At 44.9% G+C, this 57,671-nt stretch carries 48 protein-coding genes (2 of these 48 running past the window's edge); 26 read left to right on the forward strand and 22 right to left on the reverse strand.

Going from position 1 to position 57,671, the window contains the following annotated elements:
* On the reverse strand, positions 1-11,983 hold the 5' portion of the coding sequence (locus R7Z78_RS01030) for a tandem-95 repeat protein (RefSeq protein ID WP_169644565.1). 8,417 nt of this gene lie to the left of the window's left edge; 11,983 of the gene's 20,400 nt are visible here — the first part of the coding sequence; its start codon is at positions 11,981-11,983; its stop codon lies off the left edge, out of view.
* A 182-nt stretch (positions 11,984-12,165) separates the two neighbouring features.
* Here R7Z78_RS01030 and R7Z78_RS01035 point away from each other — a divergent pair, with 182 nt between their 5' ends.
* The 7 genes from R7Z78_RS01035 to R7Z78_RS01065 all read left to right on the forward strand — a co-directional run bounded on the left by R7Z78_RS01035 (position 12,166) and on the right by R7Z78_RS01065 (position 21,718).
* Positions 12,166-12,534: a hypothetical protein gene (locus tag R7Z78_RS01035; RefSeq protein ID WP_031777210.1), complete on the forward strand. Its 369-nt coding sequence runs from the start codon at positions 12,166-12,168 to the stop codon at positions 12,532-12,534.
* A 9-nt stretch (positions 12,535-12,543) separates the two neighbouring features.
* The gene (locus tag R7Z78_RS01040; protein WP_005375593.1) at positions 12,544-13,893 is read left to right on the forward strand and encodes an HlyD family type I secretion periplasmic adaptor subunit; all 1,350 of its coding nucleotides are present in this window, start codon (positions 12,544-12,546) and stop codon (positions 13,891-13,893) included.
* 3 nt (positions 13,894-13,896) lie between these two features.
* Positions 13,897-16,128, forward strand: a complete 2,232-nt coding sequence (locus tag R7Z78_RS01045) for a response regulator (RefSeq protein WP_104976505.1) — start codon at positions 13,897-13,899, stop codon at positions 16,126-16,128.
* On the forward strand, positions 16,103-17,527 hold the full coding sequence (locus tag R7Z78_RS01050; RefSeq protein ID WP_042521475.1) for a TolC family protein: 1,425 nt from the start codon (positions 16,103-16,105) through the stop codon (positions 17,525-17,527). The genes R7Z78_RS01045 and R7Z78_RS01050 overlap by 26 nt, the downstream gene beginning before the upstream one ends.
* Entirely contained in the window at positions 17,517-19,103 is a 1,587-nt protein-coding gene (locus tag R7Z78_RS01055; protein ID WP_042521477.1) for an ATP-binding cassette domain-containing protein, read from the forward strand. The genes R7Z78_RS01050 and R7Z78_RS01055 overlap by 11 nt, the downstream gene beginning before the upstream one ends.
* Complete coding sequence (locus R7Z78_RS01060) at positions 19,100-21,238, forward strand: ATP-binding cassette domain-containing protein (protein WP_104976504.1); 2,139 nt, start codon at positions 19,100-19,102, stop codon at positions 21,236-21,238. Before R7Z78_RS01055 ends, R7Z78_RS01060 begins: the two co-directional genes overlap by 4 nt.
* Before the next feature lie 105 nt (positions 21,239-21,343).
* Positions 21,344-21,718, forward strand: coding sequence for a hypothetical protein (locus R7Z78_RS01065; protein ID WP_005375619.1), 375 nt, complete (start codon positions 21,344-21,346; stop codon positions 21,716-21,718).
* 26 nt (positions 21,719-21,744) lie between these two features.
* Here the strand turns inward: R7Z78_RS01065 and R7Z78_RS01070 are convergent, their stop codons facing one another.
* The 3 genes from R7Z78_RS01070 to R7Z78_RS01080 form a co-directional block, all read right to left on the reverse strand.
* Positions 21,745-22,635: an RNA polymerase sigma factor RpoD/SigA gene (locus R7Z78_RS01070; protein ID WP_017635872.1), complete on the reverse strand. Its 891-nt coding sequence runs from the start codon at positions 22,633-22,635 to the stop codon at positions 21,745-21,747.
* A 333-nt stretch (positions 22,636-22,968) separates the two neighbouring features.
* On the reverse strand, positions 22,969-24,411 hold the full coding sequence (locus R7Z78_RS01075) for a diguanylate cyclase domain-containing protein (RefSeq protein WP_104976503.1): 1,443 nt from the start codon (positions 24,409-24,411) through the stop codon (positions 22,969-22,971).
* A gap of 220 nt (positions 24,412-24,631) precedes the next feature.
* Positions 24,632-24,928 carry an alternative ribosome-rescue factor A gene (locus tag R7Z78_RS01080; protein WP_017635870.1) on the reverse strand — a complete coding sequence of 99 codons (297 nt, stop codon included), beginning with the start codon at positions 24,926-24,928 and terminating at the stop codon, positions 24,632-24,634.
* Between the two features lie 365 nt (positions 24,929-25,293).
* On the opposite strand from R7Z78_RS01080, the gene R7Z78_RS01085 reads away from it, so the two are divergent.
* The 4 genes from R7Z78_RS01085 to R7Z78_RS01100 all read left to right on the forward strand — a co-directional run bounded on the left by R7Z78_RS01085 (position 25,294) and on the right by R7Z78_RS01100 (position 27,138).
* The gene (locus tag R7Z78_RS01085; RefSeq protein ID WP_005375625.1) at positions 25,294-25,503 is read left to right on the forward strand and encodes a cold-shock protein; all 210 of its coding nucleotides are present in this window, start codon (positions 25,294-25,296) and stop codon (positions 25,501-25,503) included.
* Positions 25,504-25,592: 89 nt separating this feature from the next.
* Positions 25,593-26,138 carry a YaeQ family protein gene (locus tag R7Z78_RS01090; protein WP_005375627.1) on the forward strand — a complete coding sequence of 182 codons (546 nt, stop codon included), beginning with the start codon at positions 25,593-25,595 and terminating at the stop codon, positions 26,136-26,138.
* The gene (locus R7Z78_RS01095) at positions 26,125-26,667 is read left to right on the forward strand and encodes a hypothetical protein (RefSeq protein ID WP_017635869.1); all 543 of its coding nucleotides are present in this window, start codon (positions 26,125-26,127) and stop codon (positions 26,665-26,667) included. Before R7Z78_RS01090 ends, R7Z78_RS01095 begins: the two co-directional genes overlap by 14 nt.
* Before the next feature lie 111 nt (positions 26,668-26,778).
* A complete protein-coding gene (locus R7Z78_RS01100) occupies positions 26,779-27,138 on the forward strand; it encodes a glutaredoxin family protein (RefSeq protein WP_005375631.1) in 360 nt (119 codons plus the stop codon).
* Between the two features lie 191 nt (positions 27,139-27,329).
* Here the strand turns inward: R7Z78_RS01100 and R7Z78_RS01105 are convergent, their stop codons facing one another.
* On the reverse strand, positions 27,330-27,956 hold the full coding sequence (locus tag R7Z78_RS01105) for an OmpA family protein (protein WP_025768460.1): 627 nt from the start codon (positions 27,954-27,956) through the stop codon (positions 27,330-27,332).
* Positions 27,957-28,238: 282 nt separating this feature from the next.
* Here R7Z78_RS01105 and R7Z78_RS01110 point away from each other — a divergent pair, with 282 nt between their 5' ends.
* Positions 28,239-28,871, forward strand: a complete 633-nt coding sequence (locus R7Z78_RS01110) for a thiol:disulfide interchange protein DsbA/DsbL (protein WP_005375635.1) — start codon at positions 28,239-28,241, stop codon at positions 28,869-28,871.
* Between the two features lie 13 nt (positions 28,872-28,884).
* Positions 28,885-29,358, forward strand: a complete 474-nt coding sequence (locus R7Z78_RS01115) for an FKBP-type peptidyl-prolyl cis-trans isomerase (protein ID WP_054578695.1) — start codon at positions 28,885-28,887, stop codon at positions 29,356-29,358.
* An 82-nt stretch (positions 29,359-29,440) separates the two neighbouring features.
* Here the strand turns inward: R7Z78_RS01115 and cyoE are convergent, their stop codons facing one another.
* From cyoE to R7Z78_RS01135, 4 genes are read right to left on the reverse strand one after another with little or no spacing between them, the layout of a single operon-like run.
* Positions 29,441-30,340 (reverse strand): heme o synthase, encoded by a 900-nt coding sequence (cyoE, locus tag R7Z78_RS01120; protein WP_104976502.1) that lies wholly within the window; start codon positions 30,338-30,340, stop codon positions 29,441-29,443.
* Entirely contained in the window at positions 30,333-31,352 is a 1,020-nt protein-coding gene (locus R7Z78_RS01125) for a COX15/CtaA family protein (protein ID WP_033906821.1), read from the reverse strand. The genes cyoE and R7Z78_RS01125 overlap by 8 nt, the downstream gene beginning before the upstream one ends.
* Before the next feature lie 11 nt (positions 31,353-31,363).
* Positions 31,364-31,900 carry a cytochrome oxidase biogenesis cluster protein gene (locus tag R7Z78_RS01130; RefSeq protein WP_104976501.1) on the reverse strand — a complete coding sequence of 179 codons (537 nt, stop codon included), beginning with the start codon at positions 31,898-31,900 and terminating at the stop codon, positions 31,364-31,366.
* Positions 31,890-32,681, reverse strand: a complete 792-nt coding sequence (locus R7Z78_RS01135) for an SURF1 family protein (RefSeq protein WP_169644602.1) — start codon at positions 32,679-32,681, stop codon at positions 31,890-31,892. The genes R7Z78_RS01130 and R7Z78_RS01135 overlap by 11 nt, the downstream gene beginning before the upstream one ends.
* Between R7Z78_RS01135 and R7Z78_RS01140 the strand changes: the two genes are divergently transcribed.
* A complete protein-coding gene (locus R7Z78_RS01140; RefSeq protein ID WP_169644567.1) occupies positions 32,680-32,916 on the forward strand; it encodes a DUF2909 domain-containing protein in 237 nt (78 codons plus the stop codon). The two genes, R7Z78_RS01135 and R7Z78_RS01140, sit on opposite strands and share 2 nt — an antisense overlap.
* Before the next feature lie 24 nt (positions 32,917-32,940).
* Here R7Z78_RS01140 and R7Z78_RS01145 read toward each other — a convergent pair whose 3' ends face one another.
* From R7Z78_RS01145 to coxB, 4 genes are read right to left on the reverse strand one after another with little or no spacing between them, the layout of a single operon-like run.
* A complete protein-coding gene (locus R7Z78_RS01145; RefSeq protein ID WP_005385214.1) occupies positions 32,941-33,825 on the reverse strand; it encodes a cytochrome c oxidase subunit 3 in 885 nt (294 codons plus the stop codon).
* A 51-nt stretch (positions 33,826-33,876) separates the two neighbouring features.
* Positions 33,877-34,416 carry a cytochrome c oxidase assembly protein gene (locus tag R7Z78_RS01150; protein ID WP_017821600.1) on the reverse strand — a complete coding sequence of 180 codons (540 nt, stop codon included), beginning with the start codon at positions 34,414-34,416 and terminating at the stop codon, positions 33,877-33,879.
* Positions 34,417-34,436: 20 nt separating this feature from the next.
* Positions 34,437-36,068, reverse strand: a complete 1,632-nt coding sequence (ctaD, locus tag R7Z78_RS01155) for a cytochrome c oxidase subunit I (protein ID WP_017821601.1) — start codon at positions 36,066-36,068, stop codon at positions 34,437-34,439.
* Positions 36,065-37,228: a cytochrome c oxidase subunit II gene (coxB, locus tag R7Z78_RS01160; RefSeq protein ID WP_005385208.1), complete on the reverse strand. Its 1,164-nt coding sequence runs from the start codon at positions 37,226-37,228 to the stop codon at positions 36,065-36,067. The genes ctaD and coxB overlap by 4 nt, the downstream gene beginning before the upstream one ends.
* Before the next feature lie 330 nt (positions 37,229-37,558).
* Here coxB and R7Z78_RS01165 point away from each other — a divergent pair, with 330 nt between their 5' ends.
* Positions 37,559-39,253, forward strand: coding sequence for a phospho-sugar mutase (locus R7Z78_RS01165; RefSeq protein WP_025768465.1), 1,695 nt, complete (start codon positions 37,559-37,561; stop codon positions 39,251-39,253).
* A 98-nt stretch (positions 39,254-39,351) separates the two neighbouring features.
* On the opposite strand, the gene R7Z78_RS01170 is transcribed toward R7Z78_RS01165, so the two are convergent.
* Complete coding sequence (locus tag R7Z78_RS01170) at positions 39,352-39,774, reverse strand: GNAT family N-acetyltransferase (RefSeq protein ID WP_005375519.1); 423 nt, start codon at positions 39,772-39,774, stop codon at positions 39,352-39,354.
* A 79-nt stretch (positions 39,775-39,853) separates the two neighbouring features.
* Entirely contained in the window at positions 39,854-40,486 is a 633-nt protein-coding gene (locus tag R7Z78_RS01175) for a LysE family translocator (RefSeq protein WP_005375522.1), read from the reverse strand.
* 229 nt (positions 40,487-40,715) lie between these two features.
* Here R7Z78_RS01175 and R7Z78_RS01180 point away from each other — a divergent pair, with 229 nt between their 5' ends.
* The 3 genes from R7Z78_RS01180 (at position 40,716) to R7Z78_RS01190 (ending at position 42,644) form a co-directional block, all read left to right on the forward strand.
* On the forward strand, positions 40,716-41,543 hold the full coding sequence (locus R7Z78_RS01180; protein ID WP_005385198.1) for an AraC family transcriptional regulator: 828 nt from the start codon (positions 40,716-40,718) through the stop codon (positions 41,541-41,543).
* A 79-nt stretch (positions 41,544-41,622) separates the two neighbouring features.
* A complete protein-coding gene (locus R7Z78_RS01185) occupies positions 41,623-42,333 on the forward strand; it encodes an AzlC family ABC transporter permease (RefSeq protein WP_064354591.1) in 711 nt (236 codons plus the stop codon).
* Positions 42,333-42,644 (forward strand): AzlD domain-containing protein, encoded by a 312-nt coding sequence (locus tag R7Z78_RS01190; protein ID WP_005385193.1) that lies wholly within the window; start codon positions 42,333-42,335, stop codon positions 42,642-42,644. Before R7Z78_RS01185 ends, R7Z78_RS01190 begins: the two co-directional genes overlap by 1 nt.
* Here the strand turns inward: R7Z78_RS01190 and R7Z78_RS01195 are convergent.
* Both R7Z78_RS01195 and R7Z78_RS01200 read right to left on the reverse strand, forming a co-directional pair.
* Positions 42,641-43,255 (reverse strand): fumarylacetoacetate hydrolase family protein, encoded by a 615-nt coding sequence (locus tag R7Z78_RS01195; protein ID WP_017635857.1) that lies wholly within the window; start codon positions 43,253-43,255, stop codon positions 42,641-42,643. The genes R7Z78_RS01190 and R7Z78_RS01195 overlap by 4 nt on opposite strands.
* A gap of 221 nt (positions 43,256-43,476) precedes the next feature.
* Positions 43,477-44,535: a porin gene (locus tag R7Z78_RS01200; RefSeq protein WP_064354590.1), complete on the reverse strand. Its 1,059-nt coding sequence runs from the start codon at positions 44,533-44,535 to the stop codon at positions 43,477-43,479.
* A gap of 609 nt (positions 44,536-45,144) precedes the next feature.
* On the opposite strand from R7Z78_RS01200, the gene R7Z78_RS01205 reads away from it, so the two are divergent.
* The 3 genes from R7Z78_RS01205 (at position 45,145) to R7Z78_RS01215 (ending at position 48,096) form a co-directional block, all read left to right on the forward strand.
* On the forward strand, positions 45,145-46,116 hold the full coding sequence (locus R7Z78_RS01205) for a porin (protein WP_005375535.1): 972 nt from the start codon (positions 45,145-45,147) through the stop codon (positions 46,114-46,116).
* Between the two features lie 464 nt (positions 46,117-46,580).
* Positions 46,581-47,438: a DMT family transporter gene (locus R7Z78_RS01210; RefSeq protein WP_005375542.1), complete on the forward strand. Its 858-nt coding sequence runs from the start codon at positions 46,581-46,583 to the stop codon at positions 47,436-47,438.
* Positions 47,439-47,481: 43 nt separating this feature from the next.
* Complete coding sequence (locus R7Z78_RS01215; RefSeq protein WP_064354589.1) at positions 47,482-48,096, forward strand: glutaredoxin domain-containing protein; 615 nt, start codon at positions 47,482-47,484, stop codon at positions 48,094-48,096.
* Positions 48,097-48,223: 127 nt separating this feature from the next.
* Here R7Z78_RS01215 and R7Z78_RS01220 read toward each other — a convergent pair whose 3' ends face one another.
* The 3 genes from R7Z78_RS01220 to R7Z78_RS01230 all read right to left on the reverse strand — a co-directional run bounded on the left by R7Z78_RS01220 (position 48,224) and on the right by R7Z78_RS01230 (position 50,209).
* The gene (locus R7Z78_RS01220; protein ID WP_017635854.1) at positions 48,224-48,358 is read right to left on the reverse strand and encodes a hypothetical protein; all 135 of its coding nucleotides are present in this window, start codon (positions 48,356-48,358) and stop codon (positions 48,224-48,226) included.
* A gap of 133 nt (positions 48,359-48,491) precedes the next feature.
* A complete protein-coding gene (locus R7Z78_RS01225; protein WP_005391198.1) occupies positions 48,492-48,839 on the reverse strand; it encodes a hypothetical protein in 348 nt (115 codons plus the stop codon).
* A gap of 176 nt (positions 48,840-49,015) precedes the next feature.
* Positions 49,016-50,209, reverse strand: a complete 1,194-nt coding sequence (locus tag R7Z78_RS01230; protein ID WP_064354587.1) for a multidrug effflux MFS transporter — start codon at positions 50,207-50,209, stop codon at positions 49,016-49,018.
* Between the two features lie 105 nt (positions 50,210-50,314).
* Here R7Z78_RS01230 and R7Z78_RS01235 point away from each other — a divergent pair, with 105 nt between their 5' ends.
* Together R7Z78_RS01235 and R7Z78_RS01240 are read left to right on the forward strand one after the other, a co-directional pair.
* A complete protein-coding gene (locus tag R7Z78_RS01235) occupies positions 50,315-51,202 on the forward strand; it encodes a LysR family transcriptional regulator (RefSeq protein WP_017635852.1) in 888 nt (295 codons plus the stop codon).
* Between the two features lie 183 nt (positions 51,203-51,385).
* Complete coding sequence (locus R7Z78_RS01240) at positions 51,386-53,206, forward strand: putative bifunctional diguanylate cyclase/phosphodiesterase (protein WP_104976498.1); 1,821 nt, start codon at positions 51,386-51,388, stop codon at positions 53,204-53,206.
* 106 nt (positions 53,207-53,312) lie between these two features.
* Here the strand turns inward: R7Z78_RS01240 and R7Z78_RS01245 are convergent, their stop codons facing one another.
* Both R7Z78_RS01245 and R7Z78_RS01250 read right to left on the reverse strand, forming a co-directional pair.
* Positions 53,313-54,596, reverse strand: coding sequence for a peptidoglycan DD-metalloendopeptidase family protein (locus R7Z78_RS01245; RefSeq protein WP_025768471.1), 1,284 nt, complete (start codon positions 54,594-54,596; stop codon positions 53,313-53,315).
* A 124-nt stretch (positions 54,597-54,720) separates the two neighbouring features.
* Positions 54,721-55,350, reverse strand: coding sequence for a hypothetical protein (locus R7Z78_RS01250; protein WP_047101642.1), 630 nt, complete (start codon positions 55,348-55,350; stop codon positions 54,721-54,723).
* A 200-nt stretch (positions 55,351-55,550) separates the two neighbouring features.
* On the opposite strand from R7Z78_RS01250, the gene R7Z78_RS01255 reads away from it, so the two are divergent.
* From R7Z78_RS01255 to R7Z78_RS01265, 3 genes are all read left to right on the forward strand, one after another.
* Entirely contained in the window at positions 55,551-55,952 is a 402-nt protein-coding gene (locus R7Z78_RS01255; protein WP_104976497.1) for a GFA family protein, read from the forward strand.
* A gap of 153 nt (positions 55,953-56,105) precedes the next feature.
* Positions 56,106-56,777, forward strand: coding sequence for a YoaK family protein (locus R7Z78_RS01260; RefSeq protein WP_047101645.1), 672 nt, complete (start codon positions 56,106-56,108; stop codon positions 56,775-56,777).
* A 455-nt stretch (positions 56,778-57,232) separates the two neighbouring features.
* Positions 57,233-57,671 carry the 5' portion of a YjiH family protein gene (locus R7Z78_RS01265; protein WP_047101646.1) on the forward strand. 926 nt of this gene lie beyond the right edge of the window, so the window shows 439 of its 1,365 coding nt (coding positions 1-439); its start codon is at positions 57,233-57,235; its stop codon lies beyond the right edge, outside the window.

Consider the following 57,671-nt stretch of genomic DNA (forward strand, 5'->3'; position numbering starts at 1 on the left):
GATCGTTCTCTGGCGTCACGCTTACGTCGATATTCGCCGTCACGGTATCCGTGCCATCGGAAACATCGAAGGTAAAGTTCACGTCGCCATTGAAGTTCTCATTCGGTGCGAAGCTGTAAGTGCCATCACCATTGTCGGTTAGGACACCATCAGCACCTGTGTAACTCACGCCTTCTACCGATAGGTCATCGCCATCGATATCTGTTGCGCCATCAAGCAGATCTTCATCAGTGAACAACAAGACGCCATCTTCACCAATGGTGAACGCTTGATCTTCTGGCTGTGGTAGGTCGTTAACTGGATTAACTGTCAGGTCAGCCGTTGCAACAATAGTGTCTGTGCCGTCGTTGATGTCGAACGTGATATCAATGTCACCATTAAAGTTCGCATCAGGTGTAATGGTAAAGCTGCCATCATCGTTTGCCGTAACCGTTGCATCACCGTCAACCACTAGGTTAGTGGCGGTTAGCGCGTCCCCTTCTACATCCGATGCTTGAGCAAGAAGCTGCTCTTGGCTAAGCGTAATTGAATTGTCTTCATCAACACTGTAAGCCAAGTTGCCCGAAACTGGTGCATCATTGATTGGTAAGACATCGACCGTGATGTAAGTATCGACCTCTGCGCCGTCTTCATCGCGAATGGTTACATCCAACTGCACTTGACCGTTGAAGTTTTCATTCGGTGCAAAGCTACATGTGCCATCGCCATTTACTGAGAAGATGCCATCTGGACCGTCGTAGCTGATGCCTACTAGCTCGACATCCCCTTCAACATCCGAAGCATTCAGTAGCACTTGCGACTCACTAAAGGTCAGAACTTGGTCTTCATCGATAGTGTATGCAGTAGGACCTGCGATTGGTGGGTCATTTACCTCAATCACAGTAATGCCAGCAGTGGTAGAGTCCGTTGCACCCTCTTCATCGACAACGACAACATCTAGGCTCACCTCGCCGCTGAAATTTTCGTTTGGTGAGAAGATGTAAGTACCATCACCGTTGATTTCTAACACACCATCGTTACCGCTGTAGCTCACGCTATCAATCGCCACTTCGCCTTCTATATCAGACGAGTTAGCCAACAGCTGTTCGTTACTGATGGTGATCGAGTTGTCTTCATGCACTGTGTAAGATGTGCTACCTGCCACTGGTGGATCGTTCTCTGGTGTGACTGTCACATCGATATTCGCAGTCACGGTGTCCGTGCCATCGGAAACATCGAAGGTGAAGTTCACATCACCATTGAAGTTCTCATTCGGTGCGAAGCTATATGTACCATCGCCATTGTCAGTTAGGACACCGTCCGCGCCTGTGTAAGTGACACCTTCTACCGATAGATCATCGCCATCGATGTCCGTTGCACCATCCAACAGGTCTTGAACAGTGAAGGTCAACACACCATCTTCACCAATGGTGAACGCTTGATCTTCCGGCTGCGGCAAGTCATTAACTGGGTTAACGGTTAGGTCCGCCGTTGCAACAATAGTGTCGCTGCCGTCGTTGATATCGAACGTGATATCAATGTCGCCATTGAAGTTCGCATCTGGCGTGATAGTGAAGCTACCATCGTCGTTTGCCGTAACCGTTGCATCACCGTCAACCACTAGGTTAGACGCAGTCAGCGCATCACCTTCTACATCCGATGCTTGAGCAAGTAGCTGCTCTTGGCTTAGCGTAATTGAATTGTCTTCATCAACGCTGTACGCCAAGTTACCAGATACAGGTGCATCATTGATTGGTAAGACATCGACTGTGATGTAAGTATCAACCTCTGCGCCATCTTCATCGCGAATGGTCACATCCAACTGTACTTGACCGTTGAAGTTTTCATTCGGTGCAAAGCTACAAGTACCATCACCGTTTACTGAGAAGATGCCATCTGGACCGTCGTAGCTGATGCCTACTAGCTCAACATCCCCTTCAACATCCGAAGCATTCAGTAGCACTTGCGATTCACTGAAGGTTAGAACTTGGTCTTCATCGATAGTGTATGCGGTAGGACCTGCGATTGGTGGGTCATTTACCTCAAGAACAGTAATGCCAGCGGTGGTTGAGTCCGTCGCACCGTCTTCATCTACCACGACAACATCTAGGCTCACCTCGCCGCTGAAATTTTCGTTTGGTGAGAAGGTGTACGTACCATCACCGTTGATTTCCAGCACGCCATCGTTACCGCTGTAGCTCACGCTATCAATCGCCACTTCGCCTTCTATATCAGACGAGTTAGCCAACAGCTGTTCGTTACTAATGGTAATCGAATTGTCTTCATGAACGGTGTAAGCCGTGCTGCCTGCAACCGGTGGATCGTTCTCTGGCGTCACTGTTACATCGATATTTGCCGTCACGGTATCCGTGCCATCGGAAACATCGAAAGTGAAATTCACGTCGCCATTGAAGTTCTCGTTTGGTGCGAAGCTGTAGGTGCCATCACCATTGTCAGTAAGAACACCGTCTGCGCCTGTGTAAGTGACGCCCTCAACAGATAAGTCATCCCCTTCAATATCGGTAGCGCCTGTTAGGAGATCCGCATCAGTAAAGGTCAGCACACCATCTTCACCAATGGTGAGCGCTTGATCTTGTGGTTCAGGCGCATCGTTAACTGGTGACACCAATAACTCAAGGTTGGTTGAGACAACATCATCGCCGTCAGACACATCGAACGTAAAGGTGATATCACCATTAAAGTCCGCATCTGGTGTTAAGGTGTAAGTACCGTCACCATTGTCTGTGATGGTGATGTTTTCATCATCCGTTGCCAAGTTCAGTGCTGTCAGTTGGTCTCCATCCAAGTCACGCGCATTAGCGAGCAAATCTTCTTGCGTGATTAGGATTGAACCATCTTCTTCAACCACAGCAGAAACAGGCAATGCTTCAGGCGTATGTTCAATGTGAGCACCCGTTGCATTGACGTAGATGGTTTGAGAAACGGTTTCAGAATCATTATTTGATAGCTCTGTCGCCGTTGCCGTTACATTGATTTCTAGCTGTTGGTTAAAGTCTTCTGGCAATTGAATCTGTAGCTCTTGTTCAATTGCTGTGGTTGGAAGCGTTACAGAACCATCTGGACCGACTGTTACTTCACCGCTGTAGATCTGGCTGTTCACTTCACCTACATCAATGGTGAAGTTGAAGTCACTATAATCGGCATCGCCGCCACCGTAGAGATCTTCAAAGCCGTAAACCAGTTCACCGTCTTCGTTCACAGTAGTTCGAGTATGTTCAATGCCATCTTGGTTGAGCTCTGAGCTTGTGCCGCCATGGAAGACTGCATCACCAAATTGGCTTTGAATCACGGTTTCAGAACCATCAGCACCCACAAACACGAGTTGTGGGTCGACCGTATCCATGTTCGCAGGAGAGCCATCTGCCGCACGGAACTCATACTGACCATCTTGCATGGACGCAAAGTCATTGAAGTTATGACCGTTAGGAATCAAGAATAGGTTGAAGCTTTCCCCTTCCGAGATTTGGAAGCTGAACTGATCTTGTCCCGGAATGAGTTCACCGCCTCCGCCAACTTGAGAGGCGTTTTCGTACACCACTTCAACGCCCGTGATATTGCCGTCTTCATCAACTTTGTAATAGCCAGCTGCGTTTTGGTAACCCGCGGTTTCACCTTCAAAGGTAACCGTGATTTCAGTATCGTTAAAACTGGTGATACCGTTGTCTTGATCGTTAAGTACCCCTTCGTTGTCGTAGCTGATCACCGAACCTTCTGGGACACCATCCACGGTCACCGTCAGCGTTTCTGACAAGTCTTGGTCAACCAATGCAGCGGCGATGTTCACTTCAACAATACCGCCTGGCTCAACCAAGATTGCTTGATCATCCACGTTTCGACCATCGCCATCAGTGATGACTAGGTCTGGCGCATCTGCCACGGCTTCGATATGGACATTAATGTCTTGCTCAACTTCATCCGTACCGTCAGAAACCGTAAAGCTGAACTGCAAGTCACCACTGAAGTGCTCTTCTGGTACGAAGCTAAATGTACCGTCACCGTTGTCCGTTACAGTACCTTCATCACCCGAGTAATTAATGCTGGTAACAGTGCGGTCATCACCATCAATATCAATCGCACCACTTAGCAGATCTTCTTGCGTGAACAGGATGCTGCCATCCTCTTCAATGTGGTACATGCCAGGCGCAACAATTGGAATGTCATTGACTGGATTCACCGTCAATGTCATTTCATTAGCAACACTTAGTTCACCGTCACTCACTTCATAAGTGAATGCAATGTCACCATTGAAGTTTTCCGACGGTGTCACCGTGAAGGTGCCGTCACCGTTATCCACGATAGAGGCATTAGGATCATTGGTTTCTAATGCCGTTGCGTACAGGTCATCACCATCTTGATCGCTGGCGTTTTCAAGCAGCATTTCTTGTGTCACGAGGATAGCTCCATCCTCGTCCACGTCTGCCACGATTGGCGCTGCTTCTGGTGCGTCGTTGACGAACTCAACTTTCAAGTCGATGTTTGCCGCCACCACATCGGTGCCATCGCTCACATCAAACGTGAGGTCAACATTACCAAAGAAGCCCTGCTCTGGCGTTAATGTGTAAGTGCCATCGCCATTGTCTGTCACTTGAACCGTGTCGCTTAAACTCGTCACGTTAACAACAGACAGGTCATCGCCTTCGATGTCCGTCGCTTGAGCCAGCAGCTCTGCTTCAGTAATAGTGATCGCTTCACCGTCTTCTGTGGTGAAGGACAAATCAGGCACATCTGGCAGGTCGTTCACTGGGTTAACGGTGAGGTTTAGATCCGCAGCGACGGTTTCAATCGCGTCAGTTACGTCATAAGTAAATTCGATTTCACCAAAGAAGTTTTCGCTCGGTGTAATCGTAAAGCTACCATCAGCGTTCTCAACGATGGTTGCATTAGGATCGTTGGTCGACAGGTTCACCGCTTCAAGGTTGTCACCATCCACGTCGATCGCGTTCGCTAATAATTCTTCTTGAGTGATGGTAATTGAGCCATCTTCATCGACGACCGCATCAACTGGACCGCTAACCTCTGGACCTTCGTTGACGATCTCAACATCGATCTTCGCTGTGCTTGGTGCACTTGCTTGACCATCGCTGATATCGAAGGTCAAGTTCACTTCACCATAGAAGTTCGAAGTAGGCTCGAAGGTAAAGGTGTTGTCGCCGTTGTCTGTCAACGTACCTTGTGACTGGTCAACAAGCAGCAGATTCTCGATATGCAGAATGTCGCCATCCACATCGGTCGCACCTGATAACAGGTCTTTTGCTTCGATGATGATGGTGCCGTTTTCTAGCATTTGAGTATGCAGCGGTGCACCAGGAACTGGCACATCGTTGACCGGAATAACGGTCAGATCTAGATGGGTATCGACTTCATCGGTACCATCGAAGACTTTGTAATCGATGTCGACTTCACCATTGAAGTTTTCATTCGGCATAAAGGTGTAAGTGCCGTCGCCATTGTCGACGAGCTCACCGTTATCACCGCTGTAAGAGATATCAGAGATAGACAGTGCATCGCCTTCCACATCACTTGTATTCGCAAGCAGATCGTCCGCGCTAAACGTAATGCCCACATCCTCATCTGTCGACAACACAATCGGACCAGAAACAATTGGCGCATCATTTACTGCTTCGAAGTTGATGTTGATGATGTTGTCGTCGGTGAGTTCACCATCCGTAACTTGGTAACCAAGCTCAATCTCACCATAGAAGTTCTCATCCGGTGTGACTGTCCATGTACCATCGCCGTTGTCGGTTAACGTAGCGTGCTCCGCGTTATCCCCCACCAGCTCTAGGTTTTGAATATCAAGAACGTCACTATCGATATCACTCGCTTGTGCGAGAAGCTGCTCTTCAGTGATAACCACAGAGGCAAACTGCGTAGAACCTTCGGTATCGATGGTCACATTTGGCAGATCAGCCGTCAGTTCGATTTCACTGTCACCTTCACGGATATTCAGTTCTACCGTTTCCGTGATTTCCGTGCCGTCCACGCCAATAGATGTGAACACCGCTTCATCATGACAAGTTTGCGAAACCGTCATGTTTTGAACCACGTAAGTACCGTTACCTTGAATCGTACCTAGCTCAAAGTAAGATACCGGTTCGTTCACCGTTAGGGTGTAATCCGTCTCATAGCTACCACGATCTTCTTTGTGGTAAGTCATCGAGTCGATCAAGTCACCATCAGAGTTAAAGGCGCGAATTTCGACTTCCGTAAAGTGGCGAGACTCTTCCATAAACCAGCCGCCTAGACCATCTAGGTGGAAGCTGATTTCGTTGATGTCTTGGCCTTCAACGGTCACAGTCAGTTTTTCATCACCGCTCAAGCCTTGGCGGTCAGTATCGCCAATACCGTGACCGATGTGTGTTTTACCATTCCACGCACCGAGTGGGTCGTCATTACTTTGAACGGTAACTTTCAAATCACCATCAACAAACTCACGTGTGTAAGGGTCAACAGCAGTCCCCCAATCATCGAGGCTAGCGTTGTCATCAAAGGTACCAATTTTACTCGTATGCGTACCGTTCGCCAATGCATCATCGTTTGGAATGAAGCGCACTTCCGTGTCTGCAGGCACCTCCTGCCCGACTTCTAGCTGTACCCATTCGTCATTTAGATTTGCTTCAATGATGCCGTTTTCAGGGGCTTGGTCGAGACGTAACGCAGGCTCTTCACGCAGAGAAACACCCACTGTTTGGTCTTCTTCTGCTTGAATAAAGATCTCGTCGCCCGCTTCTGGCGCATCGTTGACAGGATTAACGGTCAGATCCAACGTGGTCAGAACATCATTTTCGCCATCGCTGATGTTATAAGTGAAGTCCAACTCACCGTTAAAGTTTTCCGTATGTGTAATCGTGAATGAACCATCATCGTTGGCTACGATCGTCGCATCTGGGTCATTGGTTTGTAGATTGCTGGCAACAAGGACATCACCTTCAATATCTGTCGCATTCGCAAGCAACTGTTCTTGTGTAATGGTGATGGCGTTATCTTCATCCACCTCCGCTTGAATGCCTGACGTTTCAGGTGCGTCATTCACCGCGATAACATCGATGCCTGCGGTTGTCGTATCCGTTGCACCATCTTGGTCGATGACCGTAACGTCGAGCGAAATGTTACCGTCAAAGTTCTCATTTGGTGTGAAAGTATATGTGCCGTCGCCGTTGTCCACGAAGCTGCCGTCGTTACCAGAGTAGCTAACATTCGCCAAGGCTACATCGCCTTCCACATCAGAAGAGTTGGCTAACAACTGCTCGTCACTAATGGTAATTTGACCATCTTCTTGAACCGTGTACGACGTTGAACCTGCAACCGGTGGATCGTTCACTGGTGTCACGCTGACATCAATGAATGCAGGTGTTGAACCTGTGCCGTCAGACACATCGAATGTGAACTGGACGTCACCGTTGAAGTTCTCATTCGGCGCAAAGCTGTAAGTACCATCGCCATTGTCGGTAAGTACACCATCCGCACCTGTGTAGAGAACGTTTTCGATAGACAGATCATCGCCATCAATATCCGATGCACCTTCCAATAGGTCTGCATCCGTGAACAGCAAGGTGCCATCTTCTTCTATCGTGAACTGTTGATCTTGCGCTTGTGGCAAGTCATTCACAGGATTAACCGTAATATCCAGACCAACTTGTACCGAGCCGCCATCGTTATCAATGATATCGAAGGTCAGATCTAGGTCGCCGTTGTAGTTTTCATCCGGTGTGATGGTGTAACTGCCATCATCGTTGTATTGAATTGTCGCGTTGTCATCTGTCGATAGATTGATGGCTTCAAGGTTCTCGCTATCAATATCGCCCGCTTTGGCAAGCAACTGCTCTTGGCTTAGCGTAATTGAGCTGTCTTCGTTGATGGTGTAAGCCAAATCGCCCGATACTGGTGGATCGTTGATTGGTAATACATCGACATTGATGTGCGTATCAACGGTTGCCCCATTCTCATCTTGAATGGTCACATCCAACTGAACTTGGCCATTGAAGTTCTCGTTTGGCGCAAAGCTACAAGTACCATCGCCATTAACGGTAAAGATACCATCCGAGCCTTCATAGCTGATACCAACAAGCTCTACATCGCCCTCGATATCAGATGCGTTGGCAAGAATTTGTGACTCACTGAATGTCAGAACTGAATCTTCATCAATCGTGTAAGACGTTGGACCGGCAACTGGAGGGTCATTCACTTCAATGACGGTAATGCCTGCGGTCGTTTCGTCAATCGCACCTTGCTCATCCGCAACAATCACATCAAGGCTGATATCACCGCTGAAGTTCTCATTCGGCATGAAGGTATAAGTGCCGTCACCGTTGTCTTGGAATACGCCATCGGTGCCTGAATAGGTCACGCTATCGATGGACACTGCGCCTTCCACATCCGAAGAGTTAGCCAGAAGCTGCTCGTCAGAAATGGTAATTGCGTTGTCTTCATCAACCGTGTAAGACGTAGAACCCGCAACCGGAGGATCGTTCACTGGAGTGACGCTCACGTCCACATTTGCTGGTACGGTCTCAGTGCCGTCAGAAACACCAAAGCTAAAGCTGACATCACCGTTGAAGTTTTCATTTGGTGCAAAGGTGTAAGTACCATCACCGTGGTCAGTCAGCACACCATCGCTGCCTGTATAGCTAATGCCGTCAACCGTTAAGTTATCGCCATCGATATCGGTCGCGCCAGCAAGTAGGTCTGCGTCGGTAAACTGAAGCGTGCCGTCTTCTTCAACACTGAACTGCTGGTCTTGAGGGACAGGAAGATCGTTAACTGGATTAACCGTTAGATCCGCCGTTGCTTGGATAGTGTCTGTGCCATCTGTAATGTTGAATTGGATATCAATGTCACCATTAAAGTCCGCATCTGGTGTAATCGTGAAGCTGCCATCATCGTTCGCTGTAACGGTTGCGTTTCCATCGACAGTCAAATCGCTAGCAGTCAGGTCATCGCCTTCAATATCAGACGCTTGAGAAAGAAGCTGCTCTTGGCTGAGTGTAATCGCACCGTCTTCATCAACACTGTAAGCCAAATCACCCGATACTGGCGCATCATTGATTGGCAATACATTCACATTGATGACGGTATCAACTTCTGCTCCATCTTCATCTCGAATGGTGACATCAAGCTGAACTTGTCCGTTAAAGTTCTCGTTTGGCGCGAAGCTGCACGTTCCATCATCGTTAACGGTGAAAATGCCATCCGGACCATCGTAACTAATGCCAACAAGCTCTACATCGCCTTCCACATCAGAGGCATTCAACAGCACTTGCGACTCACTAAACGTCAGAACTGAATCTTCATCAATGGTGTAAGAAGTTGGTCCTGCGACTGGTGGATCGTTCACTTCCAGCACCGTAATGCCAGCAGTGGTGGCATCCGTTGCGCCTTCTTCATCAGCGACGACAACATCAAGCGTCACTTCACCATTAAAGTTTTCATTTGGAGAGAAGGTGTACGTACCGTCACCATTGATTTGCAACACACCATCGCTGCCAGAGTAGCTCACGCTATCAATCGAGACATCCCCTTCTAAATCCGAAGAATTTGCCAACAGTTGCGCGTCAGAAATGGTAATAGAGTTGTCTTCGTGAACCGTGTAAGACGTTGAACCAGCCACCGGAGGATCATTCACCGGCGTGACACTCACATCTACATTCGCTGAAACCGTATCTGTGCCATCAGATACGTCGAAGCTGAAGTTTACATCGCCATTGAAGTTCTCATTTGGCGCAAAGCTATACGTGCCATCGCCATTGTCAGTTAGAACGCCGTCGGTGCCTTCATAGCTGATTCCCGTTACAGAAAGGTCATCGCCTTCAATGTCGGTCGCACCAGCAAGCAGATCCGCATCAGTAAATTGCAGTGTGCCGTCCTCTTCCACACTGAATTGTTGGTCTTGAGGAACAGGCAGATCGTTGATTGGATTAACGGTTAGGTCAGCGGTTGCTTGAACGGTATTCGTACCATCTGAGATATCAAAGCTAATGTCGATATCACCGTTGAAATCTGCGTTCGGCGTGATGGTGAAGCTACCATCGTCATTTTGAGTCACCGTCGCGTTGCCATCTACCGAAAGGTTAGTAGCCGTCAGTGCATCGCCTTCCACATCAGAAGCTTGCGACAACAACTGCTCTTGGCTCAGACGAATCGAGCCATCTTCATCCACTGAGTAAGCAAGATTGCCAGACACTGGCGCATCATCGACAGGCGTGACGCTTACATCAATGTTAGCAGAAACCGTATCTGTGCCATCGGACACATCAAAGCTGAAGTTCACATCACCATTGAAGTTTTCATTTGGCGCAAAAGTGTAAGTCCCATTACCGTTGTCGGTCAGGATGCCGTCGCCACCATCGTAGATCACACCTTCAACTGTTAGGTTATCGCCTTCAATATCCGTTGCGCCAGTAAGCAGGTCAGCGTCCGTAAAGATCAGCGTGCCATCTTCTTCCACGTTGAACTGCTGGTCTTGAGGAACCGGCAAATCGTTGATTGGGTTAACGGTTAGATCAGCGGTTGCTTGAACGGTGTTCGTGCCATCTGAGATATCGAAGCTGATGTCGATATCACCGTTGAAATCTGCGTCCGGCGTGATGGTGAAGCTACCATCGTCATTTTGAGTCACCGTCGCATTGCCATCTACCGAAAGATTAGATGCCGTCAGTGCATCGCCTTCCACATCGGAAGCTTGCGACAACAACTGCTCTTGGCTCAAACGAATCGAGCCATCTTCATCCACCGAGTAAGCAAGATTGCCCGACACTGGCGCATCATCGACAGGCGTAACACTGACATCAATGTTGGCAGAAACCGTATCTGTGCCGTCGGACACATCAAAGCTGAAGTTCACATCACCATTGAAGTTTTCATTTGGCGCAAAAGTATAAGTCCCATTGCCGTTGTCGGTCAGGATGCCGTCGCCACCATCGTAACTCACGCCTTCAACGGTTAGGTTATCGCCTTCAATATCGGTAGCGCCAGCAAGCAGGTCAGCATCGGTGAAGATCAGGGTGCCGTCTTCTTCCACCTCAAAGGTTTTATCTTCAGGCACTGGTGCGTCATTGATTGGACGAACAGTTAAATCAATCGAGCTAGAAATGGTTTCTTGACCATCACTGATATCAAACGTTAAGCCGAGTTCACCATTAAAATCAGTATCAGGTGTGACGGTATAAGTGCCATCACCATTATCCACAACCGATGCATTAGCACCCACTTGCACGTTGAATGCGGCAAGATCATCGCCATCAACATCACTCGCGTATCCGAGAAGTTGTTCTTGAGTGAAGGTAATAGTGCCATCTTCATCCATGATGTATGCCAGATCTTGCCCTACTTCTGGCGCGTCATTTTCACCTTCGACTTTAATCTGGAACGTTTCGCTCGTAGTTTCGGAGTCGAAATCGTCTTCTACTTGCGTCGTAGTTTCTTCGCTGGTGTCTTGTACATCCACCGCGAAGCTCTCTTCAGTGGTTTCTGAATCTAGCTCGTCACCACCTTGAGAACCTTCAGAGTCTGAAGAAGCACTTGGCGCAGATGAAGTTTGTACCGCTTGTCCTTGCGCTTCATTGCCTTCTGCGTCCGAACCACCTTCAGAGCCAGAGGCATCACCACCACCGACCGCTTGGGCACCCGCCCCAGAATCCGAACCACCGCTGCCCAGAGCCTCGTCACCTGATTCTCCGCTAGAAGCTACACTATCAACAACATTGGATTGTGCAGCGTCAGAGTCGCTGCTACTTTCAGTATCCTCTTCTTGAACTGCGCCACCCGAGCTCACTGCTTCTTCTTCCGTACCCGCGCCACTAGGATTTTCTTCCATCGCACGATTGGCTTCATCAACAGCATCTGCACTTTCAGCACCGGTCGCTACAGTCGAAGAGACGGTCGACTGCTGTTTTTCTTCTTTTGTCCCCGTATCCTTCGTTTCTGTTTGCTCTACCGCATCGTTAAGCTTTTCATTGTCTTTTTCTTGATTAGTGTCGCCTGCCATTACAGCCTCCGTTGCTTTTAGCTAACTGATCGTATTTAGAGGCAGTAAAGGACACCATTTTTAGAAACCAACTTTTTTATACAACTTTTTTCATACCTTTCGAGTTCCATAAAAACAAAAAAATTTGAAAACCCAGTATAAAGATCCTTACTTGTTGTCATTAAAGCAATTAGTGCGGTGGGATAATGATAAATATGACAAATCTGTTGCGCTCAGTCGACAACAGCCATAAAGGGCTGCAATTGCTATTAGGCGATTTTTACCAAGATTTCAGTGACGCAGGGATTGATATTGAGATGCTGCATAAACAAAACCGTTTTGAAGCACTCAGATGTTATTCAAAAAGACTAAAGACCATTCTCGTCTTGTTATGTGATGACGACTTACCACCAAAATTGGCAAAGCTTGAACACTTAAACAAACACCATTTCCCTGCTCCTAATGAATTGATCGAGGATGTTAAAACCGAGCTTAACAACGTAAACAAACAAATTAGCCAGCTGTTAAAAATCGAAAATTCAATCGATAGCCGCACAGGTAGTGAATCGTAGGGGTGGCTCATGAGCAATAAGCAAATAGAACATCACCTCAAAAAGGCGCTCGTTTCGAACAACGAAGCTTCGAAGGTAACAACAGACGATACAATCGTGCTAGCCAGTGCAATGACCAGCGTACACAAAACCTTGCTGGTTATCTTTTTGCTTTCCATGGTGGCTATCGCCGTGGCATCTCAGGCTCGTATCGACATTGTGGTGTCGGTGCGCGGTGAGCTATTGCTCGAATCTGACATCGAAAAAGTGCAACACCTTGAAGGCGGTATTCTAGAAGAAATGCTAGTGCGCAAAGGCGAAGTAGTTTACGAAGGTCAGCCTATTGCACGCCTTCGCTCTCTGGATAGAAACACTCAACTTGATACGGTAAACACAGAGATCATTCAGCTTGAGCTAGACAAGATTCGTTACGAAAGCCTGCGCGATATGGTGGAACCCGATTTTTCTGCCTACATCGAAAAGTACCCAGAATTAGTGCAAGTCAACATGAATACCTGGCAGCAAGAATTTTCTAAAAACCGTTCCAATGAAGAGTTGATCACTCACGATATCCAACATAAGAATTCGCTTATTGATTCAATGCTCAAGCGCCGTAAAAGCTCCGAGAATCAACTTTCTTTGATTCGCAAGCAGCTCAATATCAAGAACACCTTGTACAAAGAAGAAATGGCATCTTATGTCGATGTTCTGAATATGCAGGTTCAAGAGTCAAACATGGTGCGTGAGATTGAAAATCTCGATGAGTCGGTCATGAATGAGCGCTTCCAACTCGACAAACTAGAGAAGCAGTACCGAGACTTGGTGGAGAATCGTAATGCCGAGTATCAAGCACAAATCATTCAAGCAAACAAGGACTTAAAGTTGAAACGTATATTACGTCCTCAACACTCAGATAAAGTGGATCGCCTCGTGGTTTACGCCCCTATTGACGGTGTAGTAGATAAAGTGCACTTCAACTTCCGCTCCGCTGTGATACCGCCAGGTGAAAGCATCGCGGACATTGCACCGATCAATAACGCCCTTCATGGAGAGGCGAAGATCCCGCGTAAAGACATGGGTTTTGTAGAAATCGGACAAGCGGTCAAAGTGAAGATGGATACCTACAACTTTGCCAAATACGGATTTTTGGAAGGTCGAATTGCATCGATCAGCCGTTCTTCTTATGAAGAAGAAGACGCTGAATTCTACCTCGCGGAAATCCAAATCAGTCAAAACTATCTAGAGCGCGGAGGCACACAATACAAGCTGTCCCCTTATATGGAGTTTACCGCAGACGTGAAAACAGGTTCACGCCGGGTTATCGAATACGCAGCGAAGCCGGTTATGTCGGCTATCGAAGACGCATTCGATGAGAGGTGATGGATGAGTAGCAAGCCTTCTTACAATATTTCCGTTCCTGTTATGCGCCTAAGCATTGCTTTCAGCTTGATGCTGGCTGCCCTCGCCTTTTATTTGTATATCTCTTGGGAAAAAGTGGATTCAGTCGAGAAAGTGCAAAACGCGCCTCTTTTGGTTCAAGCTCAACAGCTCAACCAAACTATCGAGTTTGATATTCAAACGCTTCAACGCTGTTTAAGCGCACGTTATTGCAGTACAACAGAGCTTGATTTTGAGGTTCTGAAAGACGAAATTGACCAATTTAAGTCGCTCGCGTCACTCAACAAAACCGAGTTTAGCTTGGTGGGCGCGACCGAATACACGCAGCTTGAACTGGCAATCAATCGCTTCTCAGACAGCCAAAAAACACGCGACGATGTGTTGGCACTGTACCTCTCGCTCACCAATAACTACCTACAAATGGACGACAACTACCGGACCATATTTAACAACCATGCGAGCGACCTAATGATGGAGAAAAACGAGTTCTTCATTTGGTTGTTTGTGGTCGTTGTCGTACTGGTTGGTATCGCAGTGCTATCGAACTTGGTGGCAATCCTTAAGCTGAAAAAATCCAGCTCGAATGAGCGTGACATTGACCAAGAATTCGATGAGCTTTATCAAGAGCTCAAACAACTGGATTTACAAAGGTTGGAAGAGTTGCTGAATGAAGTGAGCATCAATCCGAAGCAGCGTCAGATCTACTCTCACCTAAAACTGATTTTCAGCAAACTCGAAGAACAAAAACGCAATAACGATCTCTACAAGCAGCTCTATGCTCTGATTGGTTACGAGATTCGTGGCATCACCAACACCATTAACGGCGGCGTGCAATATCTCGTTCAAGAGACCGATGAGAGCGGCGTGTTGATGGCGCAAGATATAACCTCGGCTGCCAATACCCTGTCTGAATTGGCAGAGAACTACAACCGACTCATTTCACAAGGGACCGAGAGCAAATCGAAAGAGTTTTCACTGCTGAATGTACTGTCTGAATTGATGATTCACATCAGTTCAAAAGTGCAGCGAAATGAAGGTGAGCTAGACTGCTTTATCTCAGATAACTTACCAAACCGTGTTGAAGGACAATCCACCAGCTTATTCTGGGTGTTGTTCCTACAGCTATCAAATGCCATCCAACTCAAAGCCGACAAGAAACTGTTTGTCACCATTGAATCAGGTGCGGCGTCAGACATTGAAAATACCCGCCTGACCATCAATCTAAACTTCTTAACCACGCTGGATGTGCCGCTTGCCAAGCTCAATACCCTACACTGGAGCGACCATAAACAGCACACTGCAACCAAAGACGATTTGGCGAAAAGCGTGTTGAAAGATTATGGCTATTACGAGAGCCATTGGTATCAATCGGGCAATCAGGAACGTTTTCAAATTCAGCTCGATTTGAAAGCCAAAAGCTTCCACACCGAGAAAACTCGCTTCGACAATAAGCGCCTATTACTGTGTGCCAACTCTCAGCTGCGCATTGATGTGATGAGCAAAATGTTAGTCAACTTGGGCTTAGAGATTACGCCAATTCGAACGCCGAACGAACTCTTCTCTGCGGTAAAAACCTTTGGCGAATACGATGCCATCATGCTGACCGACACGTTCGAGCCAAACAAGCTGCCCTCACTGAGCAAAACGGTGAAATCGCAACTGCGCAATCACCCGAACACGAAGTTGTTGCTTTCAGTCACTAGCACTCAGCAAGCACAAGAGAGTCATACCTTTGTCGACAAGATTCTGAACTCCCCCGCGATTCCGTATGAGTTCATCCCTAACCTATTAGCAATCATGGAAGCGGAAGCCTCTGAAGAACAGATGGAGAACAGCTCATTCCTGATTGTGGAGGATGACCGTGTTCAACAGATTCTACTCAAACGTATTTTGAGCAAGCAAGAATACGAAGCCGACACCGTTGGCGATGGCGCAGACGCCGTTCAGCATTTCATGAATCAGCGCTCAGACATCATTTTTATGGACTGCATCATGCCGGGCATGGGCGGCATTGAAGCGACCAAACGCATTCGACAATACGAACAAGAGAGCGGACAGAACCCTTGCACCATTATAGGTGCGACAGCATTGACCAGCAGTAATGAACACCAAGCTTGTATCGAAGCTGGAATGGATTACGTGATCAGCAAACCTTATAAAAACGACGAAATCATCAAGGTGATCAACAAGTATGTGGCGGTACAGAAACTTAACTAGCTGTGTATTGGCAGCGCTTACATTGAGCAACGCTCCTTCGGCAATGGCGACCACCTTGCTTGAGGCGGTCAAACTCGGCTTGGAAAACAATTTATCTCTGCGCGCTAGTGACAAAGGCGTGGAAGAAAACGAATACAACATCGACATTAGCCGTTCTAAGTTTCTACCCTCCTTAAACGGTGCTGCTGATACCACATGGAATGAAAACGAAACCATATTAACGGGAACACCGGATACACGTTCTAGCTACAACTCGAACAGCTACAGTGTGTCTTTATCCCAATCGGTGTTTAACCTTGGTGACATCTTTAAATACGGCACCGCGAAGCTTGATTTCAACATTGAAGAAATCAAACACGAGAACAAAATCCAGAGCACCATTTCTGAAATCGCGACGCAATATTTCGAATACCTCAAAAACAACGCGCAAATCAAAGCCACCCAAGTAGAACTTAAATCGTCTGAAACACGTGAGCGCCAAATGCGTCGCAACGTGGAACTTGGCAACACTGCGGCGAGCGAGTTGTATGAGGTAATTGCCCAGAAAGAAGGCATTGCCAATCGCTTAAGAACCTTAGAGAAAGACCGGCGCGTAATTTTGAACGGTTTAGAGATTCAAGTTCAATACCCAGTCACCCCATCACAGGACATCTACGAAAGCGTGCCCTTGGCGGAAATCAGCGAATCCGAACAACGTGAGATTCTTGAACAAGCTTTGAAGCTCAATAACGACTTATTGGTTGCGAAGAAAACCGTCGAGCGCAGCCGAAGAGGCTTGAAAGAAAGCGGTTCAAACTTTGTGCCGACCGTATCGCTCTCTGCCAGTTACCGTTACGACGATGCGAACAACTATGACCGAACCGACCCAACCGCAACAGGGGACAGTAACTCGACCAGCGTCGGGTTGAACTTGAATGTGCCAATTTTCTCCGGCGGTTCGGATTACTACGGTTATCAAAAATCGTCGACTGCCATCGAGCGAACCGAGCTGCTGTACCAAGATTCATTGTTCGCGACACGCAATAGCGTTAACACCTCGGTACTCAACATTAATGACTTCTCCCGCGCTATTAGCAGTTACGAGAACATCATCCGTGCCAACTACGCTTCCTACAAAGGCATTCAACGCGCCTACCAACTTGGCACGCGAACCATTACCGACTTACTGGCCGCGGAAAGTAAACTGTTTAGCGCGCTACGTGATTACGAGAGCGCGCGTTATGACTACATCATTGAATCGATCAATCTTGAGCAAATCAAAGGCATGCTGTCGGTGCAATCCATCGAAAGCATCATGCAATTAATGAGCGATATCGAAGGCAGAAGCAATCAAGACTTAGTTCCAAAACACCTTCTCTCCAAACCATCGATTAAGAAAGGAGGTCGCAATGCAAACTGAGTATTTTTCCCAAAAGATTAACTTTGCTGACAAATGTTACCTGACTTTCTCAACGGTCATCTCGACGCTGTTTGGTTTAGTACTGCCCTTTTCGATTCTGATTATCTTTGACCGTGTTTTACCTAACCAAGCCAAAGACACGCTGTTTCTTCTGTTTGCCATTATCTTGATCACCATCTTCCTCGACTATCACTTAAAGAATCAGGAAGAGAAGATTTCGTCGGTGATCATGAAGCAATTCGAAACCAACTTAACCAACAAGGTGTTTCAATCAATCTGTTTGGCTGAGATATCGAAGTTTCGTCGTCTAGAACCCGGTGAATACCTAGAGCGTATTGCGACCATTCCAGAGATTAAATCCTTCTTTGGCGGAGAATCTGTACGGGCATTGATCAACCTTGCCGTCAGCATACTGACCATTCTGATTATCGGTGTGATCAACATTTGGGCGGGAGTGACCATCTTGCTCGCCTCCATCATTTTGGCGGTGTTCGCACTCAGTCTTTCCAAGCAAAAAATCAACAGTCTAGAAAACAAATCCGACATCGAAGGCTTAACCACGTCGAAAATCATCGAGATCATCTCTAGCCCACTCGATATCAAAGCGCGCAATATGGAATATCGCGTTGAGAGCCTCATGACACAAATGGTGGAAGAACGTGAAGTCGAGAACATCAAATACGAGCAAATTGAATCAAACTTCAACCTTATCTTGTCGCTCATACAACAGCTCTCCATCGCTTGTGTGGTGGTGGTTTTGGCAACGGCAGTTATCAACATGCAATCGAGCCAAGGCATCATGGCTGCCATCATCATGCTTACCAACCGCTACTTCGCGCCATACCAGCAAGTAATGCGCACGGTGAGTCGATGGGAGTTGAACAAGCTTCATATTCAACGTATCGCCGAGCTGCTTGAGCTTGCTGCATCTATAGAACAACAAAACGACACGACGGAAGTCGAGCGCATCTCGGTGAAGTATTCGGAAAAACAACGCATTGAGTTTGAACGCGGTCAGGCTTACTTGCTGACGGGGAAAAGCGGCGCAGGTAAAACCCACCTCGCCAATTGCATTACGCGGCAAAACACCGACAGCAAGCTCGATATCCAAATCAACGAGACACCGCTCGATGACGTCAACTACAACGTCTGGCGTAATAGCGTGCTCATGGTCGACAAAACCAGTTCGTTCGTCGAAGGCACCATCATCGACAACTTGACTTGTTTCCGCCCGAGCTTAAACAACACGGCATTTGCGCTTTGCGAAACCATGAACATCAAGGCACAAATCGATGCCCTTCCCGCTGGTTTTTACACCGAGCTTAAAGGACATTTACGCAACCCATTCTCGCGCCAAGTCGCTTATGCCTTGTTGTTAGTGCGTGCCTTACTCGCGAACAAACGTGTGTTGATCTTCGACGACATCGACTGTGTTTATGATGACGACTTTGCTCGATTGGTTTTGACCAGCACCGCCTATCGCGCCAACGACAAAATCCTCATCATCGTCAGCAACAAGATGGACAAACTCAATCATCGCCTCAAACGCGTCAAACTTACCGGAGGTGACCAATGAGTATTTTGGTTGATTTTAATAATGTCCCTCAGCGCTTGTTGGACTTTGAGGCTCGCAGTTATGACGAGCGATACAATGAGTCACCTTTGATTCGTGGTTTAGCTTACACCCTCATAGCGCTTGAATGGGAAGGCACACCTTCTATCCTCAGCGACGCGTTTATCCCTAAACCAAAAGACAGCGACAGTTTTATCGCTACGATTGAACGCCTTGGTTACCGTTGTGACGTCACCAAACTAAAAACGTTGGAGCACATCGAGGGGCATCCTCATCCTTGTTTTATCGAGATAGAAAACATCACTGCGATTTTCTTGGGCACTAAAGACGGCAAACTGATCCTGTTTGATTACACAAATAACAACACCATTGAATACCCGCTCTGCAAGAAGCCGTGCTTGTTGGTCTCGATCAGCGAATACTCCCGCTTATTCCGAGAACCGCCACCTGAATCTCAAGACCGCAGTAACTGGATTAAATACGCGTTTTATCGCTACAACAATGAACTCAAAAGCCTGATTATTCTCAGCTTCGTGGTCAGCATTCTCGGCGCACTCCAGCCCTTTTTTATTATGAGTGTGTACAACTTCGCCTTAACCTCTAGCTCGCAAGCCACGCTTTATTGGCTCACGTTATTTGCTGTGATTGTTGGGTTCTCGGAATACTTTTTCAAGAAAATGCGGGTCAACATCATCGCCACATCAGGAAAGGATTTGGCGGTGCATATTTCTCAAAACGTAATATCCAAACTGTTGTGGCTTCCTTATTCGATGACATCTACCGCTGGTGTCTCTTCTCAGTTAGCACGATTGAAGGACATCGACACTTTCCGCCGTTTGGTAACCGCAGAGTCAACATTAAGCTACTTCGACATGCCGTTTGTTATCGTATTCATTATTGCCATTGCTCTTATGTCTGGTACCGCAGCGCTAGTCGTTATGGCGGGGTTGATTCTAATGTTGGTGTTCTGTGTTTATTCTCGTTACATCTACTCGCAAGCCACGTCCAAGAGCTCTCGCGCCAACGCCATGGTTTCTTACCAATGGAATGAGATTCTTCGTGGTATAAAAACCATCCAAGGCTTGCCATTATTGCGTGTTATCCAGTCCCGCTTTAGCGCATCGCATTTACAAAGCACCAGCGATGCAGAACATGTTTCAGTGACTAATAGCAGGGTTCAGGCAGCAGGCGGGAGTTTGATTCAGGTTATTGGTACCGCAAGTATCGTCGCGGCCGTTATCGGCGTGATGGACGGCACCTCCGATGCAGGTGCAATGCTTGCTACCGTAATTTTAGTCTGGAAGGCGTTGGGGCCTATTATGGGCATCTACAACTCTATTTCTAAGTTCCAATCCATTAAGGCGTCTTCTGCGCAAATCAACAACCTTATGGCGATGAATGACGATAAGCTAACGTTAGAGAAAAGCCCCCCTATTCGCCTCTTTCAAGGTAGTATCGTCGGCTCTGGTGTGAGCCATCGTTATAGTGGTGCGGCAACAGGCTTAACTAATCTTGGTTTTAAAATTCCACCGGGCGCAAAAGTTGTGATTTGTGGACCAACAGGTTGCGGTAAAACGACGCTCATTTCTATTATCGCTGGGCTAGAGGAACGCTATCAAGGCTCAGTTTCGGTGGACGGTTATAACATCAAACAATTCAACAGTTACCGCTATCGAACCTCGATTAACTACATCCCGTTTAACCTGCATATTTTTGAAGGCTCCTTGGAGACTAACTTCATCTTGCATAATGGGTTAATCCCAACAGAAAAAATGCGTGAAATGGTGAGTTTCTTTGAGCTCGATACATGGTTGCCACAAGGCCTGGACACTCAATTGAGCGTTGATATCTGTAAAAGTTTACCAAATGGTATTCAACAAAGACTGCGGCTCGCATTAGGGCTAGGCAACTGCGAACAATCTTTGATTATCATTGACGAGCCATTTAATGGTGCAGAGCAAGAAAATTCCCACTACTTCAAGCGGTTATTTAGCGACAAACTACTCAATAAGACCGTTATTTTCTCAACGAATGATCCGGGCATGATCTCTACATCCAATATGAGCTTAGTCTTGGAGCCAGATGGCAACCTGAAGTATTTCGGGTTAACCGATAAGTACTTAAAAAGTCTAAGTTAAGTTCGGAATGTGGTGTGGTTCATCATTCATACTTGAGCACGGTCATTGACAAAAATGTAAACGATGAGACTATTTACTCTGTAAGCGCGTACACTAAGGAATCCGATGTATACATTTGTTGCAGACAAATTGGATGTGGTTTATTTATCAACGATACCAGAAAACTACCAGTTACAAGACTTCGACGTGCCTGAAGAAGAACTCGAAATTCGTGAAATTGTAGAGGTATGGTATGAGTGTGCGTTTCTTCCTGACTTTAACCTTCAACACATCGACATCGAAAACAAAACTGCTTTGGTCGAGACACAAGCGCAAGTCGTAAACAACTACACAAGTACGCTCGCTTTTTTACTCAAAAGTCGTACTTATCGCGCAGCACTTAACCGATTATTGAGTGTATGGAGATTGGAGGCAGCAGCTAAAGCACAGCTTGAGCTGCTGTTACTTACGGAAGAACAGAGTAGCAAGCCAGTAAATTAATCAGCTAGGATAAGGGGCTAAAAATCTTAAACCCAACCATCGAATCGGAGACGTTTCTGCACGCGTTCAACCGCCTCTATCTGCATCTGACGAACACGCTCGTTAGATACGTTTAATAACAGGCCTATTTCCGACAAGGTTTTCACTCTCTGGTCAAATAATCCGAATCGATGGATTAAGACTTTCTGCAACTTAGTTGGCAAGGTTTTAATAATATTTTCAATAGCTTGAGTAAAGCACTGGTTTTCACAGTCTTGTTGTGGATCTGGCGTATACTCACTTTCACACAGTTCAAGAACAAATGGAACACGATGAAGGTCCGCAGTGGTCGATACATCAATAAAACCACTAAGAGCAACAAGTTCATCTATACGCTCTGCTTTCACCCCTGAGCAGCGTGAGAGTTCAGAAATAGACAACTCCTTGCTCTCACTTTTTGACGCATCGAGCTTTTTTAAAGCCAGGCTATTTATCTCTTTGCACACATGAGCAGGTAAACGTACCGTGCGGCCATTGTTCATTAATGCCGCTTCTATATTCTCGCGAATCCACCATACCGCATAAGTAGAAAAACGGTAGCCTGGCTCAGGATCGAACTTATCGACCGCTTTTATCAAACCAATGTTACCTTCTTCTATTAAATCGAGCAGAGTAAAGTTATTGCCTGGCCGTTTGAGGTAGCCTTTTGCGATTTTCACAACAAGTCGAAGATTAGACTCAATCAACATTTCGCGCGCTTCTTCATCACCAGCTCGATTAAGTTTGGCGTAATGCAACTCCTCTTCACGAGACAACAAATCAATCCCCACAATATCTTTGAGATAGTGAGCATAAGGGTCTTTCCCAACTGACAACGATTCTTTCATTGACAGTTCATCCGTGACAGCTCGGAACCTAGCAAAGCATTCGTTGTTCATTCCCCGTCCTTCTCAAGCCAACTTATTTCTTATCTTCTTTAATTGTTTTTGTACAACACCGTATGCATCATGCTTTATATGCATTACTTTACACTGAGTGTAGACAGGGGTTCTGATCTTTACCAAGAAATCGCTTATCACTTTAAAACAATTACTGCTTCTATGATAAAAACGTGAGCAGGTGGGGGGTTATATATATGAAAGTGCGAATATTTGTACGCAAATTGGCCTCAAAGAAAACAACGCAACGTAATCGTCAACGCTTACCACGTTACTCTGACTAAACCTTTGAGGCTTGAGGATGGTTTGAAGTATCAGTTGAATTAGCGAGACCTAATTCACTTGACGAAGCGCAGGTTGAAGCTGACAGTCTGTTATAACTTGGAAAACTGCACGATTCTTTCCTTCAGACTTACCTTGATACATCAACTCGTCAGCATCTTGCAAGCTCACGATGTGGGTAAACTCAGGATAGTAAGCACAGCCCAAACTGATACTCAAATGAATTGCTTGTCCACCCAGTATAACAGGCTGATCGTAAACGGCTTTACAAAGCATATTGGCAAAATTGAGTGCTTCTCGCTCTGACAGAGACGACGTAACGAGTGCGAACTCTTCTCCTCCAATTCTCGCCAATGTCATTCGGTCATCAATCATCGACTTAGCGGCTTCTGCGATGGCAACTATTGCTCGGTCTCCAGCAAGGTGGCCATATCGATCATTGATTGATTTAAAATCATCAATATCAAACACCATCACCGTTAAGTTTCGCTTCAAATGATTCAGTAGCGCCAATTGCTCAATCAGGTGTCTACGGTTGTATAGCTTTGTGAGAGAATCCGTCAACGTCATCTCCAGCAATTGCTGATTGGCAATCGTTAATTGCCTTGTCCGAAGAGCAACCATACGTTTGAGGGCAAAAATATGATAAAGCGTTGCAATCGCCATAATGAAAATAGCAATAGGGAAAAGATAAAGTGGATAAACCGTTTTCACCACACTCCAACGGGTGAGGATCCGCTCACGATCCGTATCGATGACTTTTTCAAACGCTCTTGATACCTCTAAAATGGAAGTTGCACTGTGCATTCCTGCTGCAATCCGAAGATCTTCACTATATAAGCTAATTGTCGGGACAAACATACCCGCTCCCGGCGTGGTTGCCATATAAAAGTTAGCAACTTGCAGGTCTGCAACAAAGTACAGCACCTTTTTATCGACGGCGGCTTGTATCATCGAATCATTGTTAATGTATTCTGCGATAGGTGCATTCGGATAATTCGTCTGAACAAACTCAGACTCGTAACTTCCTTTAACAACGCCAATTGGCAGCGTCATTTCGCCAGTTAAAACACTCCTGATATCAACCGAAAGTACATCTTTATTTACGTACAATTTGGTTTGGATAGGCATTATGACTGCGCCAAAGTCCATATACTTCGCTCTTTCGGGCGAGTAGACAAGTCCTCCGTGAAAGTCAGCCTTACCCTCTTTTACGGCTTGTAAAGAAGCATCCCAATCCAAAAGGAGAAACTGAACGTCGATTTGGTTGTTCGCCGCGTACTCTTTCCAAAAGTCGATTAAAACACCTTTAGGTTCACCATCTGGGCTAAGGTAAGAGAACGGCTTCCACGCTTTGGAGTTAGCAACAATTAAAGAATGAGACTCTGACTTGTGTGCATGCGCCATCGGACAAATGGACAGCCACAGTAGTAATAAAGAAGCACACGCTTTTTTACATTTGCAACCATAAGTACCATAACTCGTCGATGACATACCTACTTCTCACCAGTCTTTTTAAACCATAATCTCGGCTGTTTGATTAGACTAAAGATATAGTAGAGTTGCATAAGACAGGAAGTGACGCTTATTGATATGAATCTAACTTAGTAAGTTTTAGTACTTAATTGGTACTTTCAACGCCTAGTTCGCTGAAGCAGTTGAAGCAGTTGAAGCAGTTGAAGCAGTTGAAGCAGTTGAAGCAGTACATGATAAATTAGGAAAACTTATCTGGTACTAAAAATTGAATATCATCAGTTTTGCAAACACCTAGTACCAACAAAAAAGCCCTATTCAAAATCCACCTTGGGGAGAACTTTGAATAGGGCTCTTTGCCTCTATGCTTCATTTTACGGCTGAAGCTACCTTTACCTTTTTTCGCTTTAACGACTCGTGTTTGGAACAGCTGACTGGTAACAACCGCTTTTAACGCGTTGTCTTTGATTTCACCTCTGCCGAAGTCGGTCTCATGTTGTGAGCCACTCGGTTGAGGACTGATTTTACGCTTTGCCATAAATCCTCCTTAATGGTCGAACCAGATTGGACAATAATTATATAAATAAGTCAAATTTATAGATTTAGTTGAATTTTATGCTAAAAAACTTCACATCACCGTCATTTATTTGAAATTTAATCAAAAACATGCTGGTTAAATAGTGACTAAATACAAATATTTGTCCATAAAGCACTAATATATGTTGACTCTTCGTGGAATTAACCTAGACTCAAACACGGCTAGAAAGAAAGTTCTTTGTTTTCACATTTCGTTGGATTACTTGTAACCCGTCGTCCTGTGGTACGCAATAGCAATTTATTTTTCCACGCTATAAGCGCCGTTGAGGCGAAAGATTACATTATTTAGATATTTAGGAAATAGACATGTCTAACACAGCTACTGGCACAGTTAAGTGGTTCAACGAAACGAAAGGCTTCGGTTTCATTCAACAAGAAAACGGTCCTGACGTATTTGCTCACTTCTCTGCAATCACTGGTGACGGCTTCCGTACTCTAGTTGAAGGCCAGAAAGTAGAATTTGTTATCTCTCAAGGTCAAAAAGGCCCTCAAGCAGAGCAAATCAAAGTACTTTAATTCTTAAAGAATTTGATACGATAGCCAGCTTTTAAAGCTGGCTATTTTTTTGCCTAAAACTTATTTTGCCAACAAAACGATATAAATCTATGGCTCTTAAACCAACCATTTACAAATTTCGTATCGCCATTTCCGATATGAATAATGACTATTACGATTCTAAAAATCTAACTATCGCCCTTCATCCTTCTGAAAAGCCGCAACGAATGTTGGCTCGCATTCTAGCTTACTGTTTAAATGCTCAAAGCAATCTGGAGTTTACAAAAGGACTCTCTACGATTGAAGAGCCTGATTTATGGCATGTTGGCGATGATCAAAGCATTACTCACTGGATTGAAATTGGCGAACCAGAACCAGACAGAATTAAGAAAGCTTCTCGCCTCGCAAAGCATGTAAAAGTTTACACTTATAACACCAAAGCGGCTGTCTGGTGGGACAAAATGTCAGGAAAGTTCTCAATGCTTCCCGTCAACGTAGAGAGCTTTGACTATGACGCTATCGACTTGATTTGTCAGCATCTTGACCGAGGTACTAGCCTTTCTGTTATGATTACTGGCAGCTCAATTTTTGTTGATATCAATGATCAACATATCGAAGTAACGGTGAAGGAACTAAAAAACCATGACGTCTCTTAGTGAACTGAGTCAAGAGATGGGATTTGAAGAAATCCCCTTTGTTAAAGAACATAAAGCAGCAAAGCGGCGTTGGTTAAAAGAACAGTCACAACTATTTACAAAAGTTTGTGAGAACAAACCCACAACAGCACCTACTCTTCACCTGCTTGGCCTTTTGACCAAATCACATATTGAAGCAAGTGCTAACTACGAGCAACATGCTCACTCTACCCAGCGTATGCAGCAAGTTCTGACTGACTCCTTGGGTAATGAGCACGCGGATAAGTTTACTAACCAATCTGCTGAAGACCTAATCTTAGTCACCCACCTTTGGTTATACACGCAAGGCTATTTAAATATGGATTTCAGCTTGGCGCACGATCATGCCGAGCAGACTCAAAATACATTGCAGCACGAACTTGTCATGAAACGCATGGACGTTGATGCATTTAGAACCGAACTCATGCAAAGTTTTTATCAAGGTAAAGAAGCCCGTCCGGCTTCAGCAAGTGGCTTTTGGGGTTGGTTTAAACGTCTATTTTCCGCATAAAATACATGGTTTTATCCATTTCAAACAACTGATAGACTTCACGTCCAGTGCAACAAGCATCATGATTGCATTCTTAAAGGACAATTACCCAATGAACATCAAGGGATCATTATGAAGTTTATCCGTTGGATTTTAGGCAAGGTTATCTTATTGCTGAACGCGGTGTTCTCACCTCGTGGTATTAAGCGCACCGCAGAAGAACAGCAACGTATTGATGAAAAAGCGAAACAATACGCACTTTACCAATTTGAAGCCTGCCCTTTTTGTGTAAAGGTCCGCCGTGCAATGAAGCGTCAATCGGTGAACATTGAGCTACGTGATGCAAAAAATAACCCGACTCATCGAGCTGAACTAGAGCAAGGTGGTGGGCGAGTTAAAGTCCCTTGTCTTCGTATCGAAAAAGATGGCGAGACACAGTGGTTATACGAGTCATCTGACATCGTCGCTTACGTTGAAAAAGAATTTGCCTAAGTTCCCCCTATGAACATTGGCGGATGTAAAAGAGGCACCTAACGGTGCCTCTTTTCTATTTTTTCTAGCTAGATGTTGCCGTGCGAGCTTTCCTTATTCAGTCTTCTTGCTCAACTCCGAACTTAAACTCCACTAAGCAAATAACGGGTATGCAAGAACAACACAACGAAGATTACCGCCTAACGTCTGCGTTATTCATCCACGATCAATGTTAGCTCTACGCGCCGATTGCAAGCTTTACCACTCGCTGTCGCATTGCTGCACTTCGGTACATACTCCCCGAAGCCTCTAGAAAACACTCGTTGACGTGGAATACTCGTCGCCAATAGTTGTTTTTCTACTTCACGAGCTCGCTTTTCAGATAGCGTGTCATTGAAGCTTTCAGCTCCCGTGCTATCCGCATGACCATCAATCACGACATCAACATCAGTTCTTCCAGCCAGATAGTGACCAATGTTTCGAATCCAGTCTTGAGATTGAGCAGATAACCGTGCAGAACCCGTTTGAAAATGCACTTGCTCTTTCAAACGTATCATCAGGTGACCACCACTGAGCGTCTCGTGAGGAATGTTATGCCTGCTCAGGAACATTTCCAGAGAGGTCACGTTTTGCGACTTTTTTACTGACGCCCTCGCCGTTTGATATGAACGAGGGGAAGAAGCCACATTGGATGCGCTCGGGTATCCCCACTCTGGGTGTCTCAGCTCAGTGTTTGATTTAGGAGCTGTATCTAAAATGTTCCCACCAGGGACCATATCTTGATCGAGGCTGCTGCACCCGGCCAGAATGCCACAAACAATTAAAAACCAATGCTTCATACCATTACCAACGTAGAAAAACTCTTGTTCATTGTGTCGACAAAACACGCCGAATCTTTAGCGCTTTTGTCCACCGATTGGTTTGTCTATGCAGCGTTCATGCCACTGGAGTCAATGCAAAATCATCTCTCGAATAAAACGCAACACTAAAATACCCTACCCTTACAGTCCATACGTCAGGCAAAGTCTGTTACCAATGGTCTCACTTTATTGTTATTTAATGGTTTTAGTCACTATCGTTAACCGATAAACTAACGCAAATTTCTCATTTAGAGCACTACTATGTTAAAAACCATATCGAAAGGCTTTGCTGTTGTTGTTGCCGTAATGGCTTTGTCGGCATGCGATAGCGGCAAGAGTCAGCCTCAGCAAGGCAAACAATACGAAGTTTTGCCAGTATCCCTTGAAGAATATGATTTAGCTCCCCTGACTGAAGCATTCTCTTTAACTTGTGGCCACTGCCGCTCAATGGAAGAGTTTGTCCCTCAAATTGAATCATTGACCGATCAAAGCGTTGAAAAAATGCATGTAACGTTCAATGAAAGTGCACAAGTGAGCGCCATCATCTTCTATACTGCCGTAATGCAGCTTGAATCAACACCAGATAAAGCGTTTATGGCGGATCTTTTTACTGCTGTGCAAATGGGTGCCGATGCAACGGCTGAGGAACGCCAAATCGCCGTAGAGAAAGCCTTTGAGTCTCGCAACCTTATCAGCCCTTACCATTTAGATGAAGCACAGCAAAAAACGCTGTTTGAGTACATCACTAAGGCAGAAGCGATCACGACTCGCGGCCAAATTAACTCCGTTCCAGCCTTTATCGTAAACGGAAAATATCAAGTGATTACTGGTGGTCATGACAGCGTTGAAGCCATGGCAGAAACCATCAACTTTTTGCTAAAACAACCTAAATAGACAAGGAGATCACGTGTCTAAATTTTTGTTTCCTCTTATTATTTTTATTTTGGCGGGCTTTTTCATTTACCGTACTTGGACAAACCATAAAGTAGCAGATGAAAACTTTGCCAAAGGCCAAGCATTCTTACTAGAAAATGCGAAAAAAGAAGGCGTTATCACAACAGAAAGTGGCCTTCAATACATGGTTCTTGAAAAAGGCGAAGGTGAGGTTCACCCAACTGCAACAAGTAAAGTAAAAGTACACTACCACGGCACCTTGATTGATGGCACGATATTCGATAGCTCTGTTAATCGTGGTGAGCCTATTTCATTTGGTCTTAACCAAGTCATTAAAGGCTGGCAAGAAGGTCTACAATACATGGTAGAAGGTGAGAAAATCCGCCTTTTCGTACCAAGCACGCTTGGCTATGGTAAGAGTGGCTCTGGCCCAATTCCACCAGCAAGTGTTTTGATCTTTGATGTTGAGCTGCTAGAAATTCAATAAATCTAGAAAGCTTTGTCTTAAAGCCAAAGTATCAAAACAGAAAACGCCGCGAACCACGCGGCGTTTTCTGTTTTAAGAAAGGTTAAAAACCAATATAGTGATCCGAAAGCAATGCAATGAACAACGCCAAAAGATGATAGATAGAGAATTTAAACGTCTCCATCGCGGTATTTGACTCTGGTGCATATTTTAGCTTCCATGCATGGTACATAAAGCCAACATTGAGTAGTAGCGAGGCAAAAAGATACACCACGCCGACCATACCAACCAAAACCGGTAGGACACAAACCAAAGTCAATAGCACCGTATACAACAGAATAGAAGTTTTGGTGTACTCAATGCCGTGTGTCACTGGCAGCATGGGAATATCTACCTTGCGGTAATCCTCGACACGATGAATAGCCAGAGCCCAAAAATGTGGTGGCGTCCAGATAAAAATGATCATCACGAGCAGCCAAGCATTCGCATGTAATTGCCCTGTTACAGCAGTCCAACCGAGAAGAGGCGGCATCGCACCGGCAATCCCTGCAATGACGATATTTTGGGGCGTAGCACGTTTGAGGTACATTGTGTATACCATCGCATAGCCGAGCAAACTCATCAAAGTCAACCATGCCGTCAGCGGGTTGACTATCGCATAGAGAAGTACAAACCCTAAGACACCTAAAACTGTAGCGAAGGCTATCACCGATGATGGCTTAGTCTCACCCGATGGCAATGGTCGTTTGTGTGTGCGTGCCATTCTCGCATCAATTCGGCGGTCAATTAGATGATTAAACGCTGCCGCAGACCCTGCCATCAGACCAATCCCCGTTAGGCCAACTACCGCCTGCAACCAGGGGAAATCATCAACCGGGGCTAAGCTCATCCCTACTACTGCCGTCACCAACATTAACGCCACCACTTTAGGTTTCGTTAACTTCAAATAAACGGAACTTAGTCGCTTTCGCCCATTTAACGACAGCGCGATTTCTTTACTCATAGCGAACTCCTTTCGCGGTGTAATTCCAAGCCGTTTTACCCTGCCACAAGTAAAACTGGCTAACACAAACGAGACTCAACATAACAGCGGCACCAAGGTTGTGCGCCACCGCGACATAGATAGGAAGTTGAAATACTACGTTGCTTACACCCAGCATAATTTGGCACACCAGAGTGAATAACAACCACCCTCCGATTCTCTGTGAATGATGAGAATCTTGCCTCATAAGCCCAATACTATAAGCCAATACCACGGTGGCGGTAACAATAGCGCCTATACGATGAGTGACGTGTATAGTCATTCTTGCCGGATACTCCAAAACACCAAATTCATAATTCTCGAATCCAGTTTGCCAGAAAGAAAACGCTTCTTTCCATGAGAGATGGCTCATCCAGTCTCCCTCACAAATCGGCAGTGTGGTACACATCAGCGCAGCATAATTTGACGAAGTCCATCCTCCAAGGAGCACTTGCACCAAAACAACCAGAAAAACCAACAATGAAAAGCCTCTCAGAGAGCTAGAAGATGGAGAGAAATAGAGATTGTTTTGCGCTTTTAATTGGCAGTAAAAAATCGCCTGTAACGCCAATAAAACAAAACCACCGAGCAAGTGAAGCATCACGATGACGGGCATTAATTTAAGAGTAACTGTCCACATTCCCAAAAGTGCCTGCCCAATCACCAATACGCTTAGCAACATCGGAATGGTTGAATTTACACGCTCAGACCTTATTGATATCGCTGCCATCGCAAAAATGACTAAACCTAACGTTCCTGCAAAATAGCGATGAATCATCTCAAGCCATGCTTTCTCATGCTCTACTGCCCGCTCGGGGAAGTTCAGGTTAGCACGTATGACGTCTTCTTCTTGATGCGGCACAGAAAAGTGCCCATAACAACCAGGCCAATCCGGGCAACCTAACCCTGCATCTGAAAGGCGAGTATATGCTCCTAACATGATCACCACGAGAGTTAGCAGCAAACTGAATCTAACCAACTGAATTAATTTCATATGCACTTCCTCTAACCGACTCGTGACAGTTTTAAGAGCTTGCGTAAGTCCGCCAACATACCTTTATTCAATAGGACTAAGTCCTCATTTGGTTTCGGCGAGTAAGACATCACCAGTTGCCCAAGAGGATCAACGATCAACATTTGCCCAGGTTTCACTTTTGCGGTAACCAATTCATTCATTTGCATCGCTAACATCGATACTTCTATGGGAGCTGAATGCTCAGTCTGCCAAACGACTGGCACTACTCGCTCTTGATACTTACCTAAAGCAACATGGCTTTGCTGAAGCAGGTAAAGCTGCTGTTTACACTCTTCAGTGCATTCGTTAGGCAATACATAAGCGAGTTGCCAAGCATGGTCTTTGAGAGGTGACTCTTGACCAAGTTGCTCTAACGTCGTGTATGGTTCGACTAACTCGCCTCTATTGGTCACTCCGCTTTGATACCACCCTTGTGTGAGAATGACTTTTGCAATGACAGCGGGAAGCGCGAACGTACAAACCAGCGCAATCAACATTAGTCGTCCTTTGGTTACTTTAGATGTCATGCTTCACCTCCATGTGACGCAACTTTTTTTGCCAACGAACAAAAACAATTAAAGTCAGTAATAAGAAAACACCTGCCATCGAAAACCATTGAATCGAATAGCCAAAATGTTTGGCACTATTGAGTGGCAATGGATTCCAAGGAAAGTCATAGGGCCAACGAGTTAAATTGTCTGGCTGCAAGACTGCGGGCATAAGTTCAATATTCAGTAGCTGATTCAATTGCGCGATGTTTAGGTTTTGCACGCGAATAACATCGCCAACTTCCGGCATTAACTCTGAACTCAGTGGATTAGTAGATTTTCGGTACAGGCGTCCTGTGATGAAAGTCGAATTATCGAGTTTGGTGACCGTTGGTAACACTGAGCGTTCTGCTCTTCCCTCGACAAAACCAAGCTCCAATAACGCATAGGCACTAGGCTCATCGCTCGTCAATACAATCTGAAATGCTAAATATCCCACACTGCCTTTATGCGTTTGGTTGTCTAACAAAATTACGGGAAACGCCTGAGGAACAACATTAACTTCCACTTTTTTCCCGAGGATACTTTCCTCTCGCCAGTCGTTGTCTTCAAGAACGACGCTTAGTGCTTGGTACGCACTATCCGCACGCGCGAGAATGGCTTGTTCCAATGCTTGTTTTTCCTGCCCTCTCTCAAACTGCCAAAAACCCAGTTTGACCAAAAGAGAAAACACAACCACAGTTAAACCAACTGCAACCCAAAACCGTTTCGATAGCCATAATTGTCTTGATAACAACAATGATGAAACCGGAGGTGCCATGTCCACCGTATTTCTATTCAAACTGACGCTTGTCCTTTTGCTGCTTTTCATTATCTTCAACCTCGCAAAAGCGCTTATCGAAATGGTTCGTGAAGACCCAGATAATCCTGAAAAAAGAGACAAACCCATGAGTCATTACTTAGGCCGTCGAGTCATGTTCTCCGCTTTGGTGGTCGTCCTTTTGCTTATTGCGCTCAGCTCGGGTTGGCTAACACCAAACCCTCGCCCTTATTAGTCGAACCAAGAGTTCACACTGCGCCTAAAGTACGTAAACAAACACAAACAGACATAACCAAACCACATCCACGAAATGCCAATACCAACTGCCCGCTTGAAAGGCAAAATGGTTCTTTGGCGAAAAGTGATCTTTAGCGATTCTGAACAGCAGCACGATCAAGAAGATAGTCCCAAGACAAACGTGTAAACCGTGGAACCCCGTCAACATGAAGAACGTGTTACCGTAAATACCGGACTGCAACGTGAGCCCTATGTCTTGATAAGCATGAACATACTCAACCGCTTGGTAATATAGGAAAAAGCCAGCAAGTACGATGGTTATCTCTAACCAAACAATCAGTGCCGTTCTTTTGTCTTGTTCAAGGCTTATATGCGCCATATGTAGCGTAATAGACGACAATAGCAGCAAGATAGTGTTGGTAAGGGGTATGCCCTGCCACGGCATAGCTTGTGTTGTTTCTCCTCCCGGCGTCAGTGTGAGTGGCCACATCGCTTCGAAGGTTGGCCACAGGACTTCGTTAGTCATGAAGTTATTATCTGCCCCACCTAACCAAGGCACAGAAATCATTCTGGCGTAGAACAAGGCACCAAAAAAGGCACCAAAAAACATCACTTCAGAAAAGATAAACCAGCTCATTCCTTGGCGAAAAGAACGAGTAATTTGCGAGCTGTATTTTCCACTCAGTGATTCAGTAATCACATTACTAAACCAACCAGCCAACATGTAAAGCAAGAACAAGAAGCCCACCGCTAGCACAATGCCACCAATGGTTCCCACTGCACCGTCACTTTGTGTCCCCTGGACGGTCATGCCCGCGCCAACAGCAACCAAAAACAGAGCAAATGCACCGATGATCGGCCAGCTACTTTGAGCGGGAACATAATATGTTCCTGGCTTGTTACTCATAATTTCTCTCCTTACTGACCAACCTTGGTCTGTATCTCTCTCCCTGAGTGGCTAAGAGCCTGTAGGAGGGGGAAGTTTATAGAGTGTGTAAGACAGCGTTAACGTGTGTATAGACTCAGGCAAGTCCGGTTCGATATAAAAAATCAACGGCATTTGAGCTTGCTGTTTACCATCCAGAGGCTGCTGGTTAAAACAAAAACACTCAATCTTATTGAAGTAAGCAGCTCCAGTCCCGGGAGAAACAGAAGGAACGGCTTGCCCCACCAACTTCTGCCCGCTTTCATTAAATGCAAGGTATTCAGTTTGCACTACTTCACCTGGGTGAACATCCATCGAAATCACTTTGGGTCTAAACTCCCAAGGCATATCTGGGCTTACATGCGCCATAAACTCCACGCGAATAGTTCGGCTCATGTCCGGCTGCATACCTGTCGGTTGAATAGCGGCCACTTCACTTGTCTTTCCATTGATTCCCAATGCGTCGCACATCACGTCATAAAGTGGGACCAGTGCATAGCCGAAGCCAAACATTAACAGGGTCGCCAAAAGTAACTTCACTGTGAGCTTCTTGTTTGATGGATTCGGTTTCATGTCACTCACCCCACTCTTTGCTAGTCAATCTCAGGCGGTGTAGTAAACGTATGATGTGGCGCAGGGCTTGGCACTGTCCACTCTAAGCCCTCCGCACGTTCCCACGGTTTTGCAGAAGCCTTTTCCCCGCCACGAATACACTTGATCACCAACCATAAGAAGATCAGTTGTGACAACCCAAATGCAAACCCACCAATTGATACTATTTGATTAACATCAGCAAACTGAATGGCGTAATCCGGTATGCGTCTTGGCATGCCCGCTAAGCCTAGGAAGTGCATTGGGAAAAACAGGACATTGACGGAAATAATTGAGCACCAGAAATGCCATAAACTCAGCTTGTGGTCGTACATATTACCCGTCCACTTAGGTAGCCAGTAGTATGCCGCTGCCATGATCGAGAATACCGCACCAGATACCAACACATAATGGAAATGGGCAACTACGAAGTAAGTGTCATGATATTGGAAGTCCGCCGGCACAATCGCCAACATCAGTCCCGAGAAGCCACCAATGGTAAACAGCACAATAAAGGCAATGGCAAACAACATTGGCGTTTCAAATGTCAGAGCTCCACGCCACATGGTGGCAACCCAGTTAAAGACTTTAACCCCCGTTGGTACCGCAATCAGCATAGTGCAATACATGAAGAAGAGCTCAGCAAAAACTGGCATCCCCGTGGTAAACATGTGGTGCGCCCACACAAGGAAAGATAACAATGCAATGCTGCACGTCGCGTAAACCATCGAATGATAACCAAACAGCTTCTTACCACTGAAAGCAGGCAGAATGGCGGAGATGATTCCAAACGACGGTAAAATCATGATGTACACTTCTGGGTGACCAAAGAACCAAAAGATGTGTTGGAACATTACCGGGTCACCACCACCAGCTGCGTCAAAGAAGCTAGTCCCGAAATATTTGTCAGTAAGAACCATGGTCACCGCACCCGCTAGTACCGGCATAACCGCGATCAACAAGAAAGCGGTGATTAGCCAAGTCCAAACAAACATTGGTAACTTGAACCAAGTCATTCCCGGAGCTCGCATATTTACGATCGTCACGATAACGTTGATCGCGCCCATAATGGAGCTGATACCCATGATATGAACAGAGAATACAAACAGCGCAGTGCTATCCGGGCCATAAGTCGTGGACAGCGGAGCATAAAACGTCCAACCAAAATCAGGACCGCCGCCAGGTAAAAACAACGAGCTCAACAAGATGAGAAATGCAAAAGGTAAGATCCAAAAGCTCAAGTTGTTCATGCGCGGTAGCGCCATATCTGGAGCGCCGATCATCATCGGGATCATCCAGTTAGCAAGACCCGTAAATGCTGGCATCACCGCACCAAATACCATTACTAAACCGTGTACCGTGGTCATTTGATTAAAAAACTGCGGATCGACTAGCTGTAGCCCTGGCTGGAACAGTTCGGCACGAATGATCATTGCCATCGCACCACCTGTTAGAAACATCGCAAAGCTAAACCAAAGGTAGAGGGTGCCTATGTCTTTATGGCTTGTAGAATACAACCAACGAGTGATGCCCTGGGGTGCATGATGCTCGTGACCATCATCGATCGCAATGGTACTGTTCGCACTGGCTTCTGCTGGCGCAGACTTCACTGCCTTATCTATTGGCTTACTCATATTTCCTCCTTAGCACTGCCTTGTGCCTTAAAGGCATTCACATCGGATGCTTGCACTGTATCGCCAGTATCGTTGCCCCATGCATTTCGTTGATATGTGATAACCGCGCCAATTTCTTTGTCACTTAACTGATTAGAAAAAGCCTGCATTGCGGTGCCCGGGCGACCGTTGACAATAATATCTATGTGCTCTGTAACATCTCCGGTTGCAATAGGACTGCCTTTAATCGCGGGAAATGCACCCGGAATCCCCTCACCATTTGCCTGATGACACACAGCGCAACGCGCCGTGTATATCGATTCGCCTTGCGACATCAATTCGTCCATAGATAAGTCTTGAGAGAGCGCTTCTTGTGCCGCCGCTTTTTGAAGCGCGAGTTCTTCCTTCTTACTCGCTAGCCATTCATCGAACTTTTCTTCTTCCATTGCATGCACCACCACTGGCATAAATCCGTGTGCACGACCACATAGCTCCGCACACTGACCGCGATATACGCCTGGCTCATCAATTCTTGTCCATGCTTCATTGATAAAACCTGGAATGGTGTCTTTCTTGACGGCAAAGTCTGGTACCCACCAAGAGTGAATGACATCATCAGAAGTCATCAAAAAACGCACTTTGCGATTCACAGGCAACACCAAAGGGTTGTCTACTTCCAGTAAGTAATGCGCGCCTTTAGCTTCGATTCCATCAATTTGTTTTTGGCTGGTGGCAAGCAAACTGAAGAACTCAACATCTTCACCAAAATAGCTGTAATGCCATTTCCATTGCGAGCCTGTGATCTTGACCGTGATATCCGATTGGCTTGTGTCTTCCATTGCTACTAGAGTTTTTGTTGCGGGAATCGCCATAGCGACAAGAATGATGATGGGTATGACCGTCCAAATAATTTCCACTTTTGTGCTTTCATGGAAATGTGCTGCAACTGCTCCTTTTGACTTGCGATGACGGAAGATGGAATAGAACATCACACCAAAAACAATCAAAGCAATTACACAGCAGATATAGAAAATCAGCATATGTAATTCATACACTTGCCCACTTATCTCTGTGACCCCTTTTGTCATGTTGTAGTCATTTTCCTTTGACCAACCAAAAGAGGAAAATGTGATTAAAATCACATTCAGTGATAAGGCTAGAGTAGTCGTTAATCTTTTCAAAAGATCTCTCCTCTGCTCAGCCGCTACGCCTACGCGAGCTTCCTTGCGTCCCGATGCAAATATCGAACAACTTTACGAAAAATCACAAAAACTACGATTTCGACACGGTTTGTTATATTTATGTTAAAAGGCTAGTTATAGTTCCAAGGTTCTTCAAGAAATTAAATATGATTAAATTTTGTTCGGATAAGAAAAATTAATTCGGTTTATCGATTGCCCTCTTTGAAATGTAATTGAGAACCATTTACATTGATTTAAAAGAAAACATTGAGATACTTACCAAACGAAGTGTCCAAGAAAGTAGGCTCCCCCTACTAAGGAATGACTGATATGACAGCACTAATTACGCAATGGCTAGAACGAGACCCTGATCCTAAGACTCGTGAAGAGCTACAACACCTCGTCGATACGAACAATGAACAAGAACTTACTGATCGCTTTGGCTCACGCCTTGCCTTTGGTACTGCAGGCTTACGTGGCAAAGTGGGCGCAGGTCCAAACCGAATGAACCGCTTGGTGATTCAAGAGACCGCCACTGGTTTAGGGAACTATTTGCTTGAGCAAGTCAAAGATGCCGCGAGTCGTGGTGTCGTTATTGGCTACGACGGTCGTCCCGATTCAAAACAATTCGCGCATGATACCGCATCCGTACTGACGGCCCTTGGTATCAAGGTTTACCTAACGTATGACGTTGCAGCAACCCCAATTGTCGCGTTTGGTGTCCGTACATTGAATGCGGCGGCCGCTGTTGTTGTTACTGCCAGTCACAATCCACCAGAATACAATGGCTTTAAAGTATATTGGGAGAATGGCGCACAGATTATTCCTCCACACGACTCTGGAATCGCAGCGAAAATTGATGACGCAACAACGAAGCCATTACCTTTAATGTCTCTCGATGATGCAAAACAGCACGGTTTGTTAGTTTGGTTGGAAGACGACTACTACCAAACTTACCGTAAGACAATGAACGAAAACGCGCTGCTTACTCCTGACAACAATACCGATATATCTATTGCTTACACCGCAATGCATGGCGTTGGCGCGAATATGGCGGAAACGCTACTTGCCGACGCAGGCTTCCAAAAAGTGGCAAGTGTTAAGGAACAGCGCGAACCTGATGGAAGCTTCCCAACCGTCAACTTCCCAAACCCTGAAGAAGCCGGTGCAATGGATATGGTGATGGCATTAGGTAAGTCCGTAGATGCCGATATCGCTTGCGCGAACGATCCAGATGCGGACCGTTTTGCCGTGGCAGTTAAACGCCCAGATGGCGAGTATCAAATGCTAACAGGTGATCAGGTGGGCTCACTGTTTGGCGATTACTTGCTGGAACAGCAACCTAACGCTTTGGTTGGCAACACCATCGTATCCTCAAGAATGCTGAGCAGCATCGCTAAGGCGCATGGCGCACAATACTATCAAACATTAACTGGCTTTAAATGGCTTACTAACGTTGCCATGGAACAAGAGACAGAAACCAACCCATTCTTGTTTGCTTATGAGGAAGCGCTCGGTTATACCGTGGGTAACAAGGTGTGGGATAAAGATGGTTTATCTGCAATCGTCGCGTTTTCACAGCTAACAGGCAAGCTTAAAGCGCAAGGCAAAACACTGTGGGATAAACTGGAAGAGCTGTACCGCGAGCACGGTTTCTACTTCAACGCACAACGCAGCATCGCTCTCGACCCGAACTCTCCACCAATCGGCGACAAACTCCGAGCCAATCCACCAACAGAGATTGCTGGTAAAAAAGTTGCAGTAACCGAAGATCTAAAAACATCGGTTCGCATGTTTGACGACGGCTCTGAAGAATCCATTGACTTACCAGCAAGTGACGTATTGATTTATCACCTAGAAGATCAATCTCGCGTGATTGTTCGTCCTTCTGGTACTGAGCCAAAACTAAAATGTTACTACGAAGTCATCAACCTCTTCCCTGCGGATATGAGCTATGAACAAGCACAGCAAGCAGCAGAAGCGAAGATGAACGAACTTATCGACGCGCACCAGCAAAGTTTGTAAGTCAAAGAGAAACATAGATATTTGATACAACAAGAGGCGCAAATTCGCGCCTCTTTTTTGATTTTCACTAGAACAAGTCAAGCTAACCCGTGCTTTCCCTAGCCTACAATTTCCTTTTGTAGAAAGTACTTGTGGATGCCCTCTGCAGGATAGCCTGAGTACTGCCCCACTTTCTCAAAACCCAATTTGAGATAGAACTCAAGAGCTTGAAAGCTGTAGGTATCCAAATAAACATGGGTAACCCCATGAGGCTTTACTTTTTGTTCTAGCATCGACATTAATTGACTACCGAGACCAGAGGTTCGACTTTCAGCGTCTACCCACAAAAACTCAACAAACACCGTATTTTTAAACATTTCGCCAGTCAAGCCACCCATGATCTTGCCATTCTCATCTTTTGCGAAACAGCCTACAGCATGCACTTCCCCTTCAGGTAAATGCAGTCGGTTATAAGATCGAATACCTTCACGAACAAAATCAAGGTCTGTTTGATCTGGATTTAAACAAAATTCAAGCTTCATATATCCTCTCCTTAGGAAACACCAATATCCTAAAACAAAAAGCCAGCAATTGCTGGCTTTCTAATGGAATATGATAACTTTACAAGGCGAAACTACTCAGCATCCACAACGCCAGAATAACAAACACTAACCCCATTAGTTTATGTTGATACGTGCGGAATTTTTCGTTCTCGAGCAGCCCTTTGCCCAATGTGCCTGCTAACCCAACAAGTAATAAATTGAATGACAAGCCAAGAACGTTCAACAATAACCCTAGCGCTAGCATCTGCTCACCGGAAGATGCAGTGATATTGCTTGAGACAAACTGCGGCAAAAACATCACAAAAAAGACCAAGGCTTTAGGGTTAAGCAAATTACTCATCAAAGCACGCTGATAATAAGTTGATGCCATTTTGTTTTGACCATCAAGCTCTGGAGCCGAAGATGCCTCAGCTCGTAAGCAGTCCCAACCCATTTTTAACAAGTAAGCGCCACCTAATAGATGAAGGACTTTAAGGGCTATTGGGCTCATGGCAATCAGGGTAGATACGCCCATCGCAGCAAGCAAAGTAAGAATAACACCAGACGTCGCATTGCCTAAGCTAGCAAAAAGACCGACCTTCTTACCGTAACTCATACTAGAGCTCGCTATCAGCAACATATCGGGCCCTGGTAACAGCAACAAAGCCACTACTGCGGTGAGATAAACAGGAAGTACAGATAAATCAATCATGATGGAACCGCTTTTCTACAACAAGGCGGCGAATGTTATACCAACAAAATAACATCATCCAGCCCAAAATAGCCAAGATAAGTCAAAAAATAAAAATCATAGTTTGCCCAGTTGAAAAGTAGCAATCAATTCGCCTGTTTATCAAAATCGAATAGCAATTTTGTACAAAAATAAGCACGATGGATCCGTTACACTTCTAAAATGATTTTCTTGAGCAGACCGGATAAAGATGAAAGAAAAGAATAAGGAAATCGCTACCTTCAAGATAGCTCAAGAGCTCGGCGGTTTAGAACTTCTCGATGCAAAGTATGAGAAGCAGAATTTTTCACGCCATAGCCACGAAGGTTACACTATTGGTGTCATCGAAAAAGGGGCACAACAATTTTTTAGGACGGGCGGGAATCATATCGCGCCACAGGACAGCATCATCCTTGTTAATGCAGATGAAGTACACAACGGGCATTCAGCCTCGGAAGGCGGTTGGGAATACAAAGCAATGTACCCTGTACCTCAGCAGTTTCAAACTTTAGGACAAGAGCTTGGTTCACCAAATGTAGCTCTGCCCTATTTCCCTCAACCTGTGGTTTACGATCCTGAGCTGGCTAGTCAGTTACGATTGGTATTTGAAACACTAGAAAAATCAGACAACCGTTTATTGAGAGAAACTTTGGTTTACGGCACGTTGATCAAGCTAGCCAGTAAACACAGCACTCATCGGGCACCACTGAAAGAGTCAACCAGAGCTCAGCGACAAGTGCAGCTCGTCAGAGAATTTTTGGAAGACTTTCCACAAACGGACGTCTCACTAGAAGAACTCGCCAAACTGTCTGGATTAAGCCCTTTTCATCTGCTGAGAGAGTTTCAAAAGCAATTTGGCTTTCCGCCTCATGCCTATCAAATTCAGCAACGTTTACGTATGGCGAAGAAGCTACTAAAAATGGGACAAAAAATTTCAGACGTGGCACAAGAATGCGGCTTCCATGATCAAAGCCATCTGCATCGACACTTTAAAAAAGCCATGGGCGTCACTCCCGGCCAATACGTCCGTCACAGCTAAAGCAGCAATATTGTACAAGGCGTTATGCGACTACCGAGCTATCTTGGTAATCTGATTTAGGAATAAATAAGAAGAAACTATGGACCACACTTTGCCGTTAAAAAAAGAATCAAAAGCCACGCTATTTTGGCAAGGTACACTTGCGATGATGCCTCTGAGTATCGCAGTGCTCCCTTGGGGCTTACTCGCAGGCTCATTCGCAATTGATACTGGGCTTCACCCTTTGGAAGGACAAGCACTATCCGCCATTTTGTTCGCAGGTTCTGCACAGCTCGTCGCGATGGGAATGATTAAAACGGGAGCAGGTCTAGTGACCATGTTACTGACAACGTTTTTTATCACCTCTCGACACTTCCTCTACAGTGTATCGATGCGCAGTAAAATTGCACCGCTCCCTCTAAAATGGCGATTATCACTCGGCTTCTTACTTACTGACGAGCTGTTTGCGATTGTAGGCCACCATTCCGATAAACAATTTAATCGCTGGTATGCACTTGGGGCTGGTCTGAGTTTTTACCTGTTTTGGAATGTCGCGACATTGACGGGCATTATTGCGGGAAGTCTAATCCCTGAACTGAACGAAATGGGTTTGGAATTTGCTGTAGCCGCTACTTTTATCGCGATAGTAGTACCCACCATTAAAAATGCAGCGGTGCTCGCGAGTGTTATTGTGGCTTTGGTGAGCTCAGTTGCCCTAACCTATTATCAAATTGAGGGAAGTTTGATGATTTCGAGCATTTTAGCCATGCTTACTGGTTACTTTGTGGAACAAGTAAAGGAGAAACGCTAATGATCATGTTGGCTATTTTGCTGATGACGGTACTTGTTTTCACCAGCCGCTACTTGTTTTTAGAACCCAAGCTACCATTGCGATTAGGGACGCGCACTCAAAAAGTACTCAATTACGCTAGCCCCGCAGTACTGACTGCGATCTGGGCACCGATCGTTTTCATTCCCGATGGGGAGCTCAGCGTCAATGTGCAAAACCCATTTTTACTGGCTGCCGTACTGGCTGCTTTAATCGCGTATTTTACTAAAAATGTTCTTTTAACGACGGTTATCAGTATGGTGGTATTTCTCGTTCTACGAATTTGGCTTTAATCCGCCAACCACTCAATCTCCAACAAGGTGACATCGCCACACTTTAATCGACCAAGGAAGATGTCACCTTCATGTACCTCACCAACGCCCTTTGGTGTACCAGTCATCACTACATCGCCATCTTGAAGTGTTGTGTAACTGGTTAATTCATCCAGGATAGTTAGCGGCGGATAGAGCATTTGGTTAACGTGACCTTTTTGTACACGAACACAGTTGATTAAGAGCTCAAGGTTTAGATCATTGATATCAATGTTATCCAAAGAGACAAACCGACTAAACACAGCGGAGCCATCAAATGCCTTAGCACGCTCCCACGGCAACCCCTGATTTTTAAGCGAGGATTGCAAACCACGCTTGGTCAGATCCAATCCCAAACCAACCGCTGAATAACGTCCATCCTTGATCAAAAAGCAGATTTCAGCCTCATAATGAAGGGGCTCTTGATGGAATGAACGCAGAGTTGTTGATACGGAGGTTGCGGGTTTATTAAATACAACCATTTGCTCAGGCATTGCATTATTAAGCTCATGAATGTGTTCAACGTAATTTCGTCCAACACAAAGCACTTTACCCACTTCTACTTTCTTTTCTTCAACTTGAATAACACTCATCATTCTTCCCTGCAAAACAAAAATCCCATCATAATCTAACCTATTGACTTAACGACACTAAATAGCAACCTCTAGTGTAAAAAATAAGACATTCACCCCGTTTTGAATTTTGTATCATCTAATTGAAACAGCAAAGTATTTGTAAAACAAATAGACAAAAAAGCCAGCACGAGGCTGGCTTTAGATCAATGAGCTTGAATAATAGTTCTCGCTAAACCCTATTATAGGTAGTAACGAGCACCTAACGCCCATTTGTCATCAGTTTCACGACCATTGTCGTCATTTAGGTCAAACTGGTAACCCGCGTAACCAACAAATTTAGGCGTGAAGTTGTATTCTGCTTGTAGTGCCATTTCTTCACGAGCAGTTTCTGTTTTAGAGTTCTTAAACTCTTTACCTTCCACCATTTCATAGTTAACACTCAAGTTTAGGCTGTTCGCCAGAGCGTATGCGATGATCGCCTCGTACGCATCACTTTCTTCTAAACGGTCACCTTTTGCACTGAAGTTCATGTTTTCGTTTGAACCATAAACTGCAGCAAGGAATAGGCCTTGGCCGTACGCACCGTAAGATGCTGATACAACGTGTGATTCCGCCGTGTGCTTACCTGCATATGCAGGGTGCTGGAAATCGCCGCCATTGTAAGAGTAACCGATTTTAGCGCCCATGATTGAGTAAGAAAGCGCAGCTTGCACACGGTCATCGTATTTAGCACCGCCAGTTATAACTCCAGCATCGTTGCGCGTGTAATCATCGTTTGCACCCTGCCAACCAAGACCAAAGTTGATCACACCCGCTTCACCCAGCTCGATGGCATTACGGTAAGAAAGCATTTTATCCGCACGGCCAGTGCCAAGGTTTCCATGATCGTCATAGATGAAGTCGTTGGCAAACGCGATTGGCATATCTGCAATACCTGCGACATCGTAGTAAGGTGACCATTGCGTACCACCTACTGCACGACCATAAACCTCATGCGTTACACCTAAGTAACCTAGACGCGTTTTAAACGACTCTTCACCACCGTCTAAGTAGTTTAGCGCCCATTCACCACGTGCGTCTGCGGTGAAGCCATTACCCAAATCCTGTGTCGCAGAGATATTGATACGAGGAGAGTTAGTACCCACATCCGTGTCACCTTGCTCTGATCCATTTAAATTAACAGAAACGTGGCCGCCCATCGAAAATGTTGTGCCATCGTTATTATATAGTTCCACTGCAACTGCTTGAGTACCGAAGGTTGCTGCCGCGATTGCCGCTGCTAATAATTTTTTATTCATTTCTAAATCCATTACTTATTAGTTGGTTAGTCAGTTTTAGACCCGGCTTTGGTTCACTTTCGTAAAAACGAAATGATGAACAAAGAGAGGAATACAAAGGCTATCCGAGGCATCGTTTCCACCAGATTAGTTTTACCTTTGTGTAACAACTGCCGACACTTTATTTGATTAGTTCCTGACAACCGAGTGAAAAGATCTCAGACAAAACCTAAAAAGCAATCGTTTACTTAGCCTTCAAGAAATCGAGAAATAAAAACCTTACAATAAGAAATGCTTTAGAGAGAGTTAGCTCACAAATAGCTGATGATTCGCTATTTTTAGGCCAAACTTCCCTGCCAAATTGAAATGTTTACTTACATTTAGGGTCAAGAAGCAATTCAGGAACTTTTTGAAAAAAACACAGTCTTTAACGGAGAGGAAAAAACCTCAAAAAAGATAAACCTTTCTTTTTATAAGTGGTATGAGAAGGGGAACTTATTCTTTCCAGCAATAAAAGTGCAATCAAATCATAACTTAACAGAAATCTATCTTTCATTTTCAGCCTTTACCTTAGCGTCATCAACACATCGGGCAAGAAAGCCCATCGATTACAACTAGGGTAATAAGAAAATGAAAAAGGCAGCACTAACTACTGCAATTCTTACAGCATTGGTATCAGCACCATCATTCGCAGCAACTGTATACAAAAACGACGGTACTGAATTAAAAGTTGGCGGCCGCGTTGAGTTTCGTGGTGACTTCATCGGTTCAGACGGTGCTGAAGTTGAAGGTTCCATGGAAGATAAAAGCCGTGCTCGTCTTAACCTAAAAGGTAAAACAGACATCGGCAACGGCCTTTCTGCTTTCGGTGTTTACGAAGCCGAACAAAAAACGGGCAAGAGTGAATTCAAAAACCGCTACATGTATGCAGGCGTCGACTCTGATATCGGTGCTTTCTCTGTAGGTCGTCAAGACATGGCTGCAGTCATCATCTCTGACATGACGGATATCACAGAATTCTCTGGTGTTCAGCAAGTTATTGATTCGTCGTCTGATAAGCAAGACAGCGTTTTCGCATACCGTGGTGCGTTTGATGCACTACAACTTCAAGCAACCTACCAAGCAAACTCTAGCGATAACGAAGATAAATACGGCATCTCTGGAATGTACTCACTACCAATGGGCCTCGACTTTGGTCTTGCATACTCTGGTGGCGATGTAGATAAAGATAACTCTGAAGATCAAATTCTAGGTGGTATCGCTTACTCGATGGACAACCTTTACCTAGCAGGTACTTATTCTCAAGGTTCCCTGACTGACTCTGAAGACTTTACGGCTTACGAGCTAGTCGCAAGCTACAAAGTAGCAAGCAAAGTGACACTTGCAGCTCTATACACAGCTCAAGAGAATGATCCAGACAACGGTTCAAAGTACGACACCGTTGAAGGTATCGAGCTTGTTGGTTACTACAAACTAAACAGCAACTTCCGTACTTACCTGTCTTACTACATCAACCAACTTGATGAAGCAAAAGATGCAACAACAGGTCTAGTAACAGAAGGCGAAGATACACTGCGCCTAGGCGTACGTTACGATTTCTAGTTCACTCTTGTCCTAAGAGCGAGTCCACTTGGCCAGCACCTTTGCTGGCCATTTTTTATGTAACCCAACACAACTCGATAAGTTTTCACACTATCCAAGCATCGCTCAGCAATGAAAAACGAGCGTAACGACGCCTACTTCTGCCCTCTTTTAATGCGATTGATCACTAAGTTAGTGCATTTCATCTAATCGACAACATAGAAAAACAAAAAAACCATTTAAAATCAAACATATAAAAGTTGGCACGTGTTCTGCAATATTATTTATGCAAATGCATGGCAGCGTTTGTGCTTCTCGTTCTTTGTACCTGTTATAACAGGCACGTCCTTTGAATTGGTAATGTCGCCTCCCTCTGGGAGGCATTTTTTTATTGGCGCGAAAAACAATAGGACGTATGATCCCGCCACCTCTATCAAACTGGAATTTTTCAATTGAATCATCATCCTGTTCAAGGTGCGTCCTGGATGCTAACAGCTGGCTTGGCATTCGCCATAGTGAACAGCTTCGCCCAAATTGCTAGCATCAACTTTGGTGTCTCCTCCACCACATTTGCGTTATTCCAATATGCAATCGCCTTATTTGTTATTCTGCCCTACCTACGTACACTTGGGATTAGACGTTCTTTAAGAACCCAACACTTTGGCTGGCATGCATTCCGCATTTTTCTCTCTGTTATCGGGATTCAACTTTGGTTATGGGCTCTCGCTTACCCAGTTCCAATTTGGCAAGGTATTGCACTTCTCATGACCTCCCCGTTATTTGCCACAGTTGGTTCTGGCTTGTTACTCAAAGAAAAAGTAGGTACTGCACGCTGGCTCGCTACATTGACGGGGTTTGTTGGTGCCATGATCATTCTTGAGCCTTGGGCAGACTCATTTACATGGGCGACCCTGCTCCCTGTTGGCGCCGCATTTTTCTGGGCAGCGTATTCATTAATGGTTAAAAAAATGTCGGTAAACGATCCGCCATCAACCATGGTTGTCTATTTATTGCTGCTGATAACACCATTTAATATCTTGTTAGCGATACCGACGTTTACTATGCCAGATACGTGGACGATATGGGGTGTGCTTTTAGCCGCAGGTGCACTTACAGCACTCGCTCAATGGGCTATCGTTAAAGCATATGCAGTAGCAGACGCCTCATTTGTGCAACCATTTGATCACGCCAAACTGCCTTTGAATGTTGTTGCTGGTTGGTTGGTGTTTGGTTGGGTGCCACCTGGTCGTTTATGGTTAGGTGCTGCGATTATTATTGCATCTATTGCGTTTATTACGCATTGGGAAGCGAAAAAGACAAAGTTAGTTGAAAGAAAAATCTAATTTAAAAGTTCTATATTTTCAGGAAAGGAAATGAGGAACCCATATGAGTCAACCAATCAAAATTACACTGTATCGCTGGGCTGGTAGTTGGGGCCCATTCAAAGTCAATATTCCTTGTGGTGAATGTACATTAACCAAAGATATTTTAAAGGATACTTTTGAAAACGAACTAGCCAATGTGCCCGTTGAACTTGAAGTAAAAGATTGGTTATCGCACTGGTGGGAACCATTAAAAGCTGGTGCTTGGCATGCACCCATTCTTCTTGTCGAAGGGAAAGTTATCAGCCAAGGAGAAGCATTGAATCGGGGTGTGCTTGTACAGTCTGTTATTGCTGAGTGGGTAAAACGCGATGAGCTAAAAGGCAACATTGTTTATGGTAAAGCAACTTGCCCTTACTGTGTCAAAGCCAAACAATTACTTGACGAGGCTGGCGTTCAGTATGAGTACCATGATGTAGTTAAAGACAGCGCCGCCTTATATCGCATGATTCCTGAAGTAAAAGCCATCATTGGCGAAAAAACACCGGTAACAGTGCCGCAAATTTGGTTAGATGGAAAATATATTGGAGGCGCTGACGATTTAGAAAAGTGGTTATCAGCAAAGGGGCTAGATAAAGTGCCTAACAATGTTGTGGAGATACCAAGCCAATCCGCGTAATTCTAGATTTAAATGTCATCAGTCTTTGAGTAGCGTTTTGCCAATGTTGTGCAATATGTTGGCTACTTACTAACAACAAAACAGAGAAAAGCAAAAAGCCCTGATTTTTCAATCAGGGCTTTTTAAATTATTTCGCCAGTTTTTTAATAACACGAGCAAAAACAGAAGCTTTTTTCTTCTTCGCTTTACCGTAAAGCGCTTTGTGCATCGCGTCTTTTGCAATCATCTGGCCAATATAAGCACCACCAAGTTCGTTACCCATGACCTTCTCCTGAATGTATTGACTTAACTATGTAGTAATTTTACACCACAAATAGATAAAAACAAGACTCCAGTCACATTTATTTTGTAATTAACTTTCAGTTTGGTTTTCGTGGATTTTTTGAAATGAGCGTCTATCGCTTCGGTTGTTGGTATGTTTTACCCGCCGCGACGTACGTATCTTTCTGTTTGATTTCAAAGAATGTTTCAAAGAACCACGCTGCAAACTTGATCAAGTGATCGCCTTCATTCATGACGTGCTCTACGTATTCTTGCTCTTCTCCGGACTCGTCTTCTTGAGTGGTAATATGGTAAATACGTTTCTCACCATCAACTTCTGCAAGGCCAAACTGACCCGTTAGGGATTGCGCCGCTTGTGCAACTTCTTCTTCCTCACACGCCTTCAAGACTTCGAGCGCCTTTGGCATGCTTTCTTGCTGAGTAATTTCTTTTACCAGTGTTTCAAATTCGTTTTGTTGCATTCTTTCACCTAACGATTAGAGATCGGATAGCCATTGGGCAGAAATGTATTCCAAGCTTGAGAGAAGTATCAAGGTTCGCCCTCTTCCTTTCAAACCAAGTTATTCAGTATACACAACAGGCCAGACTTAATTTAGCTGCGCATTTTAGAAAGCCGACCTTCTGGTTGCAAGTATATTCAGATGGAAGTTTCTGCTTGAACCGTCCCTTCTGGCACTTTACGAAATTGGCTTAGTACAAGAACAAAGCAAGAAAGTAACGCAATAAACAAATAAAACACCCCAAGCTGCTGCTGATTCGTAACCCATGAGTCTACTAAGTACCCACCAAACAAACCTGCTAAACACATTTGAATAGAACCAGATAACGCAGAAACCGCGCCTGCCTGTTGCTTATGTGGCGAAAGTAGCAAACTGATCGATACTGGGAATGACATGCCTTGGGCAAAACTTAAACACGTGAATGCCGTCAGCAATGAAAATACACTGAAGGGGGTAACCAGCAACATGACGCCAGCAACAGAAACAATCGCGAAACTCATCAGCAAGATTTGCTGAGCTTTGTAACGAGCATTGATCAAATTCAGCACTAAGCTACCCGTCAGCAAACCAACTGATGGTATGATCATCAAAGAGCCGTAATCTGCCGCCGTTAATCCTAACTCTTGTTGCATTAAAAATGGATACAAGGAGAGAGTAACCAGAGCCGATAAATAACTAAGCCAGTTGTAACTCGCACTACCAATCACTTGTGTATTCGTTAACAGACGCAAATAGTTCGCGCTTACTTCGCCTACTTTAAATTTTCTCTTCGGATAAGGCAGCGTTTCTGGCAGCACCAATAAACCAAGTGTAAAAATTGCCATTAAGTAAATCAGCACAAACACGAAGACAGCATGCCAACTCAGGTGAAAAGCAATCCAGCCACCAAACAGCGGAGCAATAATTGGCATCACTGAAGCAGTGACTGAAATATAAGATAGCGCTTTGGTTAATTGCATACCGTCATAACTATCACGCAGTACTGACCGACCAAGTACCGAAGCGCTGCCCGCTCCTAGGCCTTGCAGTAACCGTCCCGCTTCAAGGGCAACAATGTTGTCCGAAAACGCGATGCAAATAACCGTACCAACTAGATATACACTTTGCCCCAAAATAAACACCGGCCGACGACCAATCGCATCAGACAATGGGCCGTAAAAAAGCTGAGAGATACCGAAGCCAACGAGAAATAGCGTGACGAGATTCTGAATCGAATGTTGCGGCAAATTCAAGTCATGACCAATCAACGGCAAAGAAGGAAGATAAATACTAACGCCAACTTGGCCTGTGGCAATGATCATCATCGCTAATAACAATGGTGTTTTACGCAAACGTTCCTCCTACTTTGTGACAGATTGATGGCAAACAGTGTATATTTGATACTCAAAGATGATAATCAGCTAAGTTGGAAAGGAATTAATTCCCAAGGAGATACAATGGACTGGATTCAAAGCGTGAAGAGTTATATTCGTGTGGTCGAAGAAGGTAGCTTTAATGCAGCAGCGCGGAAACTCAATACCACCAGCTCAGCTATCAGTAAGCGAGTTCAATGGCTAGAAGATAAAATTGGCGTTCAACTACTCAAACGTACGACCCGCTCAATTAGCCAAACTGAAGCTGGTGCGCTGTTTTATCAACGAGCAAAAAGTCAGCTTGATTCATGGCAATCGGTATTAGATGAAACTCGCTCAGTCAACCAATCACCAGCGGGGCTATTAAAAATTGGCGCGACACTGGCCGTTGGTTCCAAGTTTCTAGTTCATTATCTCGATGATTTTCTTGAGAAATATCCAGACATCACACTTCAATTAACAACAACGCTACCAGGCCAATTGCCAGAGCTAAGCTTAGACCTGTTTATTAGCCGGGAATTAGAGCAACTGAACTCTCTGAGTTTCAAAGCCACTGCGCTTTTCGAACATAAAGCCCAGTTTTACGCTGCGCCTAGTTACCTAAAAAAATATGGAACACCGCAATGCGTTGAGGATCTGACAGAGCATAATGTCCTGATTTGGGGAGAAAAACCCTCACGAGAAATCAAAACAAATCGAGGTAAGCGTATCAGCTTGTCCGGTAACTTTGCCACGACCAACCCAGAAGCGCTGTTTCATGGTGCCAAAAGAGGCATGGGTATTTTGATGACGAACAACGTCATGATCAAAGATGATCTCAAATCCGGCGCGTTAGTCCCTATCCTGCCCGATATCACAGCGGATAAAGCCACTGTATATGCCTACTATCCAAAGCTGGATTATCAGCATACCCGGACTAAGCTATTCCTCGATTATCTCAAATCACGATTAGAAGAGGAGAAGCGCGCCTAGCTTAGCGTTTTTATCGCTATACCTTTAAAAGGTTCAAGCATAAAAACATGAAAATAATGATTTGTTCGTTCACAAAATTTGAAAAATCTGCCTTAGTAACCGATAGTTTATTTGATGCATATCAAATAATAATTCGTCGTGTCTTACACGATATGTTAATAACAACGCTAGGTGAAATGCTCGATGGGTCAGGTACAAATCAGTTTCCACAAAATTGATGAGATATTGAAGCTAAACGGCACGGCTCAGCTAAACCGAGTCACGTTAGATATTCATCAACACTTGCAGAGCCATTGCACTTGCGTTGTAGAAGTTGCGCATCTTCAGCATTCGGCTCATACCATTTCCTTCGCCAGCAATGGAAAAATTACAGACAACCTAAGCTACCACCTTTCAGGCACCCCCTGTGAAAAAGTGGCGAAAGACATTGGCGAACATATTTTCTATCAAGACCAGGTATACAAGCGTTTTCCTGAAGATCAGATGTTTCAAGAAGATGGCATTCAAGCTTACATTGGCCTGCCATTGAAGACACAAAATGGCGAAGTTCTGGGAATTTTACTGTCTACCTTTACCCGAAGCATCCACGCGAAAGAAGCGCAAGATATCCTCGACTTCCACCGATTTTATGCCAATGTCATTATTCATAGCTTACGTGAAAAGTGGGTCAGTGAACGTTCAGATAAGCTTCTTAATCAGCTTAGCTATGAGGTATCGCATGATAACCTAACTGGACTGCTCAACCGTAGCTGTTTAGCTGATACCTTGGAGACATTAACGCAGCAAGCGACTCGTCCATTCAGTTTGGCGTATCTTGATATCGATAATTTCAAATCGATCAATGATATCAACGGAAACTATATCGGCGACCAAATCATTAAGTTCACAGCTAACGCCATTCAACAGAGCTTGTCGTCGCCAAACAATGCGTTCCGTGTTGCAGGAGATGAATTCGCCTTCATCACGTACGACGAAGATCCTGTCGCCGTGTGTCAGGAAGTACTCGACAAAATTGAAAGCGGCTACAGCGACAAATCTAACCGGATTTCTTTCACCGTTAGTATTGGTATTGCACGTGCCCCAGTACATATGTTGAACAGCGATGAGCTGATTTTGAATGCCAGTCTCGCTCTCAAAGATTGTAAAAAACACCGCGATACACGGATTCAGCATTACGACACACACCTTAGTGCGTTATACCACCGTAGGACGCAGCTTATTGAGGCAATGCGAATCCAGCTAAGTACTGATATACAAGACAGCGATGAGTTGTATGTAGTGGTTCAACCGATCGTTGATATCACGAGCGACCGCTGGAATTACTTTGAAATTTTGACTCGTTGGAATAGCAATATCTATGGAAATACCTCTCCAGCGGAGTTCATTGAAGCTGCCGAACAATCAGGCCTGATTATCGAGTTAGGTGAACGGATTATTGAACTCGCGTGTATCGCAAAGCAAGAACTCGAAGCGAACCTAGGCTATAAAGTCAAACTCTCCATCAATTGCTCAGCGTATGAGCTGGTTGATTCCAACCGTTATATTAATCACTTAACCAACATGGTTGAAAAGTATCAGCACGAAGCAAAAGACTTTGTTATAGAGCTCACCGAGACCGTCTTACTCTCACAAAGTGGCCGTGAACAGATGGTACTTAACTCGTTGCGATACTTGGGTTTTAAAGTCGCACTGGATGATTTTGGTACGGGATACTCAAGCTTGAACTATATACACAATTATCCGATTGATAGCATCAAAATCGATGCTACCTTTGTGCAGAACATGCTCTCAAATACAACCTCTGAACAAGTAGTGTTTTTGATAGCGCAATTGGCAGAGCTGCTTGATGTGGATTTGATTGCCGAAGGCGTAGAAGACGATAGAGCACTACAAAAGTTAATTGAAATGGGCTGCCACTACATCCAAGGTTATTTTTACTCTCGTCCACACAGTGTTGAAGAAATCGTACACCTGATAAATGAACGTGAAGTGCGGAGTGCCTAACGTACTGAACAGACTGCTGTCATAGAATTCAAATCTAGTTAATGCACAAAGTAAAAGAGACCAAGCTATGCTTAGTCTCTTTTTGTTTTTTAAGCGAAGTACTTTATTACAGCACTGCTTTCTCTTTATCACGTAATAGTCTATCCATTTCATCTCTGTTCGCGACAAAAGTAGCCATCTCTTTCTTAGGAACAGAACTCGCCATTGGGATATTTGCTCGCATAGCGTTAACTGGACGGCCGTATTCAATCAACTCATAGTGAAGGTGTGGCCCAGTCACTCGACCTGTTTTACCAGAAAGACCGATACGCTGGCCTCGAGAAACCTTTTGCCCTTTCTTCACCAAAATCTTACTTAGGTGTAAGTAACGGGTTTTGTATTTGCTGCCGTGCTCAACAACCACGTAGTTACCCGCATATGGGTGTTTACGAGTCATGATCACTGTACCATCACCAGTAGAAACGACTGGTGTACCGGTTGGTACAGCAAAGTCAGTGCCGTTGTGCGGCGCAACACGCCCCGTTACTGGATGTAAACGATTAGGGTTGAAGCCAGAACTGATACGCCAACGACTACTTACAGGGTAACGCTGGAATGCGCGCTGTAAGCTTTCACCTTTGGCATTGTAGAATTGACCATCAGTATGAAGGTAAGCGGTGATCTCGCGGCCGCGATTATAAATCTTAATCGCCTCAATTTCGTTCTTACCTGTTGGTACACCATTGATGCTTTGTGAGCGACGAACAACTTCAAATCGGTCACCTGCACGAAGATCACGTCCAAAGTTAAGTTGTTCTTTGAGTAAGCTTACGACTTGACTCACTTCCGCTGACGTTAAACCTAAACGACTCGCAGAAGAAGAAAAACTGCCTTGAATGACGCCAACTAAAGGTTCTTGGCTCCACACGCCAGGAATGGAAATATCAGTAAAGTCATAGCTACCGTCACTATTCAGCTTGTAGACCACTTTATCTGCAATAGAAAATTGCAGTTCCATTTTCGCTAACTCGCCTGTTGCATCATCACGCCAGAAACGGAGCGTATTGCCCGGCTTAAGTGTATCAAGTGCCAAGTAGTTCAAATCCGTTTCCATTACTTTCATTAACGAGCTGTAACCGAAACCGAGCTGACTAAAAATAGTGCTTAGGTTGTCACCTGCTTGGATTTGATATTCGAAGTTCGGGGGAGTGACAACTTCGGCAGTTGTCGCATCAAGAATTTTTTCAACGACCTGAGATTCAGGTAGGTTCAATGCGATGGTTTTGGTTAAAGATGACTCTTTGAGAGAGTGAGAAACACCAATCGCAACTAAAACTGGCAAGGAGTATAACAGCAGCGCTCTACGACTTGTCAGATTCGGCAACCGTCTTGTAATTTCATTTGTAGACACGGGAATTACTATCTCCTTTCAAACAAGGCTCATAGCTTATGCATTCCCGAATAAGAAATCACTAGGAAATTTCGAGATCTAGCGCAGAAAATACTGAATTTTTACAGAACTCAAAAAAAATTCATCACTGTTGCATATGTAAGTTATTCCCTACACGCTGTAATGTGGATGAATTGAATTGATTTGGCGTGTCTGCCATTGCTTGATCGTCACCGTGCGCTAAATATGAAAGCGTGATAGTTGTATCACTTTTCCATTCGAGCTGAGTAAATTTCACGCGGTCACCAACAAAAATACTGTCTAAAAGGACAACTCGGCTCGGCACGGGGTCAAACTTGAACAAGCCAACATAGTTAAACGAACCGCTACCTTGTGTCGTTACAATCATCGGTGCAACAACCCATGAAACACCTTCAATCTCACGCTGACTAATCGACGCAGTTGGAACAAGTATCTGACCTTTTGTCGCACCTGCATCATAGTCACCGATCAAATAGCCGTTTTCTTTATCCCACTCATCAAGAAAAGTGACCGCACTTTGCTCGGGTACTTGGATCGTCCAAGGGTTACGTGCAGTGATGCCAAGCGTCTCTTGCACAATAACGTTAGTTTCTACTTCTGTTTGAGGAAACTTAGCCATGATCTCGTCATCAGACAAACTAAAACGATAAACACCTGCGATCACAACCACAACTAATAAAACGATTGGAATAAGTAGAATAAGTGGTATCGGCAGGATTTTTTTGTAAGTCATGAAGGCTTCCTTGTTTCAAGGTATAAACGAAAAGCGAGTATACCATTGTATACCCAAATGATTTCACCTCTTCAAGTGTTTCAAAATTAAACTAAACTGATTGTATCCAAATAGTTTCAAGTCCAGAGCTAATAACGAGCCAGTGACACAAGCTCTGTGCTCTAGGTCTATCGGTGTGTTGGGACAAATAGGTAATCACGATGACAAAAACCATTCATACATGCGAGTGCGCCTGCGGTTTAGTTGAGATCCGTTGTAAGGGAGAGCCCACCCACACGTCTGTCCGTCATTGCTTCGAATGCCAAAAACGAACTGGCAGTGTTTTTGGGGTACAAGCTTGCTTTGAAAAAGAGCACGTCACTTTAAACGGTGAAGTCACTAGCTATACCCGAATTGGCGATGATGGCAGTGAGGTTCAGTATGACTTTTGTCCATCCTGCGGCACGACAATGAGGTTGTTCGTTTCTGCATACCCAGAAATCATGATCATTCCCGTCGGTCTATTTACCGATAAAGAGTTCCACCAACCTACCGTTTCAGTCTATGAACAAATGAAACACGGGTGGGTGAGTTTCGAATGCACAACGGAACACATCTGCTAGCGAGCAATCCTCGTTCACGTATTTACTTTGGCTCGGACAAACGCCCTATAAGTGAGATTTTTTTGAGAATGATCAATCGAGTTTTACTGTAAAGGGTTTCGTAACTCGGTGTGAGCGTTATAATCGGCTCCTAATATTTGGTGGGGGTTTATTGTGATTTCCAGACTTCCTCGTTGGGTGGAATATGGCGCGTTTCTACTAGCTCTTCTCGCGGGCTGCGTCAACGCCGTTGGTCTTCTCGGCTTTCAACACCAAGCGATAACTCATCTTTCGGGAACCGTAACTCAGCTAGGGAACAGCTTGCTAACAGGTGTGGAGAGCTCCATTCACCTGCTCTTCATCGTATTTAGCTTTTTGATTGGCGCTGCCTTTAGCGGCTTTTTTATTGAAAGCAGTGCGTTAAAACTAGGGCGAAGATATGGTGTTGCACTGTGCATAGAAGGGAGCTTGCTCTTACTCAGCTTGGGCTTTTTGGTGCAAGGGGATTTGTACGGTCAATATCTAGCATCAGCAGCATGTGGATTACAAAACGCAATGATCACCACGTTTAGCGGCGCAGTAGTCAGAACCACACATATGACCGGAATCATCACCGATCTAGGGATTATGATTGGAGAAAGCTTGAGAGGTCGTCAATTTGACCGACGTAAAGCAAAATTATTCCTATTCATTTTCTTTGGCTTTTTGTTTGGCGGCGTCGCGGGAGCGGCTCTATTTACGGTATATGGTTTATATACGCTGGTTTTCCCAGCAATATTGGCTTTTTCTACGGCTCTGATTTACTGGAGTTACCTATACATACTTAGCCGTCAACAAAAAGCATAAAATTTCGATCCGATTGAAGCGACATGCTTCAATCGGATTTGGCTCAATAGGTTCACACTGCAACGGTACAAGAAACGCTGAACGGTATTTTGACACCACTAAAAACCTTAGAATAGATAAGGCTAACTGAATTTCTGGCTAAGAAGTTAGTTAGATCAAAATCACATTTGTTTACCATTTTATTATTCCAGTCACAATGCGCCCCATAATTCACTGCGCAATTCGCCTCTCGTGCTACAATTTTCTAACACAAGCAACATATTCGCATACACTTAGACGTTATTTGACCAATTACCCGACAAATCGGCTGAATAACTAGATGTATTTAATGAATAGTATTGCAATGGATGCAGTTTGCGGGTACCCTCCGCAAAACTGTGATTAAATACGGATGTTTAGTGAATATTTATGTCATGGAAATGGCAAGTATTGACTAGTAGTAACACGAGACAACTATGCATAACACCACTAATGCTACTGAAGCTCCTAAGGGCAACTTTTGGATGTTTTTCATCCCTTCCCTAATTGGTCTTCTACTCTTTATGGCTCCGATCTCTTACGATGGCGGCCTAACCATTCCCGTTGCAGTGATGGCAAAAGTCATCCCAGCGGTGTTAGGCGATACCTTGATTGCTATCGTCACCAGTATCATCGCTTTCATGGCCGTTGCTTCTGTTCTTTGCAAAATTTTTAAGCCAGCTGCAATTTTACGTAATGGTTTTTTAAACGGTCTCTTCAACCCATCTCCACTTTGGCTCGTTGTTCGTTTAATAGGCGGCGCTGCCGTGTTAATGACGTTCTTCCAAGTGGGTCCAAAAGCAATTTGGGAAGAGAACACTGGCGGGCTTGTTCTTACTGGTCTTCTACCTACTCTGTTTGCCGTTTTCATTTTCG

It is taken from the genome of Vibrio sp. 1167 (assembly GCF_033340375.1).
GTDB classification, from domain to species: Bacteria; Pseudomonadota; Gammaproteobacteria; order Enterobacterales; family Vibrionaceae; genus Vibrio; species Vibrio alginolyticus.

What these genes read in the sequence shown, in the direction of transcription:
- R7Z78_RS01090 (WP_005375627.1), top strand. Translation starts at nt 25,593, where the DNA reads ATGGCTCTTAAACCAACCATTTACAAATTTCGTATCGCCATTTCCGAT.
- R7Z78_RS01235 (WP_017635852.1), top strand. Translation starts at nt 50,315, where the DNA reads ATGGACTGGATTCAAAGCGTGAAGAGTTATATTCGTGTGGTCGAAGAA.
- R7Z78_RS01200 (WP_064354590.1), bottom strand. Translation starts at nt 44,535, where the DNA reads ATGAATAAAAAATTATTAGCAGCGGCAATCGCGGCAGCAACCTTCGGT.
- R7Z78_RS01145 (WP_005385214.1), bottom strand. Translation starts at nt 33,825, where the DNA reads ATGAGTAACAAGCCAGGAACATATTATGTTCCCGCTCAAAGTAGCTGG.
- R7Z78_RS01045 (WP_104976505.1), top strand. Translation starts at nt 13,897, where the DNA reads ATGAGTAGCAAGCCTTCTTACAATATTTCCGTTCCTGTTATGCGCCTA.
- R7Z78_RS01055 (WP_042521477.1), top strand. Translation starts at nt 17,517, where the DNA reads ATGCAAACTGAGTATTTTTCCCAAAAGATTAACTTTGCTGACAAATGT.
- R7Z78_RS01060 (WP_104976504.1), top strand. Translation starts at nt 19,100, where the DNA reads ATGAGTATTTTGGTTGATTTTAATAATGTCCCTCAGCGCTTGTTGGAC.
- R7Z78_RS01080 (WP_017635870.1), bottom strand. Translation starts at nt 24,928, where the DNA reads ATGGCAAAGCGTAAAATCAGTCCTCAACCGAGTGGCTCACAACATGAG.
- R7Z78_RS01195 (WP_017635857.1), bottom strand. Translation starts at nt 43,255, where the DNA reads ATGAGTGTTATTCAAGTTGAAGAAAAGAAAGTAGAAGTGGGTAAAGTG.
- R7Z78_RS01110 (WP_005375635.1), top strand. Translation starts at nt 28,239, where the DNA reads ATGTTAAAAACCATATCGAAAGGCTTTGCTGTTGTTGTTGCCGTAATG.
- R7Z78_RS01175 (WP_005375522.1), bottom strand. Translation starts at nt 40,486, where the DNA reads ATGATTGATTTATCTGTACTTCCTGTTTATCTCACCGCAGTAGTGGCT.
- R7Z78_RS01040 (WP_005375593.1), top strand. Translation starts at nt 12,544, where the DNA reads ATGAGCAATAAGCAAATAGAACATCACCTCAAAAAGGCGCTCGTTTCG.
- R7Z78_RS01170 (WP_005375519.1), bottom strand. Translation starts at nt 39,774, where the DNA reads ATGAAGCTTGAATTTTGTTTAAATCCAGATCAAACAGACCTTGATTTT.
- R7Z78_RS01220 (WP_017635854.1), bottom strand. Translation starts at nt 48,358, where the DNA reads ATGGGTAACGAACTTGGTGGTGCTTATATTGGCCAGATGATTGCAAAA.
- R7Z78_RS01210 (WP_005375542.1), top strand. Translation starts at nt 46,581, where the DNA reads ATGCTAACAGCTGGCTTGGCATTCGCCATAGTGAACAGCTTCGCCCAA.
- R7Z78_RS01215 (WP_064354589.1), top strand. Translation starts at nt 47,482, where the DNA reads ATGAGTCAACCAATCAAAATTACACTGTATCGCTGGGCTGGTAGTTGG.
- cyoE (WP_104976502.1), bottom strand. Translation starts at nt 30,340, where the DNA reads ATGAGTAAAGAAATCGCGCTGTCGTTAAATGGGCGAAAGCGACTAAGT.
- R7Z78_RS01240 (WP_104976498.1), top strand. Translation starts at nt 51,386, where the DNA reads ATGGGTCAGGTACAAATCAGTTTCCACAAAATTGATGAGATATTGAAG.
- R7Z78_RS01125 (WP_033906821.1), bottom strand. Translation starts at nt 31,352, where the DNA reads ATGAAATTAATTCAGTTGGTTAGATTCAGTTTGCTGCTAACTCTCGTG.
- R7Z78_RS01085 (WP_005375625.1), top strand. Translation starts at nt 25,294, where the DNA reads ATGTCTAACACAGCTACTGGCACAGTTAAGTGGTTCAACGAAACGAAA.
- R7Z78_RS01135 (WP_169644602.1), bottom strand. Translation starts at nt 32,681, where the DNA reads ATGGCACCTCCGGTTTCATCATTGTTGTTATCAAGACAATTATGGCTA.
- R7Z78_RS01065 (WP_005375619.1), top strand. Translation starts at nt 21,344, where the DNA reads ATGTATACATTTGTTGCAGACAAATTGGATGTGGTTTATTTATCAACG.
- R7Z78_RS01250 (WP_047101642.1), bottom strand. Translation starts at nt 55,350, where the DNA reads ATGACTTACAAAAAAATCCTGCCGATACCACTTATTCTACTTATTCCA.
- R7Z78_RS01130 (WP_104976501.1), bottom strand. Translation starts at nt 31,900, where the DNA reads ATGACATCTAAAGTAACCAAAGGACGACTAATGTTGATTGCGCTGGTT.
- R7Z78_RS01150 (WP_017821600.1), bottom strand. Translation starts at nt 34,416, where the DNA reads ATGAAACCGAATCCATCAAACAAGAAGCTCACAGTGAAGTTACTTTTG.
- R7Z78_RS01105 (WP_025768460.1), bottom strand. Translation starts at nt 27,956, where the DNA reads ATGAAGCATTGGTTTTTAATTGTTTGTGGCATTCTGGCCGGGTGCAGC.
- R7Z78_RS01095 (WP_017635869.1), top strand. Translation starts at nt 26,125, where the DNA reads ATGACGTCTCTTAGTGAACTGAGTCAAGAGATGGGATTTGAAGAAATC.
- R7Z78_RS01075 (WP_104976503.1), bottom strand. Translation starts at nt 24,411, where the DNA reads ATGTCATCGACGAGTTATGGTACTTATGGTTGCAAATGTAAAAAAGCG.
- R7Z78_RS01070 (WP_017635872.1), bottom strand. Translation starts at nt 22,635, where the DNA reads ATGAACAACGAATGCTTTGCTAGGTTCCGAGCTGTCACGGATGAACTG.
- R7Z78_RS01225 (WP_005391198.1), bottom strand. Translation starts at nt 48,839, where the DNA reads ATGCAACAAAACGAATTTGAAACACTGGTAAAAGAAATTACTCAGCAA.
- ctaD (WP_017821601.1), bottom strand. Translation starts at nt 36,068, where the DNA reads ATGAGTAAGCCAATAGATAAGGCAGTGAAGTCTGCGCCAGCAGAAGCC.
- R7Z78_RS01185 (WP_064354591.1), top strand. Translation starts at nt 41,623, where the DNA reads ATGGACCACACTTTGCCGTTAAAAAAAGAATCAAAAGCCACGCTATTT.
- R7Z78_RS01205 (WP_005375535.1), top strand. Translation starts at nt 45,145, where the DNA reads ATGAAAAAGGCAGCACTAACTACTGCAATTCTTACAGCATTGGTATCA.
- R7Z78_RS01100 (WP_005375631.1), top strand. Translation starts at nt 26,779, where the DNA reads ATGAAGTTTATCCGTTGGATTTTAGGCAAGGTTATCTTATTGCTGAAC.
- R7Z78_RS01050 (WP_042521475.1), top strand. Translation starts at nt 16,103, where the DNA reads ATGTGGCGGTACAGAAACTTAACTAGCTGTGTATTGGCAGCGCTTACA.
- R7Z78_RS01190 (WP_005385193.1), top strand. Translation starts at nt 42,333, where the DNA reads ATGATCATGTTGGCTATTTTGCTGATGACGGTACTTGTTTTCACCAGC.
- R7Z78_RS01180 (WP_005385198.1), top strand. Translation starts at nt 40,716, where the DNA reads ATGAAAGAAAAGAATAAGGAAATCGCTACCTTCAAGATAGCTCAAGAG.
- R7Z78_RS01255 (WP_104976497.1), top strand. Translation starts at nt 55,551, where the DNA reads ATGACAAAAACCATTCATACATGCGAGTGCGCCTGCGGTTTAGTTGAG.
- R7Z78_RS01140 (WP_169644567.1), top strand. Translation starts at nt 32,680, where the DNA reads ATGTCCACCGTATTTCTATTCAAACTGACGCTTGTCCTTTTGCTGCTT.
- R7Z78_RS01165 (WP_025768465.1), top strand. Translation starts at nt 37,559, where the DNA reads ATGACAGCACTAATTACGCAATGGCTAGAACGAGACCCTGATCCTAAG.